This window comes from Arthrobacter ginkgonis (assembly GCF_039540195.1).
Classification (GTDB): Bacteria; Actinomycetota; Actinomycetes; order Actinomycetales; family Micrococcaceae; genus Zafaria; species Zafaria ginkgonis.
The window spans coordinates 170,331-226,760 of record NZ_BAABEO010000006.1 but is presented as its reverse complement, the minus strand read 5'-3'; the positions used below and the strand labels follow the sequence as shown (position 1 = coordinate 226,760).

The following is a 56,430-nucleotide window of genomic DNA, read 5'->3' as shown; positions in this document are numbered from 1 at the left end:
GGCGGCCGAGCGCGCCTCCGAGGAGGACCGCGCCAGGCTCCGGTCGTGCCTGGAGGCCGTGGAGCACGCCCCCGACGGCACCAACCAGACGTCCATGGACCTGGACGAGCAGATCCACCGCACCGTCTACGCCACCATGCGCAACAGCTACGTCGAGGCCACGCTGATCCAGTACTTTGCCTTGTCGCAGCGCATGTGGAACTTCGTGCTGGCGGGCCTGGCGCCCATTTCGGGCAACGTCCAGGAGCACGTTGCCCTGCTGCGGGCGATCATCGACGGCGACGCCGACAAGGCGGCGCGCCTGGCCGAGGAGCACGTGACGCATTTCGAGCAGCTGGTCCAGCACTCCCTGTAGGGCGCGGCGCTACGAAAGGCCTGCGCAAAAAGGGAGGACGGCACAAAAAGGGGCCCGGAACCTTGCGGTTCCGGGCCCCGATCCGTGTCAGGCGCGGATCTTGTTCATCTCGGGATCGACCAGCGGCTCGGCCGTGACGGTCGCGTCGATCAGCCGGTCGAAGTACCTGATCTGCACCTTGGTCCCCTCGGTGGAGGAGGCCGGCAGCCACGCGTAGGCCACGGGCTTGTGCACCGTGTAGCCGTAGGCGGCGCTCGTGACGTAGCCAACCGGCTCACCGTCGATGAAGACCGGCTCCTTGCCCAGCACCACGGAGGTTCCGTCGTCGACGGTCAGGCAGCGCAGGCGCTTTCCGTCCTCCGCGTCCCGGCGCCGTTCGACGGCGTCCTTGCCGACGTAGTCCTCCTTGTTGGCGCGGACCGCGAAGCCCAGCCCCGCCGCGAAGGGATCGTGCTCCGTATCCATGTCAGTGCCCCAGGACCGGTAGCCCTTCTCCAGCCGGAGGCTGTTGAAGGCGCCGCGGCCGGCCGCGATGACGCCCAGTTCCCGGCCCGCTTCCCACAGGGCGTCCCACAGCTTCAGCCCGTTGGCCGCATCGGTGTAGATTTCCCAGCCCAGTTCCCCGACGTAGGACAGGCGCATGACGCGCACGTCGATGCCGGCGATGGTGGTGCTGGCCGCGCGGAAGTACTTCAGCCCGTCGTTGGTGAGGTCCTGCGGGGTCAGCGGCTGGACCAGGTCGCGGGCCCGCGGGCCCCAGACGCCGATGCAGCAGGTGTCGTCCGTGGTGTCCTCCACGCGGACCCACTGGTCCGGATGGGCCTCCGTGTGCTCGGCGGCGCGGCGGACCAGGTAGTCGTAGTCGATGCCGCCGTTGGCTCCGATCTGGAAGAGTTCCTCCTCGATTCGGGCGATGGTCAGGTCGCTGCGGATGCCGCCGGCGTCGTCGAGCAGCAGGGTGTAGGTCACCGATCCGACGCTCTTGTCCAGCTGTCCCGTGCTGAGGTGCTGGAGCAGGGGCAACGCGCCGGGCCCGGAGACCTCCAGGCGCTTCAGCGGGGTCATGTCGTACATGGCCACGTTGGTGCGGGTGGCGTAGGCCTCCGCGGCGGAGATGGGCGAATCGAACTTCGCGGCCCACGGGTCGCGTACCGGCGGCTGCCACTCCTGCGGCAGGGACTCCAGCAGCGGCTCGTTGGCCGTGTACCAGTGCGGGCGCTCCCACGCGGCGGACTCAAGGAAGAAGGCACCCAGCTCCACCTGGCGCTCGTGGAAGGGGGCAAGCCGGAGGTCCCGCGGCGAGAGCTTGGGCTCAAGGGGGTGGCGGATGTCGTAGATCTCGACGAAGTTCTGCTGCGAGGTCTCCAGGACGTAGTCGCGCTCCAGCTGGACCTTCTCGAACCGGGCAAGGTCCAGCTCCCGGAGGTCGGTTTCCGACCGGCCGTCCACCAGGAGCTGCGCGAGAGCCTTGGCCACGCCCGCCGAGTGGGTCACCCACACGGCCTCGGCGATGAAGAAGCCCTTCAGGTCCTTGGACTCGCCGACCAGCGATCCCCCGTCCGGGGTGAAGGAGAAGATGCCGTTGAACGCGTCGCTGATGCTGGCCTCGTTCAGGGACGGCAGCAGCTGCCGGCAGGCCTTCCACGGCTGCTCGAAGTCCTCGGAGGTGAAGTCCAGGCGGGACGGCATGGCGTGCTCGGTGATGCGGTTGCCCCCGGGAAGTTCGTCGTAGCCGACCGGGATGGGGCGGTGGGCGTAGGAGCCGATGCCGATGCGGGTACCGTGCTGGCGGAAGTAGAGGTCCTGGTCCTGGTGGCGCAGGATCGGCAGCTTGGCGTTGTTGCCGGTGCCGACGGCGGTCTCCGCGTGCCCGGCCAGTTCCTGGATCGAGGTGGTGGTGATGTACTGGTGCGCCAGGGGAACCAGCGGAACCTCCATCCCCATGAGCTCGCCGATCTGCGGACCCCAGAAGCCGGCCGCGGAAACCACGATGTCCGCCGGGAAGACCGTGTCGCCACTGCGGACGCCGGTGACCTGGCCGCCGGCACGTTCCACCCCGGTCACCGGAGTGTCTCCAAGGAAGCGGGCCCCGCGGGCCTCGGAGCGCTCGCGCAGCAGCTCGACGGCAAGGAGCGAGGACGCCAGGCCGTCGGTGGGCAGGTAGAGCGCGCCCAGGACGATGCCCTCATCGATCAGCGGGTGCAGGGCCTTCGCCTCGGCCGTGTCGATCACGTGGGCTTCGAGTCCCCACGCCGTGGCGAAGTTGCGGCGCCGGTGCAGCTCGGCGAGGCGTTCCGGCGTCGTGGCCACCTCAAGGCCGCCGACCTGGTTGAAGGCACGGGCGTCGCCGCGCGTCAGGGAGGCGAGCTTCTGCCCGGTGTAGGCGGCCAGCTCCGTCATGGTCCGGGACGAGTTGGTCTGGAAGACCAGGCCCGGCGCGTGCGACGTCGAACCACCAGTCAGGGGGATCGGCCCCTTGTCCAGGACCGTGATGTCGGTCCAGCCCCGTTCGGTGAGCTCGTCGGCCAGGTTTGCCCCGACGATCCCGGCCCCGATGATGACAACGCGAGGAGACTTCATGAAATTGCCTTTCGGTTAGCCCCCGGCGGGGGCTTGATTCTGTGGTGGTGGGGACGGGGCTAGTGGAAGACGACGGTTCGGTGCCCGCTGAGCATGACGCGGTTTTCCGCGTGCCAGCGGACGGCTCGGGAGAGGGCCAGGGCCTCCGTGTCCCTTCCCACGGTGGCCAGTTCCTCGGGGGTCATCCGGTGGTCCACCCGGACGACTTCCTGCTCGATGATCGGTCCCTCGTCCAGGTCGGCGGTGACGTAGTGGGCGGTGGCCCCCACGTGCTTGACGCCGCGCGCGTGGGCCTGGTGGTAGGGGCGCGCGCCCTTGAACCCGGGAAGGAAGGAGTGGTGGATGTTGATGGCGCGGCCGGAGAGGCGCTTGCAGAGGTCGTCGGACAACACCTGCATGTAGCGGGCGAGCACCACCAGGTCGGCGTCGAACTCATCCACCACGTCCAGCAGCTTCTGCTCCGCCGCGGGCTTGGACGCCGCGTTGACGGGAATGTGGATAAAGGGGAGCCCGGCGGCCTCGGCCATGGGGCGGAGGTCTTCGTGGTTGGACACCACGGCAACCAGGTCGACCGGCAGGCTCCCGCTCTGCCACCGGAAGATCAGGTCGTGGAGGCAGTGCGCGAACTTGGACACCATGATCAGCACGCGCGGGCGGGTGCCGTCGCTGAACGTGTAGGTCATGCCGAACTCCTGGGCGGTTGCCTCGAAGCGGCGGGTCAGGGCCTCGGCGTCGGCGTCTTCGGCGGTGAAGGCGGTCCGCATGAACAGCGTGTTGTCGACCCGGTCGTCGAACTGCTGGTGTTCGGTGATGTCGGCGCCCAGTTCCACGAGGAAGCGGGACACCGCATGGACGATGCCGGGCCGCTGGGGGCAGGACAGCGTCAGGACGCTGGCGTGCTGGCCCCGGTCCGCGGTGCGGGTGTCGGTGGCGACCCGCGGTTCCAGGATGGTCTGGGCATTCATTGGTGCTCCTTCAGGTGGTCCGCTTCAGGTGGAGGCTTGGTCGGGGCGCCCGGCGGGCTGCCCTGGGTGGTTGGGCCGCCGGGGCGGTCCGGGCGCCGCCTTCTCCCGCCACCCTCCCCGTCGGGGAGGGCCAGGGGCGAAGGGGCTGGAGAGTGAGCCGGCGGCCGGGACCGCCTGCCGGGTCGGGGATCGCTCAACCGGCTTCCGGTCGAGCGATCCCCTTCCCGTGAGGACTGGGGTCTGGCTCTCTCTGGTCATACAACTGATATATAAGAGGAACCTAGTGGTGTTCGCCACAGCCTGTCAATGGGGTGGGGTGGCAATCCGGCTCCGCATCTGGCGGCGTCCGGCCCCGGCAGGGTTGCGGAAACTAACTGGGCATAACTAACTGGCTGGGGCGCGGTCCGCTGCCGTGTCCTCATTCGGAGGAGGGCAGGGGCGTTCCCCGCAGCCTTGGCCACATTCGTGCTTGGTCACCAGGTCGAACTGCCCGCCGTTGTGCTGGTCGACTCCGGCCCTGATGGCGCGTTCGACCACGGAGTCGGCCAGGCGCTTGCGCAGGGCCAGCGGATCCCGGCGCAGGTCCTTGACCAGCGCGACGCACATCAGGAGCATGACCAGCACGAAGGGCAGGGCCGAGACGATCGTGATCCGCTGCAGGCCCGCCAGCGCATCGGCCGGATGGTCCCCGCCGGCGAGGAGCATCACTGCCGCCACGGCTCCGGTGAGCGCGCCCCAGAAGACGACGACGCCGCGGCGCGGCTCCTCTGCACCGTTGGAGCTGAGGGAGCCCATGACGATGGACGCAGAGTCCGCTCCGGTGACGAAGAAGATCGCGACCAGGACCATGGCCAGGATGGACACCGCTCCTGCGGCGGCCTGCGCCATCGGCAGATGGTGCAGGAGGTCGAACAGCGCACTGTCGAAGGAGATCGTCGGGGCGCCGTCGACCACCGTGGCGAGGCCCGCGGCCGGGTCGTCCGATGCTGCGCTCTCGGACTGGATGTGGATGGCCGCGCCGCCGAAGATGCCGAACCAGATGAGGCTGACGATGCTCGGCACCAGCAGCACGCCGGTCACGAACTGGCGAATCGTGCGCCCGCGGCTGATGCGGGCGATGAACATGCCCACGAACGGGGTCCAGGAGACCCACCAGGCCCAGTAGAAGATGGTCCAGCCCGACATCCAGTCGCGCAGGGCCTCATCCCCCACCGCCTCCGTGCGGGCGGACATCTCCGGCAGGTTCGCGGCGTAGTCGCCCACGGCCGCCGGAATCAGGTTGAGGATGAACAGGGTGGGGCCCGCGACGAAGACGATGAGCGCCAGCACCACGGCCAGGACCATGTTGATGTTCGCGAGCCACTGGATGCCGCGCTTGATGCCGGAGACCGCCGAGGCGATGAAGCAGAAGGTCAGGATGGCAACGATCCCCACGAGGATCGGCGTGGCGAGCTGTCCGCCGATCCACCCGTTGGAGGCCAGGCCGCTGCCGATCTGCAGCGCCCCGAGCCCCAGGGAGGCTGCGGTTCCGAAAAGCGTGGCGAAGATGGCCAGCATGTTGATGAACCGCCCGGCCATACCGTCCACCGACTTGGCGCCGAAGAGGGAGGTGAAGGCCGCGGAGATCAACTGCCGCCGGCCCAGCCGGAAGCTTCCATAGGCCATGGCCAGTCCGACCACCGCGTACATGGCCCAGGGGTGGAGCGTCCAGTGGAACAGCGAGGTGGCCATGGCCGTCTGGATGGCCTCGGAGGTCTGGCCGTCAACGGTGCCCGGCGGCGGCGCGATGTAGTGGTACAGCGGCTCGGCGACGCCGTAGAACATGAGGCCAATGCCCATGCCGGCCGCGAACATCATGGAGATCCACGAGATGGTCCGGAACTCGGGCTTCTCGCCGTCCTTGCCCAGCGGGATGTTGCCGAAGCGCCCCAGGGCCAGCCACAAGACGTAGACGACGAACAGCGACGCCAGCCCGATGAACAGCCAGCCCGTATCCTTCATCACCCAGTCCAGCGCCGTCTGGGAGATGGTCGCAAGGCTCTCGCGGCCGACAAAACCCCAGATCACGAAGGCCAGGGCCAGTGCGCCCGCCACGCCGAAGACGGTCTTGTCCAGCCGCGCGCCCCCGCGGATCACGCGGTGGGCAATGGCCTGCTCCGTGACGCTCTGGCGCAACGTCTGCAGGATTTCGAGGTCCGCAGTCGTGGGATGTGCCTCCAGCGACTGGCGCGGCTCGGGCAGCTCCTCGCTGACCTCGTCGACGGTGGCGCCGCTGCCGACACCCAACAGGACCTCCTCGGTCCCCGAGTCCTGCGCGTCCCTATACATGGCCGTCCACGGTCAGGCCCGGCGGCAGGTTGGGGACTTCCTTGGACTCGATGATCATGATGTCCCCGTCGACCACGGTGACCTCATGGACACGGACCGACAGCTTGGCCGGAGGCGCATCCACGGCCCCCGTGCGCAGGTTGAACTTCGAGGCATGCAGGGGACATTCGACCTCGCATCCCTCCACCCAGCCGTCCGCCAGGGAAGCGTCCTGGTGGGTGCAGGTGTCGTCGATGGCAAAAAGCTCCCCTTCCTCGGTGTGGAACACCGCGATGGGCGGGGAGGTGTCGAGGCGGAGCGCATCTCCTGGCGCCAATTCCTTGAGTGGACAAGCCCTGTGCATCGGAACTCCTTTCACCTCGCCGCTTAGCAAAGCGGTGAGCGGTTTGTTTTGCATGAATCAACAGGAATCACGTTAAGCAACAGTGATGGACCTCACATGGGTGTGTCAAGACCCCAAGCCACCACGTCACACCGTTGCGGAAATGACCCACGTCACCGCCCGGAGACCGGTCGCGTCATCTGGCCGCCATGGGGGGAGGCCGGGGCTGGAAGAATGGAACAATGCGTTCGACTCCCGCCTTTGCCCTCCTCCTCGACGTCGACGGGCCCATCGCCAGCCCCGTCACCCGCACGGTCCGGCCGGGCATCATTGCGCTGATGCTGGAGCTGGGCACCGCAGGAATCCCGGTGGTCTTCAACACCGGCAGGTCGGACGACTTCATTGCCCGGCAGGTCATGGACCCGATGCTTGCCGCCGGGCTGCCGGAGGGGATGACCGTGCACGCCATCTGCGAAAAGGGCGCCACCTGGTTCTCCTTCACCGCGGCCGGTCCCGGGACGGTGCACGTGGACCGCACACTGGCCGTTCCCGCCCCGTACGCGGATGACATCCGCGCCCTGGTGGCCGCGGACTACGCCGAGCACATGTTTTTCGATGAGACCAAGCGGGCGATGGTCTCCGTGGAGCAGCGCATCGACGTGGCCAATGCCGACTACCTTGCCGAGCAGGAACATTTCGACGCCGATGCGCTCGCCGCGATGGCCCGGCACGGGCTCAGCGCGGTGCGGCTGGACCACCACGCGTCAAGCCAGGACTACGGGGGCCAGGACGATGCGATCGACTACCACGTGGATCCGACCATCATCTCCACCGACATCGAGTCCGTCCGGCTGGGCAAGGACCTCGGCGCCGACCGGGCCTGCGAACTGCTCGCCCACGACGGGATCGTTCCGCGCGCGTGGTTCACGGTCGGGGATTCGCGCACCGACTACGCCATGGCGGACTGGCTGCACGACCGCGGCCACCAGGTCAGCCACGTGGACGTGCGCCCGGCCGACGGCGTTCCGTCCAAGCCCTACCCCATCCTGACGGCGGCGGACCTGGGCCTGTCCGCGGACGCCATCCACGACGACGCCGGGGAGGCGTTCCTGGCGCATTGGATGGGCTCCTTGGGCGCCTAGTTCCAATGCCCTAGCCGACCGGCGCCGCACCAACCTGTCGGGGGCGGCGGGTACAAAGAAGACCAGGAAACACCGGGCCTTGCAACGCGCCCGGACGGCGTGGAAGACAGCAGTGGGTTATTACAACGATCTGGCGTTCCACCTGCGGCGGCGCCACCTCGGCGACGCCGAGGTGGTCCGGATCCTGAAGAACGTGCGCCGCAGGGCGTCCAGGGCGAAGGTTCCGCCCGCCGATGCCGTGGGGCCGGCGGGCGCGTACGCGCGGACGTTCCCGCGGGCGCCGGCGAGGCGGTGGTTCCTGCGGGCGACGGCGTCGCTGTATGCGGCGGGCGCGCTGTTCGCCCTGTTCGTGGTGTTCGGCCCCGAGGTTCCCGCGGTGCGCGGGATCGACCCGGCGCTGCTGGTGCGGGAGCTGGGGCGTTTTCCCGTGCTGCGCCTGGTGCTGCCGTACCTGTTCCTGGTCGCGGCGGCGGAGGTGGTGTACCTGTGCCGGCTGCCGGCGGGATTCGAGAAGAAGGCCGGGTCCGGGAAGAAGTCGGGGTTCAAGAAGAAACCGGCCCGCGCGGCACCCCGGGCAGCGGCCCGTCCGTCCGCGCGCACGGCGGCCCGCCCGCTCAGGGCCGGTACCCCTCCACGGTCCCGTCGCGGGTGACGTACTTGACCACCAGCGAGCAGTCCTTGCCGCCCAGACCCTCCTCGGCCAGCCAGCGGAGCTGCTCCCGGGCCAGGTGCGCGGCGGGGGTGTGGAGCCCGGCGGCGTCGGCGGACTCCAGCGCGATCCCGATGTCCTTCAGGCCCAGGTCGGCGCGGAACCCTGCCTCGAAGTTGTCGTTGGCGGCGGCCGAGTCCACCACGCCGGGCACCGGGTACCAGGTCTTCTGCGGCCAGGACGCCCCGGAGGAGACCGAGGCGATCTCGTAGAACACCTTGGGGTCCACCCCCAGTTCACGGGCCAGCTGCGAGCCTTCGGCCACCCCGAGCAGGCTCACGAAGAGCATGAGGTTGTTGCACAGCTTCGCTGCGATTCCCGCCGTCGGACCGCCGGCCGGGATGATCCGCCCGGCCATGGGCTGGATGTAGCGCTCGGCGTCGGCGACGGCGCCGGGCTCCCCACCGAGCATAAACGTCAGCGTCCCGGCCGCGGCCCCGGCGATCCCTCCGGAGACCGGGGAATCCACGAACCGGAAGCCGCGCGTGGCGGAGTCCTCGTGGCAGCGGCGGGAGGAGGCGATGTCCGAGGTTGAGGTGTCCAGCAGCAGCGTGCCGGGGGCTGCGTTCGCCCACACCCCGTCGGGCGCCTCGTACACCTGCAGCACGTGGGCTCCGGTGGGCAGGCTCGTGAACACGGCCTCCGCGCCGGCTGTCACGGCGGCCAGCGACCCGACCACCTCCACTCCCCCGCACTCGGCCTCGGCGCAGGCCGCGGCGCTCGGGTCGTAGCCGCGCACCGTGTGCCCCGCCTTGACCAGGTTCGCCGTCATCGGCGCCCCCATGTGCCCCAGCCCGATCCAGCCGTACGTCGCCATCAGGACCTCCCCGTCCTCGCCTGCCCGCCTCATCCTGCCCGTCCGCGGATAGGACACACGCTAGGACGAACCGGCGCCCGGGAACAGGGTGCGGCAACAGGGCAAGCCCCGCCTGCGGATTTTCCCGGCTTCCCGAGGGCTTCTGCGGCGCGCCGGCGCGACACGCCGGTTCAAGCCGGGTCCCGGGGACGAGAAGTGGGAGGATTCGCGGCCGGCCCCCTTGGGCACCCAAGGGAACCAGCCGCCGTCGTGCCGCGAATTGCAGCTGACGGAAAGACGGGGCAGGGCTACAGCGCGGCGCGGACGGCCGCGGTGACCTCCTCGGACAGGGGCTCGGTGCGCGGGGCGAAGCGGCCGATGACGTCGCCGTCCCGGCCGATAAGGAACTTCTCGAAGTTCCAGGAGATGTCCTCGGCGGATCCGCTCGGGTAGGCCTTCAGCGCCTGGTACAGCGGGTGGGTCGCCTCCCCGTTGACCTCGGTCTTGGCCGCGAGCGGGAAGGTGACGCCGTAGTTGACCTTGCAGAACTCCCCGATCTCGGGGTCGGTGCCCGGCTCCTGCCCCATGAACTGGTTGCAGGGCACGCCCAGGATCTCCAGGCCCTCCGCGCGGAAGGTCTGGTAGAGCTCCTCCAGCCCCTCGTACTGCGGGGTCAGGCCGCACTTGGAGGCGACGTTGACCACCAGCAGGACCTTGCCCCCGAAACGCTCGCCCAGCACGGCCTCGGTGCCGTCGTTGAGGGTGACCGGGATGGTGTGCACGGTGCTAGTTCGGGACTCGCTCATATGGGACTCCTGCCGCCGGGTGGGTGTGGGCACATTCTAGGGACCGCCGGCTTCCTGCCCTCGCGCCGGCGTTTCAGGGGAAACGGAAGCGGCCCGCACCGTTGCCGGTGCGGGCCGCTATCCATCCGCGGAGGATGGGGGATTTGAACCCCCGAGGGCTGTTAACCCAACACGCGTTCCAGGCGTGCGCCATAGGCCGCTAGGCGAATCCTCCAGATACGCTTCAAAGCGCGAGTAATAGCCTAGCGGAGTTTTCGGAAAGTTCCCAATCGGGGGCAACTCCCCCAAATCGGGGCCCGGCCGCCTGCCCGTGGACCGGATTTTGGACCAGAGTTTTTTCAGGGCCGGGGACGCGATTCCGTCCTCGCGGCCGCGGACCGCGGACAACGCTGCTTGGGAAGTGCACCCCATGAGTCGCGGATGGGGTGCACTTCCCAAGCAGCGTTGCGGTGCCGGCGGTTGGACCGTGCACGGGCGCTCCGGAAGATCGGGTATAGTTTTCGACGGCCCCTCATGTGGTGTCATCCTGTTGAACTCCCCCAGGACCGGAAGGTAGCAAGGGTAGACGGGCTCTGGCAGGTGCATGGGGGGTCTTTACTTTCTCCGACGTTCCGCCAGGAGGCAGCAGATGGGCGCAGGCCGGTTCGCACCAAGCCCCTCCGGGGAACTGCACCTGGGAAACCTGCGCACCGCGATCCTTGCCTGGCTGTTCGCCCGCTCCACCGGCCGCGGCTTCCTGCTGCGCATCGAGGACCTGGACCGCGCCCGCGCCGGGTCCGAGGAGGCCCAGATCCGCGACCTCGCGGCGATCGGGCTGGACTGGGACGGACCGATCGAGCGCCAGACGGACCGCATGGACGGCTTCGCCGCCGCCGTCGAGGACCTGCGCACCCGGGGCCTGCTCTACGAGTGCTACTGCACCCGCCGGGACATCGCCGAGGCCTCCTCCGCCCCGCACGCCGCCCCCGGCGCCTACCCCGGAACCTGCCGCGACCTCAGCGAGGCGGAGCGGAACCTGCGCCGCGCCGGACGGCCGGCCGCGCTGCGGCTGCGCGCCGGCGTCGGGCAGTACACGGTGACGGACACGCTGCACGGGCAGTACACGGCCGCCGTGGACGACTTCGTGGTGGTGCGCAACGACGGCGTGCCCGCCTACAACCTGGCGGTGGTGGTGGACGACCACCTGCAGGGCGTGGACCAGGTGGTCCGGGGCGACGACCTGCTCAGTTCCGCCCCGCGGCAGGCGTACCTGGCGACGCTGCTCGGGGCCGCCGTGCCCGAGTACGCGCACGTGCCGCTGGTGCTCAACCGCGAGGGCAAGCGGCTGGCCAAGCGCGACGGCGCGGTGACGCTGGCCGCGCTGGCCGAGGCCGGCGTCGGACCGGAGAAGGTGCGGGCCGTCATCCTCGCCTCGCTCGGGCTGCCGGGCGGCCCGCTGGCCGAGGCGCTGGAGGCGTTCGACCCCGCCCGACTGCCGCGCGAACCGTGGATCCACTCGCCCCTCACAACTGACCTCTAGAAATGCGGGGGGCACCTCCCGAAAGGTAGTCTCTATAGGGTGAGTACAGCCCTTTACCGTCGCTACCGTCCGGACACTTTCGCGGACGTGATCGGGCAGGAGCATGTCACCGTGCCGCTCATGGCGGCACTGCAGAAGAACCGCGTCAGCCACGCCTACCTGTTCTCCGGCCCGCGCGGCTGCGGCAAGACCACCTCCGCGCGCATCCTGGCCCGCTGCCTGAACTGCGAGAAGGGCCCGACGCCGACCCCGTGCGGCACCTGCCCCTCCTGCGTGGAGCTGGGCCGCGGCGGCCCGGGCTCGCTGGACGTCATCGAGATCGACGCGGCCTCCCACGGTGGCGTCGACGACGCCCGCGACCTGCGCGAACGCGCCACCTTCGCCCCGGTGCGCGACCGCTACAAGATCTTCATCATCGACGAGGCGCACATGGTGACCTCGGCCGGCTTCAACGCGCTCCTGAAGATCGTCGAGGAGCCGCCGGAGCACATCAAGTTCATCTTCGCGACCACTGAGCCGGACAAGGTCATCGGCACCATCCGTTCGCGCACCCACCACTACCCGTTCCGGCTGGTTCCGCCGGAACCGCTGATCGCGTACCTGGAGCAGCTGTGCGAGGCCGAGGGCGTCCCGGTGGCCCCGGGCGTGCTCTCGCTGGTGATCCGCGCCGGCGGCGGCTCGGTGCGCGACTCGCTGTCCGTGCTGGACCAGCTGATCGCCGGCGCCGGGCCGGAGGGCCTGGACTACGAGCTCGCCGTCTCGCTGCTGGGCTACACGCACGCGTCGCTGCTCGATGACGTGGTGGACGCGATGGCCGCCCAGGACGCCGCGACCGTGTTCGGCGCGGTGGACCGGATCATCCAGACCGGGCACGACCCGCGCCGCTTCGTCGAGGACCTGCTGGAGCGCTTCCGCGACCTGATCATCGTCAAGGCGATGCCGGACACCGCGGGGCAGATCATCCGCGGCCTGCCCGAGGACCAGCTGAACCGGATGCGCACGCAGGCGGCGCTGCTGGGCCAGTCGGAGCTGAGCCGTTCGGCGGACATCACCAACCAGGCGCTGACGGAGATGACCGGCGCCACGTCCCCGCGCCTGCACCTTGAACTGCTCTGCGCGCGGCTGCTGCTGCCGGCCTCTGACCCGACCGAGCGCGGCATCAATGCGCGCGTGGACCGCCTTGAGCGACGGGTCGCCTACGCCGGCGAGGTGCCGGCCGGCACCGTCCTTCCCGCGTACGACGGCGGCGGCTCGCCGGCCGCGGATTCCGCCGGCGGCTTCGACTCCCCGCGCGAGCAGGGCGCCGCCCAGGTCCGCGAGGCGCTGCGTGCGGCCCGACGCGGGCAGGAGCCCGGCGCGGAAACCCCGGCGGCTCCGCAGGGCGAGCCATCGCAGCCAGGCGGGCCCGTGCAGCAGGGTGAAGCGGCGCCTGCAACGGAGGCCCCTGTTGCCGCGGGCCCTGTTGCCGCGGGCCCTGTTAGCGATGCCCCTGTTGCCGCGGGCCCTGTTTCCGCAGAGCCGGCCCCACAGGTTGCGCCCGTTTCCCCGGTCCCGTCCGCTGCGTCGCCGGCCGACGAAGAGGAGAGCGCCCCGAGCGCGGAGACTCCCGCTCCGATGGACGAGGAGCCCGTGTGGGGCGATGACGCCGGATGGGACGAGCCCACCGAACCGGGAGCGGAGGAATCGGCCGCCCCGGCTCCCGCCGCTGAGGCCCCGGCTGCGGCGGCCCCAACCGTGCAGGCCGCCGCCCCGGCCCCCGCGGTTTCCCCCGACTGGGGCGGATCCTGGGGCGCGATGCCCGAGCCGGAAAAGCCCAAGGTCCCCGTGGCTGCCGCGGCGCCCGCACCCGCTGGGGCACCCGCACAGGGCCAAGGCCAAGCTCCGGCACAGGGCCAGGCTCCTGCCCAACCCTCGGCACAGGCCCAGGCTTCCCAGCGCATTCCGGACCCGGCCGCGAATCGCGCGGGGTCTCCGGAGGCCCCGGCCCCCGAAGCCCCTACCCACCAGCAGGATTCCCGCCAGCAGGGTGCCCCTCAGCAACCGGTGCAGCAGCACTCCGCTCAGCAGCATCGGGCGCCGCAGTCCGCACCTCCGGCGGGTCAGTCGGGTCAGTCGGGTCAACCTGCGGCTGTATCTGCGCAACCCGCGGCACAGGCTGGGGCAGGCGGCAGCGTCGAGATGTTCCGGCGCGCCTGGCCGGAGATCATGAACGAACTCCAGTCGGTGAAGAAGTTCCTGTGGATGACGGTCCAGCCCAACGCTTCCGTCACCGGGTACGACGGCCGCAGCCTCACCGTCTCCTTCGCGCACCAGGGCGCGATGACGGCGTTCACCCGCAGCCAGGACAACGTCAACCTGCTCGCCCAGTGCATCCACAAGGTGCTGGGCGTCCAGTGCCAGATCGTCGTGACGGCCGGAGGGTCCGCTCCGGCGGGTGGTTCGGGCCCAAAAGCTGAACGCCGGCCCGGGCCGGCAGATACTCCGTCCGTAGCACCCCGCCCGACCGAGCCTGCCGCCGGAGATCGCCCGGCTGCTCCGGCTCCGGCTCCGGCTCCGACCAGCGAGGGCCCTGCCGCGCCTGCTCCCGGAGGCACCCGGCCCGCGGCTCCGGCGCCAACCGACGAGCGCCCCACCGCACCTGCACCCGGGGACACCCGGCCCGCAGCGCCGGCACCGGCCGGATCTCACGCACCCGCGGCACCGGCTCCGACCGGTGAACGCCCTGCTGCGCCTGCTCCCGGGGACACCCGGCCCGCAGCGCCGGCACCAACCAGCGAGCGCCCTGCCGCGCCCGCTCCTGCGGCTCCTGCACCGGCCGGAGGGCACGCACCCGCGGCACCGGCTCCTTCTGGGGAGCGCCCCGTTGCACCCATGCCCACTGAAAATCGCCCCGCCGCACCGGCTCCGGAACGTGCCGCGACTCCTGCCCGAGGCCGCACCGGCTCTCCGGCGGGCCCGCCGGCCGAGGACGACGATCCCGGCTACGGTCCGGAACCGGACTTCGGCCCGGAGCCTTTCGACGACGGCGCCTACGACTGGAACGCGGACAGCGTTCCGGTCCCCGACTGGGAACTCCCGTCCGCCGGGTCCCCGGGATCCCCCGGGCGGCCGGGCTCCCCCGCGCATTCCGGCCAGTCCGCGCCCCAGGCACAGGCATCCCATGCACCGGCACCGGCACCGGCTCCCCAAGCAGCCGCACCCCACCCAAGCGAGCGCGGCGAAGCGGCGCGGCCGGCGTCGTCCTCTTCCGCCGTGCCGGGCGGGGAAGCCGCAGCGGCACCCGCCCCCAATGCCCACGTCGCGGCTCCCACGTGGGGAAAACCCGCTACGCCGGCCCCCGCCGCGGCGCCTCCCCAGCCTCAGGCCGCGCGCCCGGGACAGCGGATCAGCCGCTACCAGCAGCTGATGAACCAGGCCGGCGGACAGGCCGGCGGCCCGCAGGGTTCCGCCGCGCGGCCGGAAGGCGCCGGCCAGCCCGGCGGCGTCGCGGCCCCCGGTTGGGGAAGCACGTCCGCCGCGGGCAGCCCGGCGGCCCCGAACGCCGTAAACTCGAAGTACGTTGAGGACATCCCCAGCGACGACGACATCGCCATCGAGGAATCCGGCCTGGTCGGACGCCCCGCGATCGAACGGCTCCTGAACGGGCGGCTCATCGAGGAGCGCGACCACGAGGGCAACGTCGTCGGCAAACCTGCCTACTAACCGGCCCGCCGGCCCAGTGGGCGCCCGAAGATGTCCCATTTCAAGCAGTGTGAGGTTTTGTGTACGAGGGTGCAGTCCAGGAACTGATCGACGAGCTCGGCCGGCTGCCCGGCGTGGGACCCAAGTCCGCGCAGCGCATCGCGTTCCATATCCTCGAGGCGGACCCCGAGGACATGAAGCGCCTCTCCGAGGCGATCCGTGCGGTCAAGGAGCGGGTGAAGTTCTGCTCGATCTGCTTCAACGTCTCCGAGCAGGACACGTGCTCGATCTGCCGCGACCCGCGCCGCGACGAGACCGTGCTGTGCGTGGTCGAGGAATCCAAGGACGTTATGGCCGTTGAGCGCACCCGGTCCTTCCGCGGCCGGTACCACGTGCTCGGCGGCGCCATCAATCCGATCGCCGGCATCGGCCCCGACCAGCTGCACATCCGCGAACTGCTCAACCGCCTCTCCGACGACCGGATCGAGGAGATCATCATCGCCACCGATCCGAACCTGGAGGGCGAGGCGACGGCCACCTACCTGGCCCGCCTGCTGAAGACCCTCGGCATCAAGGTGACCCGCCTCGCGTCCGGCCTGCCGGTGGGCGGGGACCTGGAGTACGCCGACGAGGTCACCCTGGGCCGCGCCTTCGAAGGCCGGCGCAGCCTCATCGGCTAGAGCGGTTCCCGCCTGCCCACGGAGCCGGGCAGCACCGCTTTCACAAGGGTTGATACGCTTCGGAACGGTTGATGGACGCCGACCCGAGGAGCCCTGCTTGCGATTCGCCCTGCTCATACCGCTCAGGCCGCAAGGCCACGCCCGGGCGAACCTGCCGGGTCCCGCGGACGGTCCGGTATGGACCTCTCGACACATCAGCCGGGCCCAGATCCTCAAGCACGCTTGGTCGGACCTGCCCGTGCCGGTCCACGCCGGCAGCCCGACAGCACCCGGATTCACCGTGGAGACGGCGTCGATGTGCCGTGTAGGGGCCCACTCCGTCGCCTGCCTGGACGTCAGCATCGGGGAGAGCCTCGGGATGGTCGACCCGCAGGGCGTGGCCGCGATGGAGTCCCGGCTCACGGACCTGGCGGTGGAAACACTGGGCGGCAGCGGAATCGACCCGGCCGCCATCCTATGGGTGGGGCGCTATGCCCTAGTGGACTCCGCCGACCAGATCCCCGCCGGCTGGTACTCGGAGAACGCCCAGCAAGCCGTTCTTCCCCCCGACGGGCCGGCGGGCGCCAGCCGCGGGGACTGCGTGCTCACTGCAAGCTGGGGCAATGGATCCGTCGCCGGGTGGGGAATGCTGAGCGAGGACCAGCGCCGGCAGACGCTGGACGGCCTGGTCGACGCGCAGATCATTTGGGCCGAGCTGGATCGAATCGGTGACGATTCCGCCTTGGTCACCGCGGAACTCGTCTCCGCGCAGCCCTCCCGGATGAGGCGCCGCGAACTGGTCACAGCCCGCCGCAGGATCCATACCTTGGCTAATGCCGCCCTCCTGCATGAGGTGGCATTCGACGAATCGCTCATGGGTTTCCAGGGCCTGCGCCGGACCACCACGGCAGCCGCTCTGGAGGCCTGGGGATACCAGACCATGGCCGAGCGGGTGCACGCGCGGATCGGCAAGCTCGAGGACCTGGCCGCCCGGCTGCACGAACGGCTTGAGGGCCGGTACCAGTCGCTGGTAGAGGTGGTCCTCTTCGGGCTGGGCCTGCTGACGATCGTGGACATCGTGCTCTCGGTGATTTCCACGGCCTACTCAGGGTCGGTCACCGCGTTTCCGGACGAGGGTTCGGCAGGGTTCTTCGCCGCGGTGAGGAACTCCAACATGGACCTGATGATGGGCGGCAGCGCGGCCCTGATCCTGGTGACGGTGCTGGCCCTGACGCTCCGGAAGGGACGGAAATGAAACTCGCGGACAAGGTCTTCCTGACGGCCACCGGTTCCCTCGCCCCGGAAGCGGACTCTGCGCTCACCTCCCGCATCGGAGCCGATCGGACGAGGGTGGAGGCCCACCTGGCGGCTTCCTCGGCCGCGGTCTACGGCTTCAATACGCTGTTCGGCCCCCTCGACGGACATCGCGTCGATTCCACGGCACAGGGGCAGTTGCTGCAGGGGCATCTGGTGGGAACCCCGATGGAGATACCCGGCCCGCTGGCTCGACTAGTCCTGGCGACCAAAGTCCAGCAGCTGGGCCGCGGCGGCTCGGGCATCCACCCTGAAACCTTCGCGGGCTTGGCCCGGGCCGCCCGGGAACCCCTCCGGGCACCGTTCAGGGTCGCATTCGGCGCCTCCTACGGAAGCGCCGACGTCGTTCCGGCGGCGTGGTTCGTGGCCGGGCTCGTCGAGCGGAAAGTCCTTCAGCTCTCCCATCCCGGCGACCTGATGACCCTGATCAACGGAAACCACGTATCGACCGCCTCCGCCATCGCCGTGCACGCCGCCTACCGTCAGCGCCTTGAGGAAGCGGCCCGCCTGGTGGCCGCGGTCGCGGACTCCCTCGAACGGGGCCGCGTCCCGGGGCGCCAACTGCCGGTCTCCCTGAGGGACACCGGGCCGCTGCAGAGCTGCATCAACTCGGCCTTGGACGGACTGGAGGCGGGTCTTGAGCAGCGGCTGTCGGTTTCCGGGGCGAATCCACTCTTCGAGTTCGCCCCGGAACGGACCGTGGTGCGCAGCAATTCCGGTTTCCTCGATTTCGGGCTGACGTTCGCGCTGACCACCTGCATCCAGGCGCTGCACGTGGCAGCCGGCTACCTGCAGCGTGCGGTTGAGCATGCCAGCGACCATCTCATGGTGGATGGCCCGTCCGGGTTCGGCTTCGTGCAGCCTCCCAAGGTGGCCCAGGCAATCGTGGAAAAGTTGGCCATCGCCTGCGGCACCATGCCGATCCGCTTTTCGGGCCAGGACTCCCACGGCATCGAGGATTGCCGGGACCTCAGCCTGCTAACCGTCCTCCAGCTGGCCCGGGGCCTGGCTGGCTTCGACGAATTGCTGTCTCTGGGCCGCCGCGCGCTGGGTCAACTCATTGGCCAGGACGAGGAACACCCTAGGGGCGGGGAAAGCACCCGGGAAGCCCCGGAGGCCACCGAAGCCGCCGAAATCGTCGCCTTCCTGGCCAGCCGCTAGGCCCTCTCCCGCGCTCCGCGGAAAAGTGACGCGTAAGTGTGGGTGTGGGGATGAAAAGTGGTCCACTTTTCGTCCCCACACCCACACTTACGCGTCAGAATTCGGGAGGGGTCAGGCGATGCGGGTGCCGGTGGCGAGCTTGCCCGCGGGGGTGACCAGCCGGCGTCGTCCGAGGAAGACCAGCCCTCCGGCCAGCAGCGCCTGGATGCCCAGCCCCAGCGGCCACACCGGAGCGCCCTCGGGCAGCGGGTCCGTGCGCTTGACCCCGTCGATGCAGGGCTGCTGGTACTCGGCGCCCGCCTGCGAGAAGCGCACGCCCTCGCGGATGCCGGCCATCGGCCCGGTCACGGACTCCCCCATGCCAAGGGACGAGTAGCGCTCCGCCTCCCCCACGCTACGGGTGGGCACAGCGTCGGAAACCACCACGAACGGGTTCGCCGCCAACAGCCAGGTGGTGCGCTCGGTGTGGAAGATCTCGGTCTCATAGGTGACCGGCGTGCACACGTAGCCGTTCGGGTCCCACTGGCTGTTCAGCATGGCGAAGTAGGCGTCCTGGTCGGCGATGACGTCGCCGTTCTCATCCAGCGCCATGCCGTTGTCGTCATACTCGACCTGCGCCCACGGGTCGTTGGGCCACTCCTGCTGCGCCACGGACACCCACTCCTTGACCAGCGAGAAGCTCAGCCCGTAGCCGATCAGCGTGCCCAGGCCCAGCAGGGCAACCACCAGGTAGGTGGAGACGATCGCGAACAGGGGCCGGTTGGCACGGGCGGAGACCCCCACGCCGATCGCGCACACTATGCCCAGTTCCACCGCCAGCATCAGCAGGAACACCGGCACGCCCGGCAGGTACACGTCCCCGTAGAGCATCGCCCACACGATCAGCGGAACGGCCGCCACCAGGAACGCCAGCGACGCCACCCACGCGGCCAGCCACTTGCCCCAGAGCAGCTGCCCCGGGGTGAGCAGCGTGTTCTGCAGGATCGCCAGCGTTCCGGCGGACCGGTCTCCGGTGATGGCGTTGGCGGACAGCGCCGGAGCCACCAGCAGGCCGAAGAGGAGGACGAAGCCGACCACCAGCTCGAACATCAGCTGCCCGGTGCCCTCGGCGATCCCGCTGGTCAGGGCGGCCAGGCCGGTGACCAGCCCGATGGCCACGAACCAGACCGCGAGCATGATGTACCAGCCGCGCGAGCGCATGCGCTGGCGCATCTCCAGCGAAAACACGGTGCCCACCCCGGCGAGGTAGCCCAGCTTCGGGCGGGCGTTGGGGGCTTCCAAAAGGGTGTTGCTCATCGTTCCGCCTCCCGCAGGCTCAGGTACGTCTCTTCCAGGGCGCCCGACGCCGGGCCGAAGGCCGCGACCGGCACCCCCTCCTCCACCAGGCGGCGCAGCAGCGCGGCGGCCTCGGTTTCCGAGCCCACCCGGATTTCCGCCTCGAAGCGCCGCTGGCCGCCGGGGACCTGAAACGGCACCCCCAGCGCGCGCAGCGCCGACGCCAGCGCGGGACCGTCGGTGGCCTGCACCGCGTAGCGGCGGTCCTGTTCCCCGGCCTCGGCCACGGACTGGCTGCGCACGGTGCGCCCGGCGGAGACGAACACGGCGCGGTCCGCCATCTCGTCCAGTTCGGAGAGCACGTGGGAGCTGACGACGACGGTGCGCCCCTCCGCGGCCAGGTTGCGCAGGGTGGTGCGCAGGTCCACGCGGGCGCCCGGGTCCAGCCCGGAGGCCGGCTCGTCCAGCAGCAGCACCCGCGGGTCGTTGACCAGCGCGCGGGCCAGCGAGAGCCGCTGCTGCTGGCCGCGGGAGAGCACGCGCGCCGGCTGGCGGGCCAGCGGGCCCAGCTTCACCAGCTCCAGCAGCTCGTCGGCGCGGGCCGCGGCCGCCGCCGTCTTGGCCCCGTAGAGCCGGCCGACCGTCGTGAGGATTTCGCGCGCCGTCAGCGCCTCCCACACCCCCAGGGTGTCCGGCATCCATCCCAGCAGGGCGCGCACGCCCCGGGGGTCCGTGAGCGGGTCCAGCCCGCAGACGCTGATCGTCCCCGCGTCGGGGCGCAGCAGCGAGGCCAGCATCAGCAGCAGCGTGGTCTTGCCGGAGCCGTTGGGCCCGATCAGGGCCGTGACCTCGCCCGCCGGGGCGGTGAAGTCGATGTCCGCCACCGCCTGCACCGGCCCGAAGGTGCGTTTCAGGCCGGTGGCGGCAATCCCGCCGTCGTCCCCCGCTCCGTTCATCACGGTTCCGTGCATCAGGTTCCTTCCCCCCGGGGCCCGTGGCCCGTTTGGGCCCACGCTACAGAAGGCCCGGACCGGTTAAGTCCATCCTGAGGATGAATTTGGGGGCGGGTGCGAATGTGACCGCCTGGAGTCACGAATGCAGGGGGCGCCGAAACATGCTCGTTACACTGGGACGGCGTGCGGGCACCGACCGACACGCCGACGACCCTTTCCGACCAGCCCCGTGGAGTGTGCGTAGGCATGAGCCTCATTGTCCAGAAGTTCGGCGGTTCATCCGTGTCCGATGCCGAAGGCATCAAGCGCGTCGCCCGCCGAATTATTGACACCAAGGCCGCGGGCAACGACGTCGTCGTTGTGGTTTCCGCCATGGGCGACACCACCGACGAGCTGTTGGACCTGGCGGCCCAGTTGACCGACGATGCCCCGGCCCGCGAGATGGACATGCTCCTCTCCGCCGGCGAACGCATCTCCATGGCGCTGCTGGCCATGGCCATCGACGGCCTCGGCGAGAAGGCCGTGTCCTTCACCGGCAGCCAGGCCGGCATGATCACCGACGCGATCCACGGCAAGGCACGCATCATCGACGTGTCCCCGCAGCGCGTGCGCCGCGCGATCGACCGCGGCTACGTGGCGATCGTCGCCGGGTTCCAGGGCATGAACAAGGAATCCAACGACGTCACCACCATGGGCCGCGGCGGTTCGGACACCACCGCGGTGGCGCTGGCCGCCGCGCTGGGCGCGGACTCCTGCGAGATATACACCGACGTCGACGGCGTCTACACCGCGGATCCGCGCGTGGTGGCCTCGGCCCAGAAGATTGACAAGATCTCCAGCGAGGAGATGCTGGAACTAGCAGCCTCCGGCGCTAAGATCCTGCACCTGCGCTGCGTGGAGTACGCACGCCGCTTCGGCGTTCCTCTGCACGTGCGTTCCTCGTTCAGCACGAACGAGGGAACCTGGGTCCTGCCCAGCCCCGACGACCAGATCAAGATTCAAGAGGGGGAGCCCTTGGAACAGCCCATCATCTCCGGTGTCGCCCACGACCGCTCCGAGGCCAAGGTCACGGTCATCGGCGTGCCCGACATCCCCGGCAAGGCCGCGCAGATCTTCGGCGTCATCGCCGGTGCGCACGCCAACATCGACATGATCGTGCAGAACGTGTCCACCGCCGCGTCCGGCAAGACCGACATTTCCTTCACCCTGCCGATCGTCGAGGGCAAGGACGCCCTTGAGGCGCTGCGCGCCGCGCAGGCCGAGATCGGCTTCGAAGGCATCGAGTACGACGACGAGATCGGCAAGCTCTCGCTGATCGGCGCGGGCATGCGCTCCAACCCGGGCGTGTCCTTCACCTTCTTCGAGGCCCTGCACAAGGCCGGCGTGAACGTGGACATGATCTCCACCTCCGAGATCCGCATCTCCGTGGTCACCCACGCCGACAAGCTCAACGATGCAGTGCGCGCGGTCCACGCCGCGTTCGACCTGGACGGCGAGGCCGAGGCCACCGTCTACGGCGGCACCGGCCGCTAGCGCGTGGGGACCCCTGGCCGCTCTCTGGCAGGGACCCGACTGCCCCACGCTTACCTCCCCAGCCAAGGGACCCGGCCTTCCGGAAAGCACCCGCCCGACCACGGGCAGGATTTTTCCGGAAGGCCGGGTTTTTTGCGCACGGGATAATGGAGGGGTGAGCCTGACCGCCCCCTCCCCTGCCTTGTCCGTCCTGCCGCCCAAACATCTGGCCCAGGACGAGTGGCTTCCGCGCGCCGAGGCCCACCGGGCCCGCGTGGAACGCTTCGCCGCGCCGTTCGTTGAGCGGCGCATGGCCGGGAAGAAGCACCCCATCGAGGACTTCCTCTTCACTTACTACACGCACAAGCCCGGGCAGCTGCAGCGCTGGCACCCGGGGGCCGGCGTCGTGCTGGAGGGTCCGGCGGCGGCCGAGCGGCTCGCCTGGAAGTTCTACGCTCCGGCGGGGCACGACGGCGGCGCCCGCGCTCCGCGCTCAGCCCGCCCGGGCGGGGAAGGCGCGGAGGGCGGTTCCGGCGCGGTGCTGGATGCGGCGGAGTTCGCCTCCGCGCGGGCCGAGGCTGTCCGGTTCGCCCGGATCATCCTGGCCGGAACGGCCGCCCGGCCTGCGCAGTTCTCCTGCTTCGGACTGCACGAGTGGGCGATGGCCTACCGCAGCGCGGAGAACGGGATCCGCCACGAGTACCTGCCGCTGCGCCTGGGCGCGGCGGGCACGGACCGGGTGGTGGAGGAGCACCGGATCCGCTGCACGCACTTCGACGCGTTCCGCTTCTACGCCCCGCAGGCCGCGCCGCTGAACGAGCTGCAGCCCACGCGCGAGACGCAGCGGGAGCTGGAGCAGCCCGGCTGCCTGCACGCGAACATGGACCTGTACAAGTGGGCCTACAAGCTCACCCCCGCGGTGCCCAGCGAGCTGCTGATGGACTGCTTCGAGCTGGCCTGGGAGATCCGCACCATGGACATGCGGGCCTCCCCGTACGACCTCTCCGACTGGGGGCACGCACCGATCCGCATCGAGACCGCCGAGGGCAAGGCGGAATACGTGCGGGCCCAGAAGCGGTTCGCCGAGCGGGCGGACGTGCTGCGGGCGCGGCTGCTGGAGGTCGCCGAGGCGCTGTCGGCGCCGGGATCGAACCACGCGGACAAGCAAAAATGACGCGTTAGTGCGGGTGTCGGGGCGAAAAGTGGTCCACTTTTCCCTCCAACACCCGCACTAACGCGTCACAATTCGGTGGAGGGGCCGGCCAGCATCACCGTGAGAAGGCCTGCGCCGCAGCGTCCGCCGCTCCGTCCAGACCCTGGAACGGGAATCCCACGCCCTTTTCTCCAATGGTCATGGCGCGTCCTGCGTTCGCACGGCCTGCACCGCCTGGTCGGCTTCGATGACGATCGCGGCCATTGCGCGCTCCGCCGCCTCGGGGGCGCCCTCGGCGATGGCGAACGCCACCTCCTGGTGCAGCCGCAGTGCGGTCGGGTCCGCCTCGTGCGGCATGAGGTGGTACTGCGTGCGGCCGCGGAGCACCTCGCCGACGACGTCGCCGAGGGCCGCGAGGAAGGGGTTGCCCGAGGCCTCCAGGACCACGCGGTGGAAGGCGACGTCGTGGTCGAGGTAGGGGGCCTGGTCGGCGCTGCGCGACTGCTCGGTCATGCCGGTGACTGCGGCGAGCAGCGTCGCGCGCTGCTCGCTCGTCGCGCTCGTCGCGGCCAGGCGCGCGGCCAGCGGCTCGATCGCGCTGCGCAGCTGACTTAGCGAATGCAGCATCTCGATGCGGTCGGGGCCGGCGAGCCGCCAGCGGATCAGGCGCGTCGCGTAGGGATTCCAGCGATCCTGCGGCAGGATCTCGACCCCTGCGCGGCGGCGCACCTCGACGAGCCCCATCGACTCAAGGACGCGCACGACCTCGCGGAGGGCGGAGCGGGAGACGCCGAAGCGGTCGGCGATCTCGGCGGTGAGGAGGCGGGTGCCGGGGGCGAGGCTGCCGGCGACAATGTCGGCGCCGAGAGATTCGAGCAGTCGTTCGTGCAGGGCCGACGAACCCCCAAGCGTTGCATCCATTCCTTGATTATCGCCGAGGCATCCAGTCGCGAGAAGAAGCAGGGCATTTTCCATTTCACGTCGCTTTAAGTACGACTTATTGTAATAAGTACGACATATTGCTACAGTCTCTTCACTAACACCGCCCGACCGAGGATGTTCAGGCCCATGTTCCCGTTGCTCTTCACCGCAGCATCGCTTGTGCGGACCGCCGACCCGGTGGCGCCCACCACCACCGCCCCCGAATGGCAGCTCATCACCGCCGCGCTCGTGGGCATCGCCGTCATCGTCGTGCTCATCACCTGGGCGAAGCTTCACCCCTTCGTTTCGCTTATGATCGGCGCCCTCGTCACCGGCCTCGTCGCCGGCATGAGCGCCGTGCAGGCCATCCTGAGCTTCACGAACGGCTTCGGCTCCACCATGGGCGGGGTGGGCGTGCTGATCGCCCTCGGCGCCATCTTCGGCAAGCTGCTCGCCGACTCCGGCGGCGCCGACCGCATCGTCGACACCCTCATTGCCCGCTCCAGCGTGCAGGCCCTGCCGTGGGTCATGGGCGGCGTAGGCTCCCTCATCGGTCTGCCCATGTTCTTCGAGGTCGGCCTGGTGCTGCTGGTTCCCGTGATCATCCTGGTCGCGCGCCGTTCCGGACTGCCGCTCATGCGCATCGCGATCCCGACGCTCGCCGGCCTCTCGGCCATGCACGGCCTGGTGCCGCCGCACCCCGGCCCCCTCGCCGCCATCGACCTCGTCGGTGCCGACCTCGGCCAGACCCTGCTCTTCGGCATCATCATCGCCGTCCCCGCCGTCATCATCGCCGGCCCGCTCTTCTCGAAGCTCGCTGCCAGGTGGGTCCAGGTGCCCGTGCCCGCGCTGTACGTCACAGCCGAGGACCGCGGCGAGGACGTCGAGGCCAAGCCCCGCCCGTCCTTCGGCGCCGCGCTGTTCAGCATCCTGCTGCCGGTGGCGCTTATGCTCGCCTCCTCGCTCGCGAACGTCGTCGCACCGCAGTCGACCGACCCCTGGAAGCTCGTCGTCGACTTCCTCGGCAAGCCGCCCATCGCGCTGCTGCTCGCCGTGCTCGTCGGCATGCTCGTACTCGGTCGCGGCGGCCGCATGAACCGCGAGCAGCTCGCCGCCTCGGTCAGCTCCTCGCTGCCGCCCATCGCCGGCATCCTGCTCATCGTCGGCGCCGGCGGCGGCTTCAAGCAGGTCCTCGTCGACTCCGGCATCGGGCAGGTCATCGCCAGCGCGATCTCCGGCTTCGGCGGCTCGCTCGCCGTCGTGCTCGCCCTCGCCTGGCTGGTCGCGGTGCTCATCCGCGTCGCCACCGGCTCGGCCACCGTCGCCACGATCACCGCGGCCGGCATCCTGCAGCCGCTCGTCGCCGACCTGAGCCTCTCGGCCGGAGCGACCTCGCTGCTCGTGCTCGCGATCGGCTCGGGCTCCGTTTTCCTCTCCCACGTGAACGACGCCGGCTTCTGGCTCATCAAGGAGTACTTTGGCCTCAGCATCGGCCAGACGCTCAAGTCGTGGACCGTGCTCGAGTGCCTCATCTCGATCGTCGGCCTCGCGGGCGTGCTCGCGATCAGTCCCTTCGTCTGATAGCCGGACGCCCGTGCCGACCACGCCCCCGTATCCGCCATCCATTCCGTCTTCCACGGTTCAGGGAGGAATCATGCAGTCCACCGGACACCGCGCCCAGGAGGAATCCGGCAGCGGCCCCGACGCCCCGCCCGTCCTCGTGATCATGGGGGTCTCCGGCAGCGGCAAGACGACCCTCGCCGGCCTGCTCGCCGAGCGGCTCGGCTGGGACCGGCAGGAGGGCGACGAGCTGCATCCCCCAGCGAACGTCGCCAAGATGGCGAGCGGCCAGCCGCTCACCGACGACGACCGCTGGCCCTGGCTGGACCTGGTGGCCGGGTGGATCGACGACCACCGGGCGCAGGGCCGTCCCGGCATCATCACCTGTTCGGCGCTGAAGCACGAGTACCGCGACCGGCTCGCCCGCCCGGGCGTGGTCTTCGTGCACCTGGTCGGCGCGCGGGCGACCATCGCCGAGCGCCTCGATCACCGCGTGGGCCACTACATGCCGCCGTCGCTGCTGGACTCGCAGTTCAACACGCTCGAACCGTTGGGCGAGGACGAGGCCGGCATCGTCGTCGACGCCGGACAGACGCCCGAAGCCGAAGTCGCCCTGGTGCTCAAGCGGCTCGGGCTGGAGTCCACCCCGCGCTAACGCACGGCCCCGTACCGGTGCTCCGGGCGTCCCCGCAGCCCGTAGCGCAGTCCCAGCCTGATCAGCCCGGCCTGCGCCAGCTGGGAAAGGTACCGCTGGGCCGTGGCCCGCGAGATGCCCACCGCCTCGGCGACCTCCACGACGCTGAGCTCGTCCTCCGCCGCGGAGACCGCCGCCAGGACGGCCTGCTCCGTCGCGGCCCCCGAGGACGGGGCGGCCTCCTCGCCGCCGGCCAGCAGCACCCGGCGGGCACGGTCGATGGCGGCCTGGTCCAGCACGTCGGCGGCGAGCAGGCGCCGGTAGCGGGCGTAGGAGCGCAGCCGCTCCGCGAGCATGCGCTCCTCGAAGGGCTTGACCAGGTAGGCGAGCGCCCCGCGGCGCAGGGCCGTGCGTACCGCGGGCCCCTCCACCGCCGCCGAGAGCACGAAGGCGTCCACGTCCAGTTCGCGCAGCAGATCCAGTCCCGAGCCGTGGGGCAGGTAAACGTCCAGCAGCAGCAGGTCGGGCCGGGTCTCGGCCACCACGCGCGGGACCGTGCGGACATCGTGCACCGGCGGCAGCGCCACGAAGCCCGGCACCGCGTCCACGTAGGCGGCGTGCAGCCCGGCGACGCGGAAGTCGTCGTCGACCACCAGGACCTTCAGATCGTTGCCCTCGCTCACCGCACCGCCCCCGTTCCGCCGTCGTTTCCGTCGTTTCCGTTCCCCGGCACGCGCAGCATGCCAGGCAGCCTGGCGCAGAACACCGCGCCGGTGGTTTCCGGGCCTTCGCCCCCGTCCTCGCCGGAGGTCCCCGGCCCGCCGGGGTCGGCCAGCCACACGTCCCCGCCCCGTTCCCGGGCCAGCCGCCTCACCAGCGCGAGCCCCAGGCCGTGGCCGTGCTCGGAGGACGGCCCCCCGGCGCGCGTGGTGACGCCGGAGGCAAACACGTCCAGCCCGGGCCGGACCCCGGCCCCGGAGTCGGCGACCGCAAGATGGAGGGTGTCGCCGTCGCCGAGCAGGTCCACCTCCACCCAGCACCCGTTTCCGGTGTCCCCGGCCTCCAGCGCCGCCCGGATGGCGTTGTCCACCAGGTTGCCCAGGATCGCGGTGGCATCCTGCGGATCGACCACCGCGTCCCACAGCGCCGTCCGCTCCCCCACCCGCAGGTCCACCCCCTGTTCGCGGGCCTGAACGCCCTTGGCGCCGAGGAAGGCCCGCAGGAAGGTGTCCCGCACGGCCCCGATGTTGGCCACCGGCTCCCGCACGGGCCCGGAGTCGAGCAGTTCCTGGACGTAGTCCCTGGCCTGTTCGAGTTCGCCGTTGGAGAGCAGCCCGGAAACGGCGTGCAGCCGGTTCGCGAACTCGTGCCGCTGGGCGCGCAGCGCCGCGGCCATGGTCTCCACCGCGTCGAGCCGGCTGCCCAGCGTTTCGACGGCCGTGGTGTCCCGCAGCAGGACCACGCCGCCAAGGTCCACGCCCTCCCGCCGGACCGGAACGACGTCGGCGATCACCGAGGATTCGCCCAGCGCCAGGCGCATCCGCGGCGACGGCTCGCCGGTGGCCAGCGTGCGGGCGATCGCGTCCACCAGGTCCGGGGGCAGGCCGGCGCCGTCGAAGCGGCGCCCGACGACGTCGTCCTCCGTCCGCCGCTCAGCCAGCCCCAGCAGGAGCCGGGCCGCCTTGTTCCGCACCGTGATCACCCCGTCGGGACCGACGCCAATGACGCCGTCCTCGACCCCGTACAGCACGGCGGCCTGGTCGCGAGCCGAGGCGGCCATCTCCTCCGGCTCCAGTCCCAAGGTGAGCCGGCGCAGCTTGCGCTTGAGGTAGAGGGCCACCAGCACCCCGAGGACCAGGGCCACGGCGCCGGCCACCAGGATCGAGGAGACAGCCTGGCGCACGTCGCCGGCGACGGCGGCCACCGGCACCCCGGCGCTGACCTCACCGACGACGCGAACGCTCCCGGGGGCATAGACGGGGACCTTGGCGCGGACGGATTCGCCCAGGGTGCCGCGTTCGCGGGCCACGGCCTCCACGCCCTCCAGCCCGATGGGGTCCGTGCTGACGCGCTGCCCGATGAGGTCGGGGTTCGGGTGGGCCAGCCGCAGGCCACGGTCCTCGGTGACGATGACGAACAGGGCTCCGGTGCGCTGGCGCACCGCCTCCAGCCCGGCCTGGAGGGGGCCGGCGCGCAGGGCCTGGACGTCAAGGGTTTCAAGGTCCGACTGTTCGGCCACCAGGGTGCGCACCTCGGGATCGGCGGCCACCGTGCGGGCGATGCCCAGGGCGTTCTGCGCGGCCTGGTCGTGGACGCGCTCGGCGGTGATCCACAGGACGGCGCCCAGGCACAGCGCCAGGGTGCCGATGACGGCAGTCAACACCAGGCCGGTGATCCGGCCGGAAAACGTTCCGCGCCGAACCCGTTGCCCCTGCATCCCTCCAGCCTAGACCCCGCCCGGACCGCTGGCGAGCACAATGCGCACAATGCGTGCAACGGGTAGTTTGCGGCGAAGCGATCACAACCGGGTTCTGTGTCCCCCGTCACCGTACCGTCTTTATAAAGCGGTGCCGATCACCCCGCTTACCCACATCTCCAAGGGACGCTCCCGCCCCGCCTCACCGTTGAGGAGAAACCATGCTTGTCATACTCGGGTTCGCGATGATCGCCACGTTCATGGCGCTCATCATGACCAAACGGCTTACCCCGCTGCTTGCCCTGATCATCGTCCCCACCATCTTCGGCCTCTTCGCCGGAGCCGGCCTGGGGATCGGCGACATGGTGATGGAGTCCGTGAAGTCCATGTCCTCCACGGCGGCCCTGCTCATGTTCGCGATCATCTACTTCGGCCTGATGATCGACGTGGGCCTGTTCGACAAGCTGGTCGCCGGCATCCTGAAGCTGGTGGGCAACGACCCGGCAAAGGTCGTCATCGGCACCGCGATCCTCACCGCCCTGATCTCCCTGGACGGCGACGGCTCCACCACCTTCATCGTCGTCACCGCCGCGCTGCTGCCGGTCTACCAGCGCCTGGGCCTCAGCCCCGTCGTCCTGACCTGCGTCGCCGGCCTGACCAACGGCACCCTGAACATCGTCCCGTGGGGCGGCCCGACGGCCCGCGCCGCCGCCGCCCTGAACCTGGACGCCTCCGACGTGTTCCTGCCGATGCTTCCCTCCCTGGCCGTGGGCATCGCCCTGTGCCTGGCCTTCGCCTGGTCCCTCGGCGTGAGCGAACGCCGCCGCCTGCTCCGCGAGGACCCCTTCCGCTGGAGCCCGGGCGGCGACGTTGCCGCGGTCGACGGCCTCACCGGCGGCGGCACCTCCGCCGGACGCAAGGGCTCCGGCCCCCGCGGCGGCGCCCCGGTCACCCCCGCCCCGGCGGGCAGCATCGGCGACCGCGCCCGCCAGGTCGCGGTCCTCGAGGAACTGCGCACCGACGTCGAGGAAGCCCCGTCCCTGGCCGACAGCGCGCTGGACCCGAACCGCTCGACCCTGCGCCCCAAGCTGTTCTGGTTCAACCTGGCCCTCACCGTGGGCATCATGGTGACCCTGGTCCTGGACGTCGTGCCGCTGCCGTACCTGTTCATGGTCGGCTCGGCCATCGCGCTGGTCGTGAACTTCCCGAAGATCGGCGACCAGGCCAAGATGGTCACCGCCCACGCCTCGGAGATCATCGCCGTCGTCTCGATGGTCATGGCCGCCGCGGTCCTGACCGGCGTCCTCTCCGGCACCGGCATGGTCGATGCGATGTCCGCCTGGCTGGTCTCCGTCATCCCCTCCTCGATGGGCCCGTTCATGGCCGTCATCACCGGCCTGATCAGCATCCCGGCCACGTTCTTCATGAGCAACGACGCCTTCTACTTCGGCATCCTGCCCGTGCTGACCGAGACCGGCGCGCACTACGGCATCCCCGCCGTCGAAATGGCCCGCGCCTCCATCACCGGCCAGCCGGTGCACATGCAGTCGCCGCTGGTTCCGGCCATCCTGCTGCTGGTCTCCCTGTCCCGCGTGGACCTGGGCGACCACCACAAGAAGGTGCTGTGGCGGGCCTTGGTCGTCTCCCTGGCCATGCTGGCCGTCGGCGTCGTGGTGGGAGCCATCGGCATCGGCTAGCCCCGAGCGACCCGGAGAAGGGGGTGGGCCCGCGCACTGCGCGGGCCCACCCCCTTTCCCTTTGCCGCGCTTCTTTCGCTAAGTGTCATGCCACAGCGGCCGGGCAGCATGTCATGAAAGGATGGGGAGGAAAAGGGGGAACGCTCCATGGAATTTCTGATCCTGCTGGTTGGCCTGCTGTTCGGCACGGTTCTCGTGGTCGGGCTGGGCGAGCGGATCAGGCTGCCCTACCCGGTGCTGATGCTCATCTTCTCCGCACTGGTGGGGTTCCTCCCCTTCCTGCCCGAGGTCCACATCGACGCGGAACTGATCCTGCCCCTGTTCCTGCCGCCGCTGCTGTTCGCCGCCGCCCAACGCAGCTCGTGGTCGGTGTTCCGCCTGCGCTGGCGCTCGCTGGTGCTGCTGGCCGTCCTGCTGGTCGTGGTCACCATCGCCGTCGTGGCCGGGCTGACCTGGCTGCTGGTGCCGGGCATCGGGCTCCCCGCGGCGATCGCGCTCGGCGCCATCGCCGCGCCCCCGGACCCGGTCGCCGTGGAGGCCGTCGCCGGCAAGGTCAACATGCGCCGCCGCCTGGTCACCGTCCTGCAGACCGAGGGCCTGTTCAACGACGCCACCGCGATCGTCATCTTCCAGGCCGCCGTCGCCGCGGCCATCAGCGGCGGGGAGGTCGGCTGGGAGGTCGTCCCGCAGTTCCTGCTCGGCGCCGCCGGGGCCGTGGTCCTGGGCCTGGCCATGGCCTGGCTGATCGGCGCGCTCAACCGCTTCGTGCCCAACCTGGTCGCGCGTTCGGCCGCCACCCTGGTGGCTCCCTATGCCGTCTACCTCCTGGCCGAGGAGGTGCACTTCTCCGGCGTCGTGGCGGTGGTGGTGACCGCCCTGGAACTGGGCCGCCGCGCCCGCCCGCAGGACTCCGAGGAGCGCCTGACCCGCGCCGCGTTCTGGGACGTCGTCGAGCTGCTGACCACCGGCGTCGCGTTCGGACTGGTGGGCATCGAGATGCGCTACGTGATCGAGGACGAGGGCCCCAACATCCTCACCTTCGTCCCCGCCATCGCGGTCATCTGCGCCGCCGTGGTGCTGGTCCGTTTCCTGTGGATGTACGGGATCTACCGCTTCGGCGGGGCCGAGAAACGCACCCACACCCCGGGCTCGGCCAAGGAGGTGTTGGTGCTGACCTGGTGCGGCATGCGCGGCCTGGCCACGCTGGCCCTGGCGCTGGCGCTTCCCCTCCAGACGGAGACCGGGGAGCCGTTCCCGGGCCGCAACTTCATCATCGCCACCGCCTGCGCCGTCCTGCTGGTGACCCTGGTGCTGCCGGGGCTGACCCTGCCGGCCCTGATGAAGGCGCTGAAGATGCCCCGCGACGACGCCGCCGAGGAGCGCCGCGAACGCGACCTGGCCCGCCGCGCCGAACGCGTGGCGCTGGAGGCCATGAAGCGCTCCACGGCCGCCGCCAAGCTGCCCCCGGAGCGCCGGGCCACCCTGGTCAAGCGCATGTCGTCCCTGCACACCATCCTGGAGCACGACTTCGAGGAGGACGGGGAGAACGCCGACAAGATGCACAGGATCCGGCAGGTCCTGGAGGTCATGGACGACGTCCAGCGCGAGGCCCTCGAAGCGGCCCGCAACGAGATGCTCCTGGCCCGCAAGCAGCCCGGCGCCGACCCCGAACTTGTGGACCGTGTGCTGCGCCGCCTGGACCTGCGCACCGTTACGCTCGACCAGAGGGGACACTAGACCAAAGGGGCACCAGTCCGCCCCGCCCACCGTCCCCGAAAGGAACCGCCATGTCCCTGGCCGGCCGCCTGAACCGCTTCGCCGATCCCCGCGCCCTGGAATACGGGGTCACTTCCAGCGCCGTGCTCGCCGCGCTGTCCCTGCCCGATCCGGCCCGCCTCTCCCCCGGCCGGCGTGCAGCGCTGCACGGCGCCATTGCCCTGCTGAGCGGTGCCCTGATGCTGGTGGAACTGCGCAAGACCGATCTGGAGGAGACCGGCCCTCTGCTGGATCCGCTGGCCAAGGGCGCCCTGGCCGCGGGCGCGGCGGGGGTGGCGCTGGGGCTGGCCCGGCCCGCCGATGCGCTGGACGCGCGGATCCAGGGCCTGCTGGTGCGCCGCGGCGTCCCCAAGCCCCGGGTGATCCTGGCCGTCGGCTCCGCGGCGCTGGGGCTGGCGACGTTCCTGGCCGACCGCGCGCTGGCGGCCAGGGAATCGGGCGACGGCGCCAATGACGACGACGGCGGCCCGCGCCAGGCCGAGCTGGACCCCGCCCTGCGGACCCTGATGGAGGGGATCCTTGCGCAGCCTCGCGGGCAGGCCAAGACGGCCCTGCGCGCCCAACTGGCCGGGGCCCGCGAGGAAGTCTGGGGCGAGCCGGAGGGGTTCGACTCGATGCTGGAGTTCGCCGTGGACCCGGACGCGCCGCTGGCCGTTCCGCACGACTTCACCTACCCGGTCCGGGCCCGCTTCACCGCCCCCTCCGGCGTCCCCCTGGAGGTCATCCTCCGCGTCAGCGGGGGCCGGCTGGCGTCGCTCGCCGTGGACGTCGCCGAGGACACCCCGGAACTGGAGGCCTTCATCGGCGAGGACCCGTTCGAGGGGCTGGAGGCGTGGCCGGAGCCCGGAGCCGTCAGCTACGTGGTGGAAACCGCGGAGGGGCTGCGCCCGCTGGGCTAGAAGAGAAGCAGGCGTACCGGGCCCGCCCGCGGCCATCCCTTGACCAAAAGCAAGTCACGTCTCTAGCTTGAACGCATATTGCCTGACAATCAAGCAATCATGCCCTCTTCAAGAAGGAGTCGATCCATGGAAAAGCTGAACGCGCGTCCCGACGCATCCGCGGCACCCCCGCTCACGACCCCTGGACGCTTCGCGGGCAAGGTGGCGGTGGTGACGGGCGGAGGCGGAGGAATCGGCTCCGCCGTGGCCTCGCGCCTGGCCCGGGAAGGTGCCCACGTCGTGGTCTGCGACGCCAACGAGTCCGCTGCCACGCAGGCGGCGGAGGAGCTGCTGGAGGCCGGGCTGTCCGCCCGGGCCCTGGCGTTCGACCTGGCGTCCCCACAAGCCGTCGAGTCGTCGGTGCGCACCGTCGTCGAGGACCTGGGGCGGATCGACGTCCTGGTCAACAACGCGGGGATCAACCGACGCGGCGCCCTTCTCGACCTGACCGCCGAGGACTGGGACCTGAGCTTCGCCGTCAACGTCAACGCCCTCTTCCATGTGTGCCGGGCGGCCCTGCCCCACATGATCGCCGCGGGCGGCGGGGCAATCGTCAACACCGCTTCCCAGTGGGGGCTCCATCCGGCGCCGGGCCACATCGCCTACAACGTCTCCAAGGCGGCCGTGGTGTCATTCACGGAAAACCTCGCCCGGGACTACGCGCCGCACGGCGTCCGGGTCAACGCCGTCTGCCCGGGAGAGGTGCGCACCCCGATGCTGGAGGCGGGCCTGCAACGCTCCGGCAGGACGGTCGCGGACCTGGACGCACTCGTCCCGTTCGGACGCATTGGAGAGCCGGCCGAGGTCGCGGCCCTCATCGCCTTCCTGGCCTCCGACGAGGCTCCCTACATGTGTGGATCGATCGTGGAGATCACCGGCGCCCAGGCGGTGTCCTGATGAAGGCTCCCCTGGAAGGAAGGGTCGTCCTGGTCACCGGCGCCTCGCGCGGCATCGGCGCCGTCACCGCCAGGACCTTGCACGGCCAAGGCGCGGCCGTGGTGATCCACTACGGCTCGAAGGCGGCCCCGGCCCATGCGTTGGCCGCCGAACTCGGGGACCGCGCGACCGTCGTCGGCGGAGATCTCGCCGATCCGGCGCAGCTCCGCAGCATCTGGGCGGAAGCGCTGGGCTGGCAGGGGCGGATCGACACGCTGGTCAACAACGCCGGCGCCTGGATCGCTTCGCCGATCGAGGACAAGGAAGCGTGGGACGCGGGATGGGCCTCGAACCTCGCCCTGAACCTCGCCGCGCCGGCCGAGCTGTGCCGGCTGGCCATCGAGCACTTCCGCGAACGAGGCGGAGGGATCATCGTGAACGTCACCAGCCGTTCGGCGCATCGCGGCGACGACGTCGAGCACCTGGCCTACGGGGCGGCGAAGGGCGGCCTGCTGGCCCTGACCAAGGGCATCGCGCGCGGGTGCGGCAAGGACGGGGTCCTGGCCTACGCCGTGGCCCCGGGGTGGGTCGCAACGGATCTCGCCGACGGGCAGGTGGCGGGCGACATGGTCGCACACCTCCCCCTCGGCGAGGTGACGCCGCCTGAGGACGTGGCCGAACTCATCGCCTTTCTGGCCGGCGGTAAATGCCGCCACGCCACCGGCTCCACGATCGACGTCACGGGGGCGGACTACGTCCGCTGATCCCACCGAGACGGAAGTGACGTTCCGCCGGAGGGGCTAGACGTGACGCACCTCACCGTCTACAGTTCTTTTTGGTTGCAGATTGCCTGACAATCTGGCTATCAACATCCTTCCACTGGCGTTGCGGGTTCGCCGCTTTGAACCGAGAGAAGCCCACCATGACCAAGACCAGTAAGATCGTCCTCGCCTTCCTCGCCGTCCTTGTCCTCGCCATCGGCGGTGGCCTCCTGGGAGCGGGGTTCCGCGGCAGTCCGGCGGCCGCGGCCGGCGACGCGGGCAACGGCGCCTTCATCGAAAAGATCAAGGAGCGCGGGGAACTGCGGGTCGGCGTCGCCATCGCCCCGCCCATGACCGTCCAGCAGGAAGACGGAACGCTCGGCGGGGCCAACCTGATCCCGCTGGAGAAGCTCGCCGACCAGCTGGGCGTGAAGCTGGTTCCTGTCGCCGCCGAGTGGAAGAACATCGTCGCCGGCCTGCAGGCGGACCGCTACGACTTCGCCGCGAACCTCGACTACACGGTGGAGCGCTCGCTGGCGATCCAGTTCACCGACCCGGTCTACAGCTACCCCGGTGCCTTCGTGGTCAAGGCGAACTCCGACTACGTCACCTCCAACGACGTCCTCCAGGCCGGGGGTCAGATCGTCGTGGCGCAGGGAGCCGCACCCGCGGCGGCACTGGAGCAGTTCACCGACAAGATCATGCCGATGGACAGCTATGCCAACGCCGTCCAGGCCGTCAACGCCAACCGCGCCATAGCGGAGTTTGCCGACCTGCCCACGGCCGAAAGCCAGGCGCTGGCCGACGACAGCCTGAAAATCATCGTCCCCGAGCCGGCGATCTTCCAGTCCTCGACGGGCTACGGCGTCCCGGCAAGCGCCGACCAGCGGTCGCTGCAGATCGTCAACATCGCGATCGACCGCGCCAAGAGCGAAGGCGTCCTGACCAAGGCCTACGCCGAGTCGAACTACGTCGAGGCGGACAACCTCGGCGATCTCCGCAAGAAGTAGCCGTCGAAAGGCTCTGCCATGAACTACAACTTCGACTGGGGCGTTGTCGCCGATGCCTTTCCCGCCCTCCTGGGCGGCCTGGGCCTCACCCTGCAGCTCGCGGTCATCACCATCGTCATCAGCATGGTGCTCGCCGTCCCGCTGGCCATGGCCCGCATGGCGCGCATCGAGGTCATCCGTTGGGCCGCCCAGGCCTACATCGAGGTGTTCCGCTGCACCCCGCTGCTGGTCCAGCTCTTCTGGATCTTCTACGCACTGCCGGCCCTGACCGGCATCACGCTGCCCGGGTACGTCTCGGCGCTGATCGCCCTCTCGGCGAACCTGACGGCGTTCATGGCTGAGACGTACCGCAGCGGGTTCCAGTCGGTCCCGGTGGAACAGGTCGAGGCCGGCCGGATGCTCCAGCTGAACCACCTGCAGCAGCTGCGCTACATCATCCTGCCGCAGGCCCTGCGCCAGCAGCTGCCGGTCATCCTGTCGCTGAACATCTCGCTCTTCAAGGACACCGCGCTGGTCTCCACCATCGCCGTGGCGGACCTGATGTTCGTCGCCAACACCGTCTCCGCCCAGTCCTACCGTTCCCTGGAAGTCTTCACCGCGGCAGCGCTGATGTACTTCGCCATCGCCTTCCCGGTCTCGCTCATCACCAGCAACATCGAACGGCGCATGCAGCACGCCGCCGGACACGGACCGATAGCCAAGAAGGTCTTCCTCGCGCGGCTCCTACCCGGCTCCAAGGCGGCGACGGCATGAACCCCGCGCACCTGGCACTGAAAAAGGCACCCACTATGGATAACGCACCCACCCTCGACACCACAGAGCAAGCGTCCCGCAAGGGAGAGGTCCTCGTTTCCGCGCGCGGCCTGGAGAAGTCCTTCTACGGCCGCACCATCCTCAAGCACGTGGACTTCGAGATGAAGGCCGGTGACATCACCGTCATCATCGGCAAGTCCGGTTCCGGCAAATCCACCCTGCTGCGGGCCATAGCGGGTCTCACGGACCCGGACAACGGCGAAATCAGCATCGGCGAGAAGACCGTCTTCGCCGACGGAGCACGGACCAAGGAGTGGAACACGGTCAAGTCCGACGTCGGCATGGTGTTCCAGACCTACACGCTCTGGCCGCACATGAACGTCCTGGAGAACCTGATCCTCGCCCCGCGCAAGCGCCTGGGCATGAAGGCCGGGGAGGCGCGCGACCGCGCGGAGGCCGCGCTTGAGGAGGTGGGCATGAGGCACCACATCCTGAGCCGCTCCACGCAGCTCTCCGGCGGCGAACGCCAGCGCGTGGCCATCGCCCGGGCACTGATGATGAAGCCCAAGCTGCTGCTCTGCGACGAGATCACCTCCGCCCTCGATCCGCCGGTCGCGGCCGAGGTCCTCGAGGTCCTCCGCCGCCTGAAGGAGGAGGACGGCATCGCGCTGGCCCTGGTCACCCACGACATGGCCTTCGCCTCCAAGGCCGCGGACCGGGTCGTGTTCTTCCACGAGGGGGAGATCGCGGTGAACGCGGCCCCCGCAGAGGCCTTCGACCACTGCACGAACGAGGAACTCAAGAGGTTCGTGGACGCCGTCCGCTTCTAGCGGCCCCGGTTTCCAGACAGAACCATCCGTCAGAAAGGAACACCATGCACGTGCTCGTCATCGGAGGCGGGGTCATCGGGCTGACGACCGCCTACCACCTCGCCCGGGAAGGGGCGGAGGTGACGGTCATCGACGCGCGGGCCACCGGCCTTGGCGCCAGCAAGGTCAACGCCGGCTGGATCTGCCCGGCCGAATCCGCGCCGGTTCCCGGGCCGGGCGTGGTCCTGAAATCCATGAAGTGGATGCTCCGGCCGGACAGCCCGCTCTACATCCGTCCCTCGCTTGAGCCGGAGTTCCTGCGGTTCATGTTCGGGATGTGGCGCAAGTCCAACGCCCGCGACCAGCGGGCCGGCTTCGAGGGCCACCTGCGCCTGGCCGCCGACACCCTGGAAATCTTCGACGACTACCGCGCCGACGGCATGGACTTCGAGATGCACACCGACGGACTCCTGATGGCCTTCACGGAACAGGACAACTTCGACCACCACCTCGACAACCTGGACCTGGCCACCGAGTACGGGCGGGAACCGCAGGTGCTGCGCCGGGACGCCGTCCACGAGCACGAACCCCTGCTCACGGACGCGGTCCTCGGCGGCATCTACTTCCCGCACGAGCGGCACGTCGATCCCGGGGCCATGGCGGCTGCCCTGCACCGCCGGCTGGTGGCCATGGGCGTGGGGATCGTCGAGAACGCACCGATCGACGCCGTCGACCGCACCGGCGACCGGATCACCGCCGTGCACAGCCGCGGCAACCGCTACGCCGCGGACCGCATCGTCCTCGCCGCCGGCGCGTGGACCGGCGGGCTGTCGAAGCAGTTCGGCGTCCCGCTGCCCATCCGCCCGGGCAAGGGCTACAGCGTGGAGGTGCCGGCACTGGGCCTGCGCAGCGCCGTGAACCTGTGGGACGCGAAGGTCGCCGTCACCCCGTTCAACGAACGCCTCCGGCTCGCCGGGACCATGGAGTTCGGCGGCCTGGACGAGAAGATCAACCAGGTCCGGGTCGACGCGATCCTGCGCGCCCCGGCCAAGTACTTCCGCACCTGGCAGGCGCCGGCCGTTCCGCCCGTACCGATGGCCGGCATGCGGCCCATGACCCCGGACGGACTGCCGGTCATCGGCCACCTCGGCAGCCTGGAGAACGCCTACGTGTCCTCCGGCCACGGGATGATGGGCGTCACCCTGGCACCCGGCACCGCCGCTGCCCTCACCGAACTGATCGTCCACGGGCGCATCGCTCCCACCCTGCAGCCCTTCGCCCCCGACCGCTTCCGCGGCGGCCAGCGCAAGCTGCCCGTCGCGGCGCACTAGACAACCACCACCCTGAAAGGAACCACCATGTCCCAGCACAAGAAGGTCCAGCTCCGCGGCATCCTCGCAGCCGTATCCACCCCCTTCACCGACGACGCCTCCGCCCTCGACGAGGACGCCCTGCGCCGCCAGGTCGACCGCCTGATCGGCGCCGGCATCCACGGCCTTGTGCCCACCGGCAGCACCGGGGAATTCACCACGCTCACCGACGCCGAATACCGCCGGGTGATCGAGCTCTACGTCGAGGCCGCCGCCGGCCGGGTCCCCGTCGTTGCCGGCATCGGTGCGCTGAGCACCACGGCCGCGGTGTCCCTGGCCCGGCACGCGGAGGCCGTCGGCGCCGAAGCACTGATGGTGGTTCCGCCCTTCTACGGCCCGCTGGACTTCGCCACCCTGAAGCAGTTCCTTGCCGACGTGGCCGCGGCCGTTACGGTGCCGATCGTGTACTACAACATCCCCGACGCCACCGGCATCACCCTCACCGCGGCGCAGATCGCCGAACTCGGCTCCATCGACGGCCTGGACTACCTCAAGGACACCTCGGGCAACGCCGTGGCGCTGGCCGACCTGCTGGCCAACCACGCCGACGAGATCAAGGCATTCAACGGCTGGGACACGCTCACCTTCTTCGGCATCGCCTCCGGCGCCGAGGCTTCCGTCTGGGGCGCGGCCGGCCTGGTGCCCGAGCAGGCGGTCGCGCTGTGGGAGACCCTGGCGGAGAAGGGCGACCTGGCGGCCGCGCGCGAGCAGTGGAAGCCGCTGTGGGCGCTGAGCGACTTCCTCGAGTCGGTCAACTATGCGGCGGGCATCAAGGCCGGGCTGGACCTGATCGGCGCGTCCGCGGGTCCCGTCCGGGCGCCCCTCCAGCCGCTGGACGCTGAGCAGCGCGAGCGCCTGGCCGGCCTGCTGGCCGCGGCGGGCGCCCTGAAGACGGCCGCGGCATGACCTCGCCCCTGCTCCTTGACGCCGTCGAGGTCCACGCCGAGGGTGAACCCGGCAGGATCCTGACGAACGCCGCCGCGTTGGTCCACGGCGACACCATGGCCGAACGGCTGGCGTACTGCCGCGAGAACCTGGACTGGCTGCGCCGGCTGATGCTGCGCGAGCCGCGCGGCTACCCCGGGCTGTGCGCAGTGATCCTGCTGCCGCCGGTAAACGCCGGGTCCGACTTCGGCATCGTCGTCATGGAGCAGGGCGGGTTCACCCCCATGTCCGGATCGAACACGATCTGCGCCGTCACCGCCGCCATCGAAACCGGCATCGTCGACCGCCCGGGTCCCGTCGTCGAGGTGCTCATCGACACGGCGGTGGGGCGCGTCCACGCGACCGCCCGGGTCGACGGCGGCAAGGTCACCTCGGTGACCGTGGCGAACGTGCCGAGCTTCGTCGTCGGGCTCGACGTGCCGCTGGAGGTGCCCGAGTACGGCACCATTCCGGTCGACGTCGTCTTCGGCGGCCAGTATTTCGCCCAGGCGAAGGCCGCCGACCTGGGGCTGGACCTGGACCCGGCCCGGGGCAAGGAACTGGCCCGGGCCGGCGCCCTGATCAAGATGGCCGCGGCCGAGCAGATCCAGGCCGTTCACCCCGAGAACCCGGGTGTTTCGGGGGTCAACCTGGTCATGCTCCACTCCGGGGATCGCGTTCCCGGCCAGCAGGCCCGCAACACCGTGGTCCTGACCACCGGACCCGTCCTGCCCGGCGACCCCACCACTTGGACCGGCGCGCTGGACCGCTCCCCGTGCGGCACGGGAACCTCGTCGCGCATGGCGGCCCTCCATGCGCGCGGCCAACTGGCCATCGGCGAGGACTTCAGCCACAAGTCGATCATCGGCACCGAATTCATCGGCCGCCTCACCGGGGAGACCACCGTCGGCGGGCACACCGCGGTGCTTCCCACCATTACGGGCCGCGGCTGGCTCACCGGCCGCGGCCAGTGGATCCTCGACCCGACCGACCCGTTCCCGGCCGGGTACACCGTCGGCGACATCTGGGGCCCCACCTCCGGGTAGGGCATCCGCAACCAACGAAAGCAGGAAGCAAGATGACCGAATCGACCGCCTTGGCCACCGCGGGCCAGTTCATCAACGGCCGCCCGGCGCACGGAAGCTCGGACGCCGTGTGCACGGTGCTCGACCCGTCCAACGGCGAGGTCGTGGCCACCATCGACTCCGCCGGCCCCGCCGACGTGGAGGCCGCCGTCTCCGCAGCCCGCGCGGCGTTCCCCGGCTGGTCCGGCGCCACTCCGGCCGAGCGCTCGGCCGTCCTGACCCGCTTCGCGGCGCTGCTTGAGGAACGCGCCGAGGAATTCGCGCAGCTCGAGTCCCGCCAGGCCGGCAAACCCATCAGGCTCACCCGCGAGTTCGACGTCCCCGGCACCATCGACAACACCGCCTTCTTCGCCGGGGCCGCCCGGAACCTCGAGGGCAAGGCCAGCGCCGAGTACTCCCCGGACCACACCTCCTCCATCCGCCGCGAGGCCATCGGCGTCATCGGATCGATTGCTCCCTGGAACTACCCCCTGCAGATGGCGGCCTGGAAGATCCTCCCCGCCATCGCCGCCGGCAACACGATCGTCCTCAAGCCGGCCGAGATCACCCCGCTGACCAGCCTCCTCTTCGCCCAGACCGCCAGCGACGCCGGCGTTCCCGACGGCGTCATCAACGTTCTGTGCGGGCGGGGCTCGACCGTCGGGGCCGCGCTGCTGCGCCACCGGGACGTGGACATGCTCTCCTTCACCGGCTCCACCGGGGTGGGCCGCACGGTGCTCGAGGCCGCGGCGACCACGGCCAAGCGCGTGCACCTGGAACTGGGCGGCAAGGCCCCCTTCGTGGTTTTCGACGACGCCGACCTGGAGGCCGCTATCCACGGCGCGGTGGCAGGCAGCCTCATCAACGCCGGCCAGGACTGCACCGCCGCCACCCGGGCGATCGTGCACCGCTCCCTCTACCCGGCGTTCGTCCAGGGCGTCGCGGACCTCTTCGCCAAGGTCAAGCTCGGCCCCACCTCCGATCCGTCCACCGACATGGGCCCGCTGGTGTCCGAGGCCCACCGGGACAAGGTCTCCGCCATGGTGGACCGCGCCAAGTCCTACGCCCGCGTCATCGGCGGCGGCATCCCCGGCGGGGAGTTGGCGGGCGGCTCCTACTACCGGCCCACCCTGGTTGCCGACGCCCCGGCGGACAGCGAGATCGTCCAAGACGAGGTTTTCGGCCCGGTCCTGGCGGCCATGCCGTTCGACACCGACGACGAGGCGATCGCCCTGGCCAACGACACCCCCTACGGCCTCGCGGCGTCCGCCTGGACCCGCGATGTCTACCGGGCGCTGCGGGCCACCCGTGAAATTCGCTCCGGCTGCGTGTGGGTCAACGACCACATCCCGATCATCAGCGAAATGCCGCACGGAGGCATCAAGGAGTCCGGCTTCGGCAAGGACATGTCCACCTACTCCTTCGACGAGTACACGACCGTCAAGCACGTGATGTTCGACCTGACCGGCGAGCCGGCCAAGGCGTGGCACCGGACCGTCTTCACGCTCTAGGCGCCCCGCACATGCCGCGACCCCCGGTCCCTGTTGGCAGGAACCGGGGGTCGCGGCGCGGGGTTGCTCTTATGGGCGGGCCACCCGGTGCGTCAGAGGGCGAAGACGCGTCCCGTTTCGACGCCCTGGACAGAGCGCACGAAGGCACGCGCGACGTCGGCCGCCGGCACCTGGGGGAATCCGGGGAAGGACGCATGGTAGTTCTCGGCCTCGACCAGGACGGTCGGGCTGACCGCGTTGATCCGGATCCCGCGGGGCATCTCCGCGCTGGCGGCCATAACGAACGATTCCAGCGCACCGTTGGCCAGCGAGGCGGCGGCCCCGGTGGCGATCGGCTCGCGGGCCAGGATGCCGGTGGTGAGCGTGAACGAGCCGCCGTCGGCCACGTGACTCAGCCCTTCGGTCACCAGGTTGACCTGGCCCATGACCTTGTCGGCGAAGGCGGCGTGGAAATCCTGTTCCTCGAGTTCGGCGAGCGGCTTGAAGGGGACCGACCCGGTGCAGGAGACGACGGCGTCGACGGTGCCGACGGAGGCGAACATGTCCCGGATGGAAGCCCTGTCGGTCAGGTCGACCGTGACCTTCGATCCGCGGGAGGCGCGGATCACCTCGTGGTCGGCTTCGAGCAGGTCCGCGGCGGCGGCGCCGACGATTCCGGTGGCTCCGATGACAAGGATCCTCATGTGTTTTCCTCCCTTTCGATCAATTCGATGAGTTCCCGGGCACTGCCGACAGTGTGGGACTCGAACGCCTGCTGGATGGCGTCCCGGTCGCCGGAGAGCAGGGCATCCACGAGGTGGTGGTGGACCAGCTTGGCCCGCTCCGGATCGGACCGGACCGCCTGGTCGCGGGCTAGGGCGATCGTGATGTGCGCCTCCACCACGGGCCAGAGGCGCAGCAGGAGTGAATTCTCCGAAGCGGCCCAGATGCGGCGGTGGAACGCGACATGGGCCTCGTGGCGCACCAGGGGGTCGGGATCGTCCTCCACGCGGGAGAAGTCCTGCCACGCCTTCCGCACGCTCTCCATGCGTGAGCCGGTTCGGTCATCCAGGATCCCGTCCACGGCAAGCATGTCCAGCGCCTGGCGGGTGTTGGCGATGTCCAGGATCTGCTCCACGCCCACCGTCGCCACGCGGAGGCCCCGGTAGGGCTCCTGGACCAAGAGGCCCTCCTGCGAGAGCTGGTTCAAGGCCTCGCGGATCGTTGGCCGGCTCACGTTCAGCATTTGCGAGAGCTGCACCTCGGTGAGCTTGTCTCCGGGCTTCAGCCATCCCCGGACCACCGCCCGGCGGATCTCCTGGATGGCCGCGTCGCGCCGCGACAGCGACAGGACGGGGGCGACGCTACCTGCCGGAGTCGTCGTGTTGATGGATGCCATTGCTATCCTTCTCCCACACACGCATTACAATGCTGATTGTCAGACATTCGCCTTCCACCCTACTCCCTCCCGAGTCGAGATGCCATGGTTTCCCGCGGCGGGAGGCGCACACCCCGGCACCGCCGACGAACCCCTTGGGCACCTCCAAAATATTAGGTAAGGCATACCTATCCTTTTGGGCGTGCCTGCCTTTAGCATTAACGGGCGTGCACCGGGTGGCCCGCACCATGACGGCCATCCGAGGCGGGAAGGGCGGAACGGGTGGGGCGATGCTGGGCAACTTCCTGATCGGACTGCGTGAAGGGCTCGAAGCCGCCCTCGTGGTGGTCCTGCTGCTGGCCTACCTGCGCAAGACCGGCAGGCAACGCCTGATTCCCCGGGTCTGGGCCGGAGTCGGCGTGGCCATCGCCGCATCCCTCGGGGCGGGCGCCCTCCTCACCTTCGGTCCCCGGGGCCTGACCTTCGAGGCGCAGGAAATGATCGGCGGGGGGTTGTCGATCATCGCCGTGGGCCTGATGACGTGGATGGTGTTCTGGATGACCGCCGCGGCGCGCAAGCTCGGCCCCGAACTCCGCGAGCGGGTGGACCAGTCGGCCGAGGGGTCTGCGTGGGGCCTGTTCCTGGTGGCGGCCCTGGCCGTGGGCCGCGAAGGCCTTGAGACCGCGTTGTTCATCTGGGCCGCCGCGCGGGCCACCGGCCAGACCTGGCAGCCGCTGCTGGGATCCCTCCTCGGGTTGGCGGTCGCGGTGGTCCTGGGCATCCTGATCCACCGCGGAGCCCTGAAGATCAACCTGCGGATGTTCTTCGCCTGGACGGGAGCGGCGCTGATCGTCGTTGCCGGCGGCGTGCTCGCCTACGGGGTCCACGACCTGCAGGAGGCTGGCGTGCTGCCCGGGCTGCACCACCTCGCCTTCGACGTCTCCGCTGCGGTTCCTCCCAGTGGATGGCCGGCAACGCTGCTCAAGGGGGTCTTCAACTTCACTCCGGCCACCACCTGGCTCCAAGCCATTGCCTGGACGGCATATGTCATCCCGGTGATGTTCCTCTTCCTGCGCCTCGTGCGCCGCGGCGTCCCCGCGCCCGCCGCATCCGCCCGGGCCTGACCCGCCCCGTCTCCCAGGACCCCCGATCATGACAGACCGCCCCGATCCCTCCCCTCCCTCCCCCGCCGGAGGCCTTTCGCGGCGCTCACTGCTTGCCGCCGCGGGCACCGGAACCCTTGGCCTGGCCGCGGGAGCCGCGGGCTACGCCGCGTACGCCTCGACGCGGGAGCCCGCGCCCGCCTCCGCCGTCGTCCCGCTCCACGGGGAGCACCAGGCCGGCATCACCACCGCGGCCCAGGACCGGATGCACATCGCGGCCTTCGACGTCACCACGCAGGACCGGGACGAGCTGGTGGCCCTGCTCCGGGACTGGACCCGGGCGATCGAGGCGATGGCCCAGGGGCAGGAGATCGGCGAGGGCGGGGCGACCTCCGGGCCCTACGACGCGCCGCCGGAGGACACCGGCGAGGCCATTGGGCTGGCCGCCTCCCGCCTCACCGTCACCATCGGCTTCGGCCGCACGCTGTTCCGGGACGACGGCGGGGCGCGCTTCGGCCTCGAGGGCAGGCTTCCGGAGGCGCTGATCGAGCTGCCGCACTTCCCCGGGGATGCGCTGGAGGAGGCCCGCAGCGGCGGGGACCTGGTGGTCCAGGCGTGCGCCGACGATCCGCAGGTCGCCGTCCACGCCGTGCGCAACCTCTCCCGCATCGCCTTCGGCCGGGCGCAGGTGCGCTGGTCCCAGATCGGCTTCGGCCGGACCTCCTCCACCTCCCGCGCCCAGTCCACCCCGCGCAACCTCATGGGGTTCAAGGACGGCACAGCCAATCTCAAGAGCGAGGACACCGCATTCCTCCAGGAGCATGTCTGGGTCTCCGGGGCCTCCGGCGGCGAGGCCTGGATGAACGGGGGCACCTACCTGGTCGCGCGGCGCATCCGCATGCACATCGAGACCTGGGACCGGACGCCGCTGGGCGAACAGGAGACCATCATCGGCCGCACCAAGCGGACCGGCGCGCCACTGTCCGGCGGCGAGGAATTCACCGAACCCGACTTCGCCCTGCAGGGCCGGGACGGGCCGCTGGTGCCGGCGGGCTCGCACGTGGCGCTCGCACACCCCTCCCACAACGACGGGGTGCGGATGCTGCGCCGCGGGTTCAACTACACCGACGGCACCGACGGGCTGGGCCGGCTGGACGCCGGACTGTTCTTCATCGCCTTCGTGGTGGACCCGCGCACCCACTACGTGCCGATGCAGACGGCGCTGGCCCGCGACGACATCCTCTCCGAATACCTGCGACACACCGGCTCGGGGGTTTTCGCCATCCCGCCCGGTTTCGGTGCGGGCGGATACATCGGCCAAACGCTCTTCGAAGGCTAAGCCGGGAAGGCTGCCCGATCCGGCACCGCGCCCTCGGAGGCAAAGCACCGATCGCCCGGTGCAACCAACCCTGCCGGCTAGGTACGGCTAGAGCTCCCCGTCCAGGTAGTACCAGCGGCCGTCCTCGCGCACGAAGCGCGAGGATTCGCGCTGGACCCCGCGTTCGCCGTCGTGCCGGTAGTGCGCCGCGAACTCGACCGTCCCGCGCTCGTCGAAGGGGCTGCCTCCCTTGATGCGCAGGATGTCCAGCCGCCGCCACACGGTCTCGGTGTCCAGGACCAGTTCCACCGGCCGGGTGGAGGGGTGCCAGGTGGCCAGCAGGTAGTCGGCGGCGCCGGCCGCGAACGCGCTGTAGCGCGAACGCATCAGGGCCACGGCGGTGGTCGGCCACACCCCGGCGGCATAGCCGGCGTGAAACCTGCCACAGCAGGCGCCGTAGGTTTCGCCGGACAGGCAGGGGCAGCGGTCCTCGGAGTCCATGTGACCAGCCTACGCGGCGAAACCGGGCCCCGAGCAGGGGGAATCCCGCCGGACGGGGGGTCATTTTCAACCCGGTAGAATGGTGGGGCAAGCTCGCGGAGCGTCATCGACTGCCATGGCGTGAGACGGCACCTCCGCAAGCGCCAAACCCCACCTTCGCGCACAGGAGAACCCGGATGCCCCGGATCGTTGTTGATGTCATGCCCAAGCCCGAAATTCTTGACCCGCAGGGCAAGGCCATCGTGGGCGCCCTCCCCCGCCTCGGCTTCGACGCCTTCGCCGGCGTCCGCCAGGGCAAGCGCTTCGAGCTGACCGTCGAAGGCGAAATCACCGAGGCCGTCCTGGAGCAGGCCCGCAACGCCGCCGAGACGCTGCTGTCCAACCCGGTGATCGAGGACGTCGTCAACGTCGAGGTCGTCGCGGACTAATGAGCAGCGAACTCCCCCTGATCGGCGACTACTCGCCCGCCCCGGGCGCGGCGCTCTCGGGTGCGCGCATCGGCGTCGTGACCTTCCCCGGCACCCTCGACGACCGCGACGCCGCGCGCGCGGTCCGCCTCGCCGGCGCCGAGCCGGTGTCCCTGTGGCACGCCGACGAGTCCCTGCAGGACGTCGACGCCGTCATCCTCCCGGGTGGCTTCTCCTACGGCGACTACCTGCGCGCCGGCGCGATCGCCCGCTTCGCGCCGATGATGTCCAAGATCGTCGACGCCGCGAAGTCCGACGCCAAGCTGCCGGTCCTGGGCATCTGCAACGGCTTCCAGATCCTCACCGAGTCGCACCTGCTGCCGGGCTCCATGATCAAGAACGACCACCTGAAGTTCATCTGCCGCGACCAGGTCCTGCGCGTGGAAAACAACACCACCGCCTGGACCAGCCAGTACGCGGCCGGCCAGGAGATCTCGATCGTCCTGAAGAACCAGGACGGGCAGTACATCGCCGACGAGAAGACCCTCGACGCGCTCGAGGCCGAGGGCCGCGTGGCCTTCCGCTACGTGGGCTGGAACCCGAACGGGTCCCGCCGCGACATCGCCGGCATCTCCAACGAAGCCGGCAACGTGGTGGGCCTCATGCCGCACCCGGAGCACGCCGTGGAGGCCGGCTACGGCCCCGACCACACCGGAACCGACGGACTGGGACTCTTCACCTCCGTCCTGACCACCCTCGTTGGAGGCACCAAGTGACCCAGCAGTTCAACATCGACACCGTTGAGCACGCCGCCACCACCCCGGACACCGAGCTTCCCTGGGCCGAACTGGGCCTGAAGCAGAACGAGTTCGAGGAGATCGTCAAGGTCCTGGGCCGCCGCCCGACCGCCGCCGAGCTGGCCATGTACTCGGTCATGTGGTCCGAGCACTGCTCCTACAAGTCCTCCAAGAACCACCTGCGCCAGTTCGGCGAGAAGGTCACCGAGGAGATGAAGAAGGACATGCTGGTGGGCATCGGCGAGAACGCCGGCGTCACCAACCTCGGCGACGGCTGGGCCGTGACCTTCAAGATCGAGTCCCACAACTCGCCGTCGTTCGTGGAGCCCTACCAGGGCGCCGCGACCGGCATCGGCGGGATCGTGCGCGACATCATCTCCATGGGCGCCCGCCCCGTGGCCGTGATGGACCCGCTGCGCTTCGGCGCGATCGACCACCCGGACACCGCCCGCGTGATGCACGGAGCGGTCGCCGGCATCGGCGGCTACGGCAACTCGCTGGGCCTGCCGAACATCGGCGGCGAAATGGTCTTCGACTCGGTCTACCAGGGCAACCCGCTGGTGAACGCCCTCGCCGTGGGCGTCATGCGCCACGAGGACATCCGCCTGGCCAACGCCTCCGGCAAGGGCAACAAGGTGGTCCTGTTCGGCGCCCGCACCGGCGGCGACGGCATCGGCGGCGCCTCCGTGCTGGCCTCGGAGTCCTTCGACGACACCAAGCCGTCCAAGCGCCCCGCCGTCCAGGTCGGCGACCCCTTCGCGGAGAAGGTGCTCATCGAGTGCTGCCTGGAACTGTTCAAGGGCTCCCTGGTGGAGGGGATCCAGGACCTCGGCGCCGCCGGCATCTCCTGCGCCACCTCCGAACTGGCGTCCAACGGCGACGGCGGCATGGAGGTCGAACTGACCTCCGTGCTGCTGCGCGACCCGACCCTGACCCCGGGCGAGATCCTGATGTCCGAGTCGCAGGAACGCATGATGGCCGTGGTCTCCCCGGAGAACGTGGCGGCCTTCGAGGCGGTCATGGAGAAGTGGGCCGTGGAGTACTCCTGGCTCGGCGAGGTCACCGACACGGGCCGCCTGATCATCACGTGGAACGGCGAGACCATCGTCGACGTCGACCCGCGCACGGTCGCGCACGAGGGTCCGGTCTACGACCGCCCCTACGCGCGCCCCGAGTGGCAGGACGCGCTGCAGGCGGACACGTTCAGGGCCTCCGACGCCGGAGCCGGCCTGCCGGCCACGGGCGAGGAGCTCAAGGCCGCCGTGGTGGAACTGATGGCGTCCCCGAACATGTGCGACAAGTCCTGGATCACCAACCAGTACGACCGCTACGTCGGCGGCAACACCGCCCTGTCCGCCCCGGACGACGCCGGCGTGATCCGCGTCGACGAGGAGACCGGCCTGGGCGTGGCGCTGTCCACCGACGCCAACGGCCGCTACGCCTACCTGGACCCCTACACGGGCGCGCAGCTGGCGCTGGCCGAGGCCTACCGCAACGTCGCCACCTCCGGCGCCGTGCCGATGGCCGTCTCCGACTGCCTGAACTTCGGCTCCCCCGAGGACCCGGACGTGATGTGGCAGTTGGCCGAGTCCATCCGCGGCCTCTCCGACGCCTGCATGGAGCTCGGCGTCCCGGTCACCGGCGGCAACGTCTCCCTCTACAACCAGACCGGCTCCACGCCGATCCACCCCTCCCCCGTGGTGGCGGTGCTCGGCAAGTTCGACGACGTCGCCCGCCGCACCCCCTCGGGCTGGCGCAACGACGCCGACGGCCAGGCCATCTACCTGCTCGGCACCACCCGCGACGAGCTGGACGGTTCGGAGTTCGCGAACATCCGCGGCCACCTCGGCGGCCTGCCGCCGAAGCTGGACCTGGTGGCGGAGAAGACCCTGGGCGCGATCCTGATCAACGCCAGCCGCGACGGCATGATCGACGCCGCGCACGACCTCTCCGAGGGCGGCCTGGCCGCTGCCCTGTCCGAGATGGCGCTGCGCTACGGCGTCGGCGCGCGCGTGGCGCTGGATGACCTGTGCGAGCGCGACGGCGTGGACGCCTTCACGGCGCTGTTCTCCGAGTCGCAGGCCCGCGCCGTGGTCGCGGTGCCGCGCTCCGAGGAGGTCCGCTTCAACGACATGGCCACGGCCCGCCAGTACCCGGTGGTCCGCCTGGGCGTGGTCGACACGCAGACCTCCGCGCTGGAGGTGCAGGGCCTCTTCGAGCTGGACCTGGCCGAGCTGCGCGAGGCCCACGAGGCCACGCTGCCGAAGTACTTCTAGCACCGGCAATACGACGGCGGGGCCGTTCCTACCGCGACGCACGTCGCGCAGGAGCGGCCCCGCCGTCGTTTCCCCGGGATTTTGCTGCCTCCCAGGCAGTCCGCCCCGAATTCTGACGCGTAAGTGCGGGTCCCGGCGGAATCCTGACGCGTAAGTGCGGGTTCCGCGGGGAAAAGTGCGGGGCGCCAGGGCGGGTCCCGCGGCAGGTCACGTCCCGCAGAAGGTGCGGTACGTTCCGAAGTCCTCGGGCGCGGGTTCGGCGTAGCGCTCCAGGCCCGGCCGTTCGTCGTAGGGCGCCGTCACGGCTTCCAGCAGGCGGCGCAACGGTTCCAGGTCCTCCGCGGCCGCGGCGGCCAGGGCCTCCTCCACCAGGTGGTTGCGGGGGATGTAGGCCGGATTGGTCCGCACCATCGTCCCGGCGTCGGGGGCCAGTGCCTGCCACCGCTCCAGCCACTCGAGGAAGGGCCTCGGGTCCGGGAAAAACCCGCGGACGGCGGCGGTGTCCCCGGCGGCGGCCCGGCCGAGCGCGCGGAAGAACGAGGTGTAGTCTGCCCCGGCCGCCTGCAGCAGGCCGGTCAGGTCCCTCGCCAGCGGCGAGGCCGTGGCGTCGTCGAGGCCGGGCAGCCCGAGTTTGGCCTTCATGCCGGCCAGCCAGACCGCGCTGTACTGCGGGCGGAAGGCCGCCAGCGCTTCCTGCGCCAGGGCCACCGCCCGGTCCTCGTCGGCGTCGAAAAGGGGCAGGAGGGCCTCGGCGAACCGGGCGAGGTTCCACTCCGCCACGCTCGGCTGGTTGCCGTAGGCGTACCGGCCCGTCTCGTCGATCGAGCTGTACACCGCGGAAGGGTTGAAGGCGTCCATGAAGGCGCAGGGTCCGTAGTCGATCGTCTCGCCCGAAACGGTCATGTTGTCCGTGTTCATGACCCCGTGCACGAAGCCCACGAGCATCCATTGCGCGATCAGCGAGGCCTGGGCCGATACCACCGACTGGAACAAGGCCAGATGGGGATTCTCGGCCTGGGCGGCGGCGGGATGGTCGCGGTCGATCGCGTGGTCCGCCAGGCGGCGCAGCAGGTCCGCGTCGCCCGTTGCCCTGGCGTACTGGAAGCTCCCCACGCGCAGGTGGCTGCTGGCCACCCGGACCAGCAGCGCGCCCGGGAGCAGGCTCTCGCGGGCGACGGACTGCCCGGTCGCGATGACGGCCAGGGAGCGCGTGGTGGGCACGCCCAGGGCGTGCATCGCCTCGCTGACGATGTACTCGCGCACCATGGGACCGACGACGGCGAACCCGTCACCGCCGCGGGCAAAGGGAGTCTGCCCCGACCCCTTGAGGTGGATGTCGCGGCGCTTGCCGGCGGCGTCGACGACTTCCCCGAGCAGCAGCGCCCGCCCGTCGCCCAGTCGGGGCGAGTACCAGCCGAACTGGTGCCCGGCATACGCCTGCGCCACCGGCGTCGCCCCCTCAGGGGGCCGCCGGCCCGTCAGCAAGTGCAGACCCTCGGCGGTCCGCAGGAACGCCGGATCAAAGCCCAGGGCCTCGGCCAACGGCTCGTTCAGCACCAGCAGCCGGGGATCGGGAAACTCCTCCGCCCGCCAGTGAATGGCCATTTCCGGCAGTTCGCGCGCGAAATGACTATCGAAAACCACAGTGGACTGGGCCTGCGCATCCATCCATTCAGGATACGCGCGACGGCCGCGGGGCCGTTTCCGAATCCTGACGCGTAAGTGCGGGTTCCGCGGGAATTCTGACGCGTAAGTGCGGGTTCCGCGGGAAAAGTGTGAGGGGCAAGGGCTGGAGCCCCTCCGTTCTCCACACACAATTGTGGAAAACACCGACACCTACGCGTCAGGATTCGGCGGAGCACCCGCACAAACGCAACACAATTCCTGGAGCGGGGATCCCTGCAGTGGGGCCGGTAGGGCGGCGAGGCGGTCGCCGAGGCCAAGGAGTGGGGCCAGGGCTACGGGGTGGGGGCCGCGGCTTCCGCGTCGAGGGCGTCGAGGTACTGCAGATGCATCTCCACCTGGCGCAGGGCCGAGGCCTGCAGGAACGCCGGAAGGTTGTCCCAGCCGCGCTTCCAGGTCACGTGGCGGGAGACCTCCCACACCGACGCGCCAGGTTCACGCGCGCGCACCGCCTGGACCTCCCGGGCGCGGTGCCGGTGGTGCTCCTCGATGCGGTCGATCCGGGACGCCAGGCCGGTGAAGCGGTAGCCGTGCCCGGGACAGGCCTCGTAGTCCGTGTAGGGCCGGAGGGCGTCCAGCGCGCCGAAGTAGGTGCCGATCGGGTTCACCGCGGCGGGCCCGCCCAGCCCGATGCCCGGGTAGAGCGTCGGCAGCACGTGGTCCCCGGTGAACAGCAGCTTCCGGGTGTCGTCGCGCAGGCTCATGTGCCCGGTGGTGTGTCCGGGGGTCAGCATGGCGGTGACGGCACGGCCGGGGATGTCCAGTGCGTCCCCGTCCTCGAGCAGCACGTCGGCCCGGAAATCCGGGTCCTGGGCGCGGCGCCGGACCAGTTGCGCCGGATCCGGGCGCTCGGCCTCCGGCACCCCCCACCGCTCGAAGTCGGCCCCGCTGGCGCGCGTGGCCGGAAGCGTGCGCAGCGCACCCTGCTCCACCCGGCCGAGCGCCACGCGGGCGCCGGTCCAGCGGCGGACCCGGTCGGCCAGCCCCAGGTGGTCCGGGTGCAGGTGGGTGGCGAAGACCGTGGCCACCCGGTCCACGCCCAACCGGTCCAGGAAGCCCGCCAACGCCTCGAAGTTCTGGTCCAGGTTGGAGCCGGGGTCCACGAGGTGCGCGGCGCCGCCGCTGTCCACCAGCACGTAGCAGAGCGTGTACACCACGGAGCTGCCCTGCGGCAGCGGCAGCGCGATCACGTGGGTGTCCGGAAGGATTTCCTCCGGCGCAGGCACCGCGCCGGGCCGCTGGGCGGCCTGCAACTGGGAGGGGCTGGTGGCGATCACGTTTTGAACTCTAGCCGTCGCCGGCCCGGCCGGAACCGATTCCCTTCCGCAATACGGAACGGGAGGCAACGGGACGTCGGGCGCTAGCCAGCCGAGCGCTCGCTGGGGGGCAGGACACCGAGCCGGGTCAGCCGCCGGCGGGCGGCCAGCTCGCTGGGACCGACCTTCTGCAGGGTGGCCCCGACCGCCCCGAGGGCGATCTTTCCGGCGAGCCTGGTGGGCAGCGGGACCGGTCCCAGCCGGGGGCGCTCCAGCCCCAGCAGTTCCCGGTAGCGCTCCGGCAGCGTGTCCACGACGGCGGCGAACAGCACCTTATACCCGGGCAGCAGCAGCGGATCCAGCGGCGGCGCCTTCAGGAACCGCACCACCTCCTCGACGCGCTCTCCGCCGCAGAGGAGGCCGCCGTCGTCGTACGCCTGGAGCCGGGCGCGCAGGGCCGCCTCGGTGCGGGGCGGGTCCGCCACGCCCATCAGTTCCCCGGCCACCGCCCATTCGGACACGTACTCGTCCGCGCCTTGCGGGACCGGCCCGCGGAAGATCTCGTAGGAGCGCAGGAAGGCGTCCATAAAGGCCAGGTGGACCCACTCGGCCAGGACGGGGTCGTTGGCGGAGTAGGGGCGTTCGGCGCCGGAGGCGTCGGTGTAGGTGCCGGTCACGGAACGGTGGCGGCTGCGGACGTAGTCGCAGGCGGCCCGCGCCGCCACCGTGTCCCCGTAGGTGACGGTGAAGATCCAGCGGATGGTGCCGGCCAGCCGCGCCAGCGGGTCCGTGCGGTAGTCGGAGTGCTCGGCGACCCCGGCGAGCGCCCCGGGGTGCAGGGCCTGGACCAGCAGGGCCCGGATGCCGGCGGCGATCGGAGTCATGCCGCCGTGGACCGTCCAGACGGCGGAATCCGGGGCGAAGTACCCGGCGTCGTCGCCGTGCTCCAGGGCGTCCTCCCAGGCGGGCACGCCCTCCGCCTGGCCGGCGAAGGTGATGCGCAGGCGGGTCCGCAGCGGAGCGAGGAGGTCCATGGGTTAAGCGTAGGTCCTGCAACGATTCGGCGGCGCCCCCTTGCGTCCGGCGGACCCTTGATTATGGTGGCCCCATGGTGGCTCTTTCCCAAGGTTCCAGGAGGGTGGCGGCCGTGGCCGGGGCCCTGGCTGCGGCGCTGTTCTTGTCCTCCTGCTCCCTGCAGCAGTTCTTCCCCAAGGCGTTCCCTACCGAGGCCCCGCCCCCGGAGCCCGCGCCGGTGCGGGCCAGCCCCGCCGCGGACAGTGAATGGAAGACCGTCATCACCGATTCCGGGGACATGGCCTTCCGCATCCGATCGGACTGGACCATGGAGGTGGTGCCCTCCGAACCGGGGTTCTCCGCCACGGGCAGCCCCGCCCACGAGGTGCGCAACGCGGAGGGGAGGCTGATCGCCACCCTGCAGCAGAACCCCGGGGACGACCTGCCGGAGGCGCTGCCCGGGGCGGCGATCCAGCGCATCGACTCGGTGCCGACGCCGGACGTGCCGCTGCTGGTGGATTCGGACAAGGCCCAGGTGGTCTTCGACCTCACCACGCACCCGAACGCCAAGAGCCACCCGATCTACGGCCTGACCGCCGGCGGCAAGGGCCTGCACGGGAACAAGGGCTACCCGCTGCTGGCCGGGCCGCTGCAGTTCCAGGGCGAGCTGGCGCTGGACAAGTCCATCCGCAGCGCCGCGCATCCGGAGGAGGCGCTGGAGGCGGCGAAGGCCTACGTGTACACGCAGGAGTACGCGGACCTGGTGGCGATGTTCCAGTCGCTGGAGTACCACCCGAAGGAGGCCAAGAAGACCACCTGCGAGGGCGCCAGCTTCGTCTTCACCACCAAGAACATCGACTGCGACACCGTGGTGCAGGTCTACCAGCTGGCCCGCTGGAACCGGGCGTGGGATTCCCGCAAGGGCGCCACCGTCCGCGTCGCCGACGACTACAAGTGCACGCTGGACATCCTGGGGGCGAAGAACCTGGACCCCGGGGTGGACGGAACCTGCAAGTACAGCCCCGGGTACGGCAGCTTCAGCGTCAAGTGGAGGCAGCAGTAGGGCTCAGCCCTCGATCCGCAGTTCTCCCATGCGGTCCCAGCCCTCGCCCTCGACGGAGCGGCTGACGATCAGCGGGGTCTCGGCCAGGGCCGGGCGCATGGCCTCCAGCCCGGCCGCGAAATGCTCGCTGCCCACGTGGGCCTCGGCGGCGTCGTCCCGGAACGCCTCGACCAGCACGAACTCGGCCGGGTCCTCGACGCTGCGCGACCATTCGAACCAGAGGTTGCCCTCCTCGGCGCGGGTGGCCTCGGTGAAGGGGCGCACCCGCTCCATGAAGGTGTCGGTGAATTCGGGCTTGGTGCGGAACTTAACGACGATCAAGATCATTCCTCCACCCTAGCGGGCCCCGAATCAGCCGTCGGCCCCCGCGCGCAGGGCCTCCTCGGCGGCGGCCACGCCGTCCTCGCACCAGCGGACCTGGTCCGGGGTGCCGACCCTGCGGGCCTCCCGCAGGGCCGCGCCGAAGGCCTCGAGCGCATCCGCGTGCTCGCCGGCCTCGTATAGGCCCCACCCCAGGTTGGCGTGCAGCGCCACGGCCCAGCGCTGGGTCCGCGGGTCCGGGGAGGCGAGCGCGGTGGCCAGGCCGCGGCGGGTCCACTCCCCGGCCCGCACCGGGTCGGCGATGGCGAGCATGTGCAGCGCGTCCGTGGCCAGGAAGTCCAGCCGAGCCCCGGCGGCCAGGCCCGCGGCGCGGGCGAGCTGCACGACGGCGAGGGCCGGCTTCCCGGCCGCGTTCAGCACCCGCCCGTGCTCGAGGGCGATGCGCACCCGCAGTTCGGTGCGCTCGTCCTGGGTGAAGCCGGGCAGGGTCAGGGCGTCCTCGATGTCCTCCAGCAGCCCGACGGCGTCCTCGTAGCGTCCCTGCAGGCCCAGCGCGCGGGCCACCTGGGTGAGCAGCACGGCCCGGTCGGCGCCGGTGGAGGCCGCGGACTCGTCCCGGAACCTTTGCTCGCTGGCGGCCGGGTCGGCGAAATCCCAGAGGTCGTCGAGGTCTTCCTGGTTCACTGGGGACTCCTTTCGGCGGGGCCGGGATCGGCGCCGGACGGATCCGCGTCCGCGGAGCCTCCCGCCAACCCGGCCCAGTGCAGTGCTTCGCGGTCGGCCCGCGGCAGCGACGCCACCACGAGGTCGTAGGAGTCCTCCACCAGGTCGCGCAGCGTGCGCTCGTCAAGGGTTCCGGAGCAGTCCACGGTGTTCCAGTGCTTCTTGCTCATGTGGTAGCCGGGGGTGATCTCCGGATGGGCCGCGCGCAGCTGCTCGGCCAGGACGGGATCGCACTTGAGGTTGATGCGGACCCGTGTGTCCCCTTCCGGCCACAGCAGCGCGAACATCTTGGCGCTGCGGCCGGCCCGGGCGCGCACCTTGTACACGGCGCTGTCCGGGCCGAAGGGGAAGTCCTCGAAGG

50 protein-coding genes, 1 tRNA gene and 1 other RNA gene (2 of these 52 running past the window's edge) are annotated in these 56,430 nt (G+C 70.4%); 31 read left to right on the top strand and 21 right to left on the bottom strand.

Annotated features, from left to right (window positions below; translation table 11 throughout):
• Positions 1-355: the 3' portion of a GntR family transcriptional regulator gene (locus tag ABD912_RS02550; protein WP_345148235.1), read on the top strand. The gene continues 284 nt to the left of window position 1, outside the view; the window shows 355 of its 639 coding nt (coding positions 285-639); the start codon falls outside the window, past its left edge; its stop codon occupies positions 353-355.
• 87 nt (positions 356-442) lie between these two features.
• Here the strand turns inward: ABD912_RS02550 and ABD912_RS02545 are convergent, their stop codons facing one another.
• The 4 genes from ABD912_RS02545 to ABD912_RS02530 all read right to left on the bottom strand — a co-directional run bounded on the left by ABD912_RS02545 (position 443) and on the right by ABD912_RS02530 (position 6,571).
• Positions 443-2,935: a GcvT family protein gene (locus tag ABD912_RS02545; protein ID WP_345148234.1), complete on the bottom strand. Its 2,493-nt coding sequence runs from the start codon at positions 2,933-2,935 to the stop codon at positions 443-445.
• Positions 2,936-2,994: 59 nt separating this feature from the next.
• Positions 2,995-3,900, bottom strand: a complete 906-nt coding sequence (gene purU / locus ABD912_RS02540; protein WP_345148233.1) for a formyltetrahydrofolate deformylase — start codon at positions 3,898-3,900, stop codon at positions 2,995-2,997.
• A 384-nt stretch (positions 3,901-4,284) separates the two neighbouring features.
• Entirely contained in the window at positions 4,285-6,228 is a 1,944-nt protein-coding gene (locus tag ABD912_RS02535) for a BCCT family transporter (RefSeq protein ID WP_345148232.1), read from the bottom strand.
• Positions 6,221-6,571, bottom strand: coding sequence for a bifunctional 3-phenylpropionate/cinnamic acid dioxygenase ferredoxin subunit (locus ABD912_RS02530; RefSeq protein WP_345148230.1), 351 nt, complete (start codon positions 6,569-6,571; stop codon positions 6,221-6,223). Before ABD912_RS02530 ends, ABD912_RS02535 begins: the two co-directional genes overlap by 8 nt.
• Positions 6,572-6,792: 221 nt before the next feature.
• Here ABD912_RS02530 and ABD912_RS02525 point away from each other — a divergent pair, with 221 nt between their 5' ends.
• Both ABD912_RS02525 and ABD912_RS02520 read left to right on the top strand, forming a co-directional pair.
• On the top strand, positions 6,793-7,692 hold the full coding sequence (locus ABD912_RS02525; protein WP_345148228.1) for a Cof-type HAD-IIB family hydrolase: 900 nt from the start codon (positions 6,793-6,795) through the stop codon (positions 7,690-7,692).
• A 112-nt stretch (positions 7,693-7,804) separates the two neighbouring features.
• Entirely contained in the window at positions 7,805-8,344 is a 540-nt protein-coding gene (locus ABD912_RS02520) for a hypothetical protein (RefSeq protein WP_345148226.1), read from the top strand.
• Here the strand turns inward: ABD912_RS02520 and mmsB are convergent.
• The 3 genes from mmsB to ABD912_RS02505 form a co-directional block, all read right to left on the bottom strand.
• Entirely contained in the window at positions 8,307-9,251 is a 945-nt protein-coding gene (mmsB, locus tag ABD912_RS02515; protein WP_345148224.1) for a 3-hydroxyisobutyrate dehydrogenase, read from the bottom strand. The two genes, ABD912_RS02520 and mmsB, sit on opposite strands and share 38 nt — an antisense overlap.
• 254 nt (positions 9,252-9,505) lie before the next feature.
• Positions 9,506-10,003 carry a glutathione peroxidase gene (locus tag ABD912_RS02510; protein ID WP_345148223.1) on the bottom strand — a complete coding sequence of 166 codons (498 nt, stop codon included), beginning with the start codon at positions 10,001-10,003 and terminating at the stop codon, positions 9,506-9,508.
• A 128-nt stretch (positions 10,004-10,131) separates the two neighbouring features.
• A tRNA-Ser gene (locus ABD912_RS02505) sits at positions 10,132-10,217 on the bottom strand.
• 288 nt (positions 10,218-10,505) lie between these two features.
• Between ABD912_RS02505 and ffs the strand changes: the two genes are divergently transcribed.
• From ffs to ABD912_RS02475, 6 genes are all read left to right on the top strand, one after another.
• An RNA gene (gene ffs / locus ABD912_RS02500) (signal recognition particle sRNA small type) lies at positions 10,506-10,602 on the top strand.
• A 29-nt stretch (positions 10,603-10,631) separates the two neighbouring features.
• Entirely contained in the window at positions 10,632-11,522 is an 891-nt protein-coding gene (gluQRS, locus tag ABD912_RS02495; RefSeq protein WP_345148222.1) for a tRNA glutamyl-Q(34) synthetase GluQRS, read from the top strand.
• 39 nt (positions 11,523-11,561) lie between these two features.
• Positions 11,562-15,224 carry a DNA polymerase III subunit gamma and tau gene (locus tag ABD912_RS02490; RefSeq protein WP_345148220.1) on the top strand — a complete coding sequence of 1,221 codons (3,663 nt, stop codon included), beginning with the start codon at positions 11,562-11,564 and terminating at the stop codon, positions 15,222-15,224.
• 59 nt (positions 15,225-15,283) lie between these two features.
• The gene (recR, locus tag ABD912_RS02485; protein WP_345148218.1) at positions 15,284-15,883 is read left to right on the top strand and encodes a recombination mediator RecR; all 600 of its coding nucleotides are present in this window, start codon (positions 15,284-15,286) and stop codon (positions 15,881-15,883) included.
• Positions 15,884-15,980: 97 nt separating this feature from the next.
• Complete coding sequence (locus ABD912_RS02480) at positions 15,981-17,117, top strand: hypothetical protein (RefSeq protein ID WP_345148217.1); 1,137 nt, start codon at positions 15,981-15,983, stop codon at positions 17,115-17,117.
• Positions 17,114-18,337 carry an aromatic amino acid lyase gene (locus ABD912_RS02475; RefSeq protein WP_345148215.1) on the top strand — a complete coding sequence of 408 codons (1,224 nt, stop codon included), beginning with the start codon at positions 17,114-17,116 and terminating at the stop codon, positions 18,335-18,337. Before ABD912_RS02480 ends, ABD912_RS02475 begins: the two co-directional genes overlap by 4 nt.
• A 111-nt stretch (positions 18,338-18,448) precedes the next feature.
• Here the strand turns inward: ABD912_RS02475 and ABD912_RS02470 are convergent, their stop codons facing one another.
• Positions 18,449-19,633: an ABC transporter permease gene (locus tag ABD912_RS02470; RefSeq protein ID WP_345148213.1), complete on the bottom strand. Its 1,185-nt coding sequence runs from the start codon at positions 19,631-19,633 to the stop codon at positions 18,449-18,451.
• Positions 19,630-20,583 carry an ABC transporter ATP-binding protein gene (locus tag ABD912_RS02465; protein ID WP_345148212.1) on the bottom strand — a complete coding sequence of 318 codons (954 nt, stop codon included), beginning with the start codon at positions 20,581-20,583 and terminating at the stop codon, positions 19,630-19,632. Before ABD912_RS02465 ends, ABD912_RS02470 begins: the two co-directional genes overlap by 4 nt.
• 228 nt (positions 20,584-20,811) lie before the next feature.
• Between ABD912_RS02465 and ABD912_RS02460 the strand changes: the two genes are divergently transcribed.
• Together ABD912_RS02460 and ABD912_RS02455 are read left to right on the top strand one after the other, a co-directional pair.
• The gene (locus ABD912_RS02460; RefSeq protein WP_345148210.1) at positions 20,812-22,098 is read left to right on the top strand and encodes an aspartate kinase; all 1,287 of its coding nucleotides are present in this window, start codon (positions 20,812-20,814) and stop codon (positions 22,096-22,098) included.
• A gap of 160 nt (positions 22,099-22,258) precedes the next feature.
• Complete coding sequence (locus tag ABD912_RS02455) at positions 22,259-23,251, top strand: 3-methyladenine DNA glycosylase (RefSeq protein WP_345148248.1); 993 nt, start codon at positions 22,259-22,261, stop codon at positions 23,249-23,251.
• 177 nt (positions 23,252-23,428) lie between these two features.
• On the opposite strand, the gene ABD912_RS02450 is transcribed toward ABD912_RS02455, so the two are convergent.
• Complete coding sequence (locus ABD912_RS02450) at positions 23,429-24,151, bottom strand: FadR/GntR family transcriptional regulator (RefSeq protein WP_345148207.1); 723 nt, start codon at positions 24,149-24,151, stop codon at positions 23,429-23,431.
• 147 nt (positions 24,152-24,298) lie between these two features.
• Between ABD912_RS02450 and ABD912_RS02445 the strand changes: the two genes are divergently transcribed.
• Positions 24,299-25,732, top strand: a complete 1,434-nt coding sequence (locus ABD912_RS02445; RefSeq protein WP_345148205.1) for a GntP family permease — start codon at positions 24,299-24,301, stop codon at positions 25,730-25,732.
• A gap of 73 nt (positions 25,733-25,805) precedes the next feature.
• The gene (locus tag ABD912_RS02440; RefSeq protein WP_345148203.1) at positions 25,806-26,366 is read left to right on the top strand and encodes a gluconokinase; all 561 of its coding nucleotides are present in this window, start codon (positions 25,806-25,808) and stop codon (positions 26,364-26,366) included.
• Here ABD912_RS02440 and ABD912_RS02435 read toward each other — a convergent pair.
• Both ABD912_RS02435 and ABD912_RS02430 read right to left on the bottom strand, forming a co-directional pair.
• Positions 26,363-27,028, bottom strand: a complete 666-nt coding sequence (locus ABD912_RS02435; protein WP_345148201.1) for a response regulator — start codon at positions 27,026-27,028, stop codon at positions 26,363-26,365. The two genes, ABD912_RS02440 and ABD912_RS02435, sit on opposite strands and share 4 nt — an antisense overlap.
• Positions 27,025-28,782: a sensor histidine kinase gene (locus ABD912_RS02430; protein ID WP_345148198.1), complete on the bottom strand. Its 1,758-nt coding sequence runs from the start codon at positions 28,780-28,782 to the stop codon at positions 27,025-27,027. The genes ABD912_RS02435 and ABD912_RS02430 overlap by 4 nt, the downstream gene beginning before the upstream one ends.
• Before the next feature lie 200 nt (positions 28,783-28,982).
• Here ABD912_RS02430 and ABD912_RS02425 point away from each other — a divergent pair, with 200 nt between their 5' ends.
• From ABD912_RS02425 to ABD912_RS02370, 12 genes are all read left to right on the top strand, one after another.
• Positions 28,983-30,458, top strand: coding sequence for a CitMHS family transporter (locus ABD912_RS02425; protein ID WP_345148196.1), 1,476 nt, complete (start codon positions 28,983-28,985; stop codon positions 30,456-30,458).
• Between the two features lie 147 nt (positions 30,459-30,605).
• Positions 30,606-32,195, top strand: coding sequence for a Na+/H+ antiporter (locus ABD912_RS02420; protein ID WP_345148195.1), 1,590 nt, complete (start codon positions 30,606-30,608; stop codon positions 32,193-32,195).
• Positions 32,196-32,245: 50 nt separating this feature from the next.
• On the top strand, positions 32,246-33,133 hold the full coding sequence (locus ABD912_RS02415) for a hypothetical protein (RefSeq protein ID WP_345148194.1): 888 nt from the start codon (positions 32,246-32,248) through the stop codon (positions 33,131-33,133).
• Between the two features lie 126 nt (positions 33,134-33,259).
• A complete protein-coding gene (locus tag ABD912_RS02410) occupies positions 33,260-34,069 on the top strand; it encodes an SDR family NAD(P)-dependent oxidoreductase (protein WP_345148192.1) in 810 nt (269 codons plus the stop codon).
• Complete coding sequence (locus ABD912_RS02405) at positions 34,069-34,812, top strand: SDR family NAD(P)-dependent oxidoreductase (RefSeq protein ID WP_345148190.1); 744 nt, start codon at positions 34,069-34,071, stop codon at positions 34,810-34,812. The genes ABD912_RS02410 and ABD912_RS02405 overlap by 1 nt, the downstream gene beginning before the upstream one ends.
• 158 nt (positions 34,813-34,970) lie before the next feature.
• Positions 34,971-35,819 (top strand): substrate-binding periplasmic protein, encoded by an 849-nt coding sequence (locus ABD912_RS02400; RefSeq protein WP_345148189.1) that lies wholly within the window; start codon positions 34,971-34,973, stop codon positions 35,817-35,819.
• Between the two features lie 18 nt (positions 35,820-35,837).
• The gene (locus ABD912_RS02395; RefSeq protein WP_345148187.1) at positions 35,838-36,572 is read left to right on the top strand and encodes an amino acid ABC transporter permease; all 735 of its coding nucleotides are present in this window, start codon (positions 35,838-35,840) and stop codon (positions 36,570-36,572) included.
• Positions 36,573-36,607: 35 nt separating this feature from the next.
• Positions 36,608-37,402: an amino acid ABC transporter ATP-binding protein gene (locus ABD912_RS02390; RefSeq protein ID WP_345148185.1), complete on the top strand. Its 795-nt coding sequence runs from the start codon at positions 36,608-36,610 to the stop codon at positions 37,400-37,402.
• Positions 37,403-37,446: 44 nt separating this feature from the next.
• A complete protein-coding gene (locus ABD912_RS02385; RefSeq protein ID WP_345148183.1) occupies positions 37,447-38,712 on the top strand; it encodes an NAD(P)/FAD-dependent oxidoreductase in 1,266 nt (421 codons plus the stop codon).
• A 27-nt stretch (positions 38,713-38,739) separates the two neighbouring features.
• On the top strand, positions 38,740-39,657 hold the full coding sequence (locus ABD912_RS02380) for a dihydrodipicolinate synthase family protein (protein WP_345148181.1): 918 nt from the start codon (positions 38,740-38,742) through the stop codon (positions 39,655-39,657).
• A complete protein-coding gene (locus tag ABD912_RS02375; protein WP_345148180.1) occupies positions 39,654-40,721 on the top strand; it encodes a proline racemase family protein in 1,068 nt (355 codons plus the stop codon). The genes ABD912_RS02380 and ABD912_RS02375 overlap by 4 nt, the downstream gene beginning before the upstream one ends.
• A gap of 32 nt (positions 40,722-40,753) precedes the next feature.
• Positions 40,754-42,250, top strand: coding sequence for a gamma-aminobutyraldehyde dehydrogenase (locus tag ABD912_RS02370; protein ID WP_345148179.1), 1,497 nt, complete (start codon positions 40,754-40,756; stop codon positions 42,248-42,250).
• Between the two features lie 92 nt (positions 42,251-42,342).
• Here ABD912_RS02370 and ABD912_RS02365 read toward each other — a convergent pair whose 3' ends face one another.
• Both ABD912_RS02365 and ABD912_RS02360 read right to left on the bottom strand, forming a co-directional pair.
• On the bottom strand, positions 42,343-42,933 hold the full coding sequence (locus ABD912_RS02365; RefSeq protein WP_345148178.1) for a short chain dehydrogenase: 591 nt from the start codon (positions 42,931-42,933) through the stop codon (positions 42,343-42,345).
• On the bottom strand, positions 42,930-43,628 hold the full coding sequence (locus ABD912_RS02360) for a GntR family transcriptional regulator (protein WP_345148177.1): 699 nt from the start codon (positions 43,626-43,628) through the stop codon (positions 42,930-42,932). Before ABD912_RS02360 ends, ABD912_RS02365 begins: the two co-directional genes overlap by 4 nt.
• 269 nt (positions 43,629-43,897) lie before the next feature.
• Here ABD912_RS02360 and efeU point away from each other — a divergent pair, with 269 nt between their 5' ends.
• Both efeU and efeB read left to right on the top strand, forming a co-directional pair.
• Complete coding sequence (efeU, locus tag ABD912_RS02355) at positions 43,898-44,731, top strand: iron uptake transporter permease EfeU (protein WP_345148246.1); 834 nt, start codon at positions 43,898-43,900, stop codon at positions 44,729-44,731.
• A 28-nt stretch (positions 44,732-44,759) separates the two neighbouring features.
• Entirely contained in the window at positions 44,760-46,049 is a 1,290-nt protein-coding gene (gene efeB, locus ABD912_RS02350) for an iron uptake transporter deferrochelatase/peroxidase subunit (RefSeq protein WP_345148176.1), read from the top strand.
• A gap of 87 nt (positions 46,050-46,136) precedes the next feature.
• Here efeB and ABD912_RS02345 read toward each other — a convergent pair whose 3' ends face one another.
• Complete coding sequence (locus ABD912_RS02345) at positions 46,137-46,529, bottom strand: YchJ family protein (protein ID WP_345148175.1); 393 nt, start codon at positions 46,527-46,529, stop codon at positions 46,137-46,139.
• A gap of 176 nt (positions 46,530-46,705) precedes the next feature.
• Here ABD912_RS02345 and purS point away from each other — a divergent pair, with 176 nt between their 5' ends.
• Genes purS through purL form a run of 3 tightly spaced genes read left to right on the top strand, consistent with a single transcriptional unit; the run spans position 46,706 to position 50,009 of the window.
• The gene (purS, locus tag ABD912_RS02340; RefSeq protein WP_149956947.1) at positions 46,706-46,957 is read left to right on the top strand and encodes a phosphoribosylformylglycinamidine synthase subunit PurS; all 252 of its coding nucleotides are present in this window, start codon (positions 46,706-46,708) and stop codon (positions 46,955-46,957) included.
• Positions 46,957-47,712 carry a phosphoribosylformylglycinamidine synthase subunit PurQ gene (gene purQ / locus ABD912_RS02335; RefSeq protein ID WP_345148170.1) on the top strand — a complete coding sequence of 252 codons (756 nt, stop codon included), beginning with the start codon at positions 46,957-46,959 and terminating at the stop codon, positions 47,710-47,712. Before purS ends, purQ begins: the two co-directional genes overlap by 1 nt.
• Positions 47,709-50,009, top strand: coding sequence for a phosphoribosylformylglycinamidine synthase subunit PurL (purL, locus tag ABD912_RS02330; RefSeq protein WP_345148168.1), 2,301 nt, complete (start codon positions 47,709-47,711; stop codon positions 50,007-50,009). The genes purQ and purL overlap by 4 nt, the downstream gene beginning before the upstream one ends.
• A gap of 207 nt (positions 50,010-50,216) precedes the next feature.
• Here the strand turns inward: purL and ABD912_RS02325 are convergent, their stop codons facing one another.
• The 3 genes from ABD912_RS02325 to ABD912_RS02315 form a co-directional block, all read right to left on the bottom strand.
• Positions 50,217-51,677, bottom strand: coding sequence for a protein adenylyltransferase SelO (locus ABD912_RS02325; protein ID WP_345148166.1), 1,461 nt, complete (start codon positions 51,675-51,677; stop codon positions 50,217-50,219).
• Between the two features lie 290 nt (positions 51,678-51,967).
• On the bottom strand, positions 51,968-52,969 hold the full coding sequence (locus ABD912_RS02320; protein WP_345148164.1) for an MBL fold metallo-hydrolase: 1,002 nt from the start codon (positions 52,967-52,969) through the stop codon (positions 51,968-51,970).
• Positions 52,970-53,052: 83 nt separating this feature from the next.
• The gene (locus ABD912_RS02315) at positions 53,053-53,982 is read right to left on the bottom strand and encodes an oxygenase MpaB family protein (protein ID WP_345148162.1); all 930 of its coding nucleotides are present in this window, start codon (positions 53,980-53,982) and stop codon (positions 53,053-53,055) included.
• 74 nt (positions 53,983-54,056) lie between these two features.
• Between ABD912_RS02315 and ABD912_RS02310 the strand changes: the two genes are divergently transcribed.
• Entirely contained in the window at positions 54,057-55,025 is a 969-nt protein-coding gene (locus ABD912_RS02310) for a hypothetical protein (protein WP_345148160.1), read from the top strand.
• Between the two features lie 3 nt (positions 55,026-55,028).
• On the opposite strand, the gene ABD912_RS02305 is transcribed toward ABD912_RS02310, so the two are convergent.
• The 3 genes in view from ABD912_RS02305 to ABD912_RS02295 are tightly spaced (at most 24 nt apart) and all read right to left on the bottom strand, a layout consistent with a single transcriptional unit that may run on beyond the window.
• The gene (locus ABD912_RS02305) at positions 55,029-55,352 is read right to left on the bottom strand and encodes a putative quinol monooxygenase (protein ID WP_345148159.1); all 324 of its coding nucleotides are present in this window, start codon (positions 55,350-55,352) and stop codon (positions 55,029-55,031) included.
• Between the two features lie 24 nt (positions 55,353-55,376).
• Positions 55,377-56,030, bottom strand: a complete 654-nt coding sequence (locus ABD912_RS02300) for a hypothetical protein (RefSeq protein ID WP_345148157.1) — start codon at positions 56,028-56,030, stop codon at positions 55,377-55,379.
• Positions 56,027-56,430: the 3' portion of an MmcQ/YjbR family DNA-binding protein gene (locus ABD912_RS02295; protein ID WP_345148156.1), read on the bottom strand. Its footprint extends 46 nt past the window's final position; 404 of the gene's 450 nt are visible here — the last part of the coding sequence; the start codon falls outside the window, past its right edge; the stop codon is at positions 56,027-56,029. Before ABD912_RS02295 ends, ABD912_RS02300 begins: the two co-directional genes overlap by 4 nt.

Excerpts from the sequence above, each read along its gene's own strand:
- ABD912_RS02545 (WP_345148234.1), bottom strand. The coding sequence starts at position 2,935 with ATGAAGTCTCCTCGCGTTGTCATCATCGGGGCCGGGATCGTCGGGGCA.
- purU (WP_345148233.1), bottom strand. The coding sequence starts at position 3,900 with ATGAATGCCCAGACCATCCTGGAACCGCGGGTCGCCACCGACACCCGC.
- ABD912_RS02535 (WP_345148232.1), bottom strand. The coding sequence starts at position 6,228 with ATGTATAGGGACGCGCAGGACTCGGGGACCGAGGAGGTCCTGTTGGGT.
- ABD912_RS02530 (WP_345148230.1), bottom strand. The coding sequence starts at position 6,571 with ATGCACAGGGCTTGTCCACTCAAGGAATTGGCGCCAGGAGATGCGCTC.
- ABD912_RS02525 (WP_345148228.1), top strand. The coding sequence starts at position 6,793 with ATGCGTTCGACTCCCGCCTTTGCCCTCCTCCTCGACGTCGACGGGCCC.
- mmsB (WP_345148224.1), bottom strand. The coding sequence starts at position 9,251 with ATGAGGCGGGCAGGCGAGGACGGGGAGGTCCTGATGGCGACGTACGGC.
- ABD912_RS02510 (WP_345148223.1), bottom strand. The coding sequence starts at position 10,003 with ATGAGCGAGTCCCGAACTAGCACCGTGCACACCATCCCGGTCACCCTC.
- gluQRS (WP_345148222.1), top strand. The coding sequence starts at position 10,632 with ATGGGCGCAGGCCGGTTCGCACCAAGCCCCTCCGGGGAACTGCACCTG.
- ABD912_RS02475 (WP_345148215.1), top strand. The coding sequence starts at position 17,114 with ATGAAACTCGCGGACAAGGTCTTCCTGACGGCCACCGGTTCCCTCGCC.
- ABD912_RS02470 (WP_345148213.1), bottom strand. The coding sequence starts at position 19,633 with ATGAGCAACACCCTTTTGGAAGCCCCCAACGCCCGCCCGAAGCTGGGC.
- ABD912_RS02465 (WP_345148212.1), bottom strand. The coding sequence starts at position 20,583 with ATGCACGGAACCGTGATGAACGGAGCGGGGGACGACGGCGGGATTGCC.
- ABD912_RS02460 (WP_345148210.1), top strand. The coding sequence starts at position 20,812 with ATGAGCCTCATTGTCCAGAAGTTCGGCGGTTCATCCGTGTCCGATGCC.
- ABD912_RS02450 (WP_345148207.1), bottom strand. The coding sequence starts at position 24,151 with ATGGATGCAACGCTTGGGGGTTCGTCGGCCCTGCACGAACGACTGCTC.
- ABD912_RS02445 (WP_345148205.1), top strand. The coding sequence starts at position 24,299 with ATGTTCCCGTTGCTCTTCACCGCAGCATCGCTTGTGCGGACCGCCGAC.
- ABD912_RS02440 (WP_345148203.1), top strand. The coding sequence starts at position 25,806 with ATGCAGTCCACCGGACACCGCGCCCAGGAGGAATCCGGCAGCGGCCCC.
- ABD912_RS02430 (WP_345148198.1), bottom strand. The coding sequence starts at position 28,782 with ATGCAGGGGCAACGGGTTCGGCGCGGAACGTTTTCCGGCCGGATCACC.
- ABD912_RS02425 (WP_345148196.1), top strand. The coding sequence starts at position 28,983 with ATGCTTGTCATACTCGGGTTCGCGATGATCGCCACGTTCATGGCGCTC.
- ABD912_RS02420 (WP_345148195.1), top strand. The coding sequence starts at position 30,606 with ATGGAATTTCTGATCCTGCTGGTTGGCCTGCTGTTCGGCACGGTTCTC.
- ABD912_RS02415 (WP_345148194.1), top strand. The coding sequence starts at position 32,246 with ATGTCCCTGGCCGGCCGCCTGAACCGCTTCGCCGATCCCCGCGCCCTG.
- ABD912_RS02410 (WP_345148192.1), top strand. The coding sequence starts at position 33,260 with ATGGAAAAGCTGAACGCGCGTCCCGACGCATCCGCGGCACCCCCGCTC.
- ABD912_RS02405 (WP_345148190.1), top strand. The coding sequence starts at position 34,069 with ATGAAGGCTCCCCTGGAAGGAAGGGTCGTCCTGGTCACCGGCGCCTCG.
- ABD912_RS02400 (WP_345148189.1), top strand. The coding sequence starts at position 34,971 with ATGACCAAGACCAGTAAGATCGTCCTCGCCTTCCTCGCCGTCCTTGTC.
- ABD912_RS02395 (WP_345148187.1), top strand. The coding sequence starts at position 35,838 with ATGAACTACAACTTCGACTGGGGCGTTGTCGCCGATGCCTTTCCCGCC.
- ABD912_RS02390 (WP_345148185.1), top strand. The coding sequence starts at position 36,608 with ATGGATAACGCACCCACCCTCGACACCACAGAGCAAGCGTCCCGCAAG.
- ABD912_RS02385 (WP_345148183.1), top strand. The coding sequence starts at position 37,447 with ATGCACGTGCTCGTCATCGGAGGCGGGGTCATCGGGCTGACGACCGCC.
- ABD912_RS02380 (WP_345148181.1), top strand. The coding sequence starts at position 38,740 with ATGTCCCAGCACAAGAAGGTCCAGCTCCGCGGCATCCTCGCAGCCGTA.
- ABD912_RS02375 (WP_345148180.1), top strand. The coding sequence starts at position 39,654 with ATGACCTCGCCCCTGCTCCTTGACGCCGTCGAGGTCCACGCCGAGGGT.
- ABD912_RS02370 (WP_345148179.1), top strand. The coding sequence starts at position 40,754 with ATGACCGAATCGACCGCCTTGGCCACCGCGGGCCAGTTCATCAACGGC.
- ABD912_RS02365 (WP_345148178.1), bottom strand. The coding sequence starts at position 42,933 with ATGAGGATCCTTGTCATCGGAGCCACCGGAATCGTCGGCGCCGCCGCC.
- ABD912_RS02360 (WP_345148177.1), bottom strand. The coding sequence starts at position 43,628 with ATGGCATCCATCAACACGACGACTCCGGCAGGTAGCGTCGCCCCCGTC.
- efeU (WP_345148246.1), top strand. The coding sequence starts at position 43,898 with ATGCTGGGCAACTTCCTGATCGGACTGCGTGAAGGGCTCGAAGCCGCC.
- efeB (WP_345148176.1), top strand. The coding sequence starts at position 44,760 with ATGACAGACCGCCCCGATCCCTCCCCTCCCTCCCCCGCCGGAGGCCTT.
- ABD912_RS02345 (WP_345148175.1), bottom strand. The coding sequence starts at position 46,529 with ATGGACTCCGAGGACCGCTGCCCCTGCCTGTCCGGCGAAACCTACGGC.
- purS (WP_149956947.1), top strand. The coding sequence starts at position 46,706 with ATGCCCCGGATCGTTGTTGATGTCATGCCCAAGCCCGAAATTCTTGAC.
- purQ (WP_345148170.1), top strand. The coding sequence starts at position 46,957 with ATGAGCAGCGAACTCCCCCTGATCGGCGACTACTCGCCCGCCCCGGGC.
- ABD912_RS02325 (WP_345148166.1), bottom strand. The coding sequence starts at position 51,677 with ATGGATGCGCAGGCCCAGTCCACTGTGGTTTTCGATAGTCATTTCGCG.
- ABD912_RS02315 (WP_345148162.1), bottom strand. The coding sequence starts at position 53,982 with ATGGACCTCCTCGCTCCGCTGCGGACCCGCCTGCGCATCACCTTCGCC.
- ABD912_RS02310 (WP_345148160.1), top strand. The coding sequence starts at position 54,057 with ATGGTGGCTCTTTCCCAAGGTTCCAGGAGGGTGGCGGCCGTGGCCGGG.
- ABD912_RS02305 (WP_345148159.1), bottom strand. The coding sequence starts at position 55,352 with ATGATCTTGATCGTCGTTAAGTTCCGCACCAAGCCCGAATTCACCGAC.